The sequence below is a fragment of the Mesorhizobium sp. B2-4-17 genome (assembly GCF_006441275.1).
GTDB lineage: Bacteria > Pseudomonadota > Alphaproteobacteria > Rhizobiales > Rhizobiaceae > Mesorhizobium.
Genome location: NZ_VFUX01000023.1, coordinates 1 through 54986 on the forward strand (window position 1 = coordinate 1; position 54986 = coordinate 54986).

Annotated in this window: 63 protein-coding genes, 2 pseudogenes and 1 riboswitch (1 of these 66 running past the window's edge); of the genes and pseudogenes, 51 read left to right on the forward strand and 14 right to left on the reverse strand. The window is 62.5% G+C overall.

The features are described 5' to 3' along the window. Window positions 1-190 (forward strand): hypothetical protein (locus FJ548_RS30155; protein WP_210242682.1); only part of this gene is annotated, 190 nt, incomplete at its 5' end. Here FJ548_RS30155 and FJ548_RS18645 read toward each other — a convergent pair. The 4 genes from FJ548_RS18645 to FJ548_RS18660 form a co-directional block, all read right to left on the reverse strand. Then, window positions 187-432 carry a DUF982 domain-containing protein gene (locus FJ548_RS18645; protein ID WP_140613192.1) on the reverse strand — a complete coding sequence of 82 codons (246 nt, stop codon included), beginning with the start codon at window positions 430-432 and terminating at the stop codon, window positions 187-189. The genes FJ548_RS30155 and FJ548_RS18645 overlap by 4 nt on opposite strands. Window positions 433-444: 12 nt before the next feature. Then, window positions 445-681 (reverse strand): DUF982 domain-containing protein, encoded by a 237-nt coding sequence (locus FJ548_RS18650; RefSeq protein WP_140613191.1) that lies wholly within the window; start codon window positions 679-681, stop codon window positions 445-447. Window positions 682-803: 122 nt separating this feature from the next. Beyond that, window positions 804-1247, reverse strand: coding sequence for a GFA family protein (locus FJ548_RS18655; protein ID WP_140695008.1), 444 nt, complete (start codon window positions 1245-1247; stop codon window positions 804-806). Between the two features lie 79 nt (window positions 1248-1326). Beyond that, entirely contained in the window at window positions 1327-1506 is a 180-nt protein-coding gene (locus FJ548_RS18660) for a DUF3606 domain-containing protein (protein WP_140613189.1), read from the reverse strand. A 693-nt stretch (window positions 1507-2199) separates the two neighbouring features. Between FJ548_RS18660 and FJ548_RS18665 the strand changes: the two genes are divergently transcribed. Continuing rightward, the gene (locus tag FJ548_RS18665) at window positions 2200-2628 is read left to right on the forward strand and encodes a DoxX family protein (RefSeq protein WP_140613188.1); all 429 of its coding nucleotides are present in this window, start codon (window positions 2200-2202) and stop codon (window positions 2626-2628) included. Window positions 2629-2675: 47 nt separating this feature from the next. Here FJ548_RS18665 and FJ548_RS18670 read toward each other — a convergent pair whose 3' ends face one another. Continuing rightward, window positions 2676-2981, reverse strand: coding sequence for a hypothetical protein (locus FJ548_RS18670; RefSeq protein WP_140778639.1), 306 nt, complete (start codon window positions 2979-2981; stop codon window positions 2676-2678). A gap of 190 nt (window positions 2982-3171) precedes the next feature. On the opposite strand from FJ548_RS18670, the gene FJ548_RS18675 reads away from it, so the two are divergent. After that, window positions 3172-3540 (forward strand): YbhB/YbcL family Raf kinase inhibitor-like protein, encoded by a 369-nt coding sequence (locus FJ548_RS18675; protein ID WP_140613186.1) that lies wholly within the window; start codon window positions 3172-3174, stop codon window positions 3538-3540. Between the two features lie 761 nt (window positions 3541-4301). Then, on the forward strand, window positions 4302-5099 hold the full coding sequence (locus FJ548_RS18680) for a DUF1828 domain-containing protein (RefSeq protein ID WP_140695011.1): 798 nt from the start codon (window positions 4302-4304) through the stop codon (window positions 5097-5099). A 241-nt stretch (window positions 5100-5340) separates the two neighbouring features. Here the strand turns inward: FJ548_RS18680 and FJ548_RS18685 are convergent. After that, window positions 5341-5568: pseudogene (locus FJ548_RS18685) on the reverse strand (transposase); the annotation flags it as partial. Window positions 5569-5900: 332 nt separating this feature from the next. On the opposite strand from FJ548_RS18685, the gene FJ548_RS18690 reads away from it, so the two are divergent. From FJ548_RS18690 to FJ548_RS18720, 7 genes and pseudogenes are all read left to right on the forward strand, one after another. Next, a complete protein-coding gene (locus FJ548_RS18690) occupies window positions 5901-6284 on the forward strand; it encodes a hypothetical protein (RefSeq protein ID WP_140695014.1) in 384 nt (127 codons plus the stop codon). Next, window positions 6277-6663, forward strand: coding sequence for a hypothetical protein (locus tag FJ548_RS18695; protein WP_140778640.1), 387 nt, complete (start codon window positions 6277-6279; stop codon window positions 6661-6663). The genes FJ548_RS18690 and FJ548_RS18695 overlap by 8 nt, the downstream gene beginning before the upstream one ends. Then, window positions 6632-7279, forward strand: a pseudogene (locus FJ548_RS18700) (terminase family protein); the annotation flags it as partial. The gene FJ548_RS18695 and the pseudogene FJ548_RS18700, both read left to right, overlap by 32 nt. A 115-nt stretch (window positions 7280-7394) precedes the next feature. Continuing rightward, a complete protein-coding gene (locus FJ548_RS18705) occupies window positions 7395-7775 on the forward strand; it encodes a hypothetical protein (protein ID WP_140695022.1) in 381 nt (126 codons plus the stop codon). Between the two features lie 52 nt (window positions 7776-7827). Next, window positions 7828-8682, forward strand: a complete 855-nt coding sequence (locus FJ548_RS18710; protein WP_281407085.1) for a terminase family protein — start codon at window positions 7828-7830, stop codon at window positions 8680-8682. 295 nt (window positions 8683-8977) lie between these two features. Then, window positions 8978-11326: a hypothetical protein gene (locus tag FJ548_RS29895; protein WP_181168839.1), complete on the forward strand. Its 2349-nt coding sequence runs from the start codon at window positions 8978-8980 to the stop codon at window positions 11324-11326. Continuing rightward, window positions 11326-11751, forward strand: coding sequence for a hypothetical protein (locus FJ548_RS18720; protein WP_140613205.1), 426 nt, complete (start codon window positions 11326-11328; stop codon window positions 11749-11751). Before FJ548_RS29895 ends, FJ548_RS18720 begins: the two co-directional genes overlap by 1 nt. 397 nt (window positions 11752-12148) lie before the next feature. Here FJ548_RS18720 and FJ548_RS29900 read toward each other — a convergent pair whose 3' ends face one another. Then, window positions 12149-12592 carry a hypothetical protein gene (locus FJ548_RS29900; RefSeq protein WP_181168840.1) on the reverse strand — a complete coding sequence of 148 codons (444 nt, stop codon included), beginning with the start codon at window positions 12590-12592 and terminating at the stop codon, window positions 12149-12151. Window positions 12593-12604: 12 nt separating this feature from the next. Between FJ548_RS29900 and FJ548_RS29905 the strand changes: the two genes are divergently transcribed. From FJ548_RS29905 to FJ548_RS30755, 7 genes are all read left to right on the forward strand, one after another. After that, window positions 12605-14791, forward strand: a complete 2187-nt coding sequence (locus FJ548_RS29905; RefSeq protein ID WP_181168841.1) for a hypothetical protein — start codon at window positions 12605-12607, stop codon at window positions 14789-14791. Window positions 14792-14855: 64 nt separating this feature from the next. Continuing rightward, a complete protein-coding gene (locus FJ548_RS18730) occupies window positions 14856-15329 on the forward strand; it encodes a hypothetical protein (protein ID WP_140609126.1) in 474 nt (157 codons plus the stop codon). A gap of 48 nt (window positions 15330-15377) precedes the next feature. Next, window positions 15378-15728, forward strand: coding sequence for a hypothetical protein (locus FJ548_RS18735; RefSeq protein ID WP_140609124.1), 351 nt, complete (start codon window positions 15378-15380; stop codon window positions 15726-15728). A 7-nt stretch (window positions 15729-15735) separates the two neighbouring features. Then, entirely contained in the window at window positions 15736-16050 is a 315-nt protein-coding gene (locus tag FJ548_RS18740) for a hypothetical protein (protein WP_140609122.1), read from the forward strand. Window positions 16051-16192: 142 nt separating this feature from the next. Beyond that, window positions 16193-16477 (forward strand): hypothetical protein, encoded by a 285-nt coding sequence (locus FJ548_RS18745; RefSeq protein ID WP_140778641.1) that lies wholly within the window; start codon window positions 16193-16195, stop codon window positions 16475-16477. A gap of 647 nt (window positions 16478-17124) precedes the next feature. Further along, the gene (locus tag FJ548_RS18750) at window positions 17125-17694 is read left to right on the forward strand and encodes a hypothetical protein (RefSeq protein WP_140609118.1); all 570 of its coding nucleotides are present in this window, start codon (window positions 17125-17127) and stop codon (window positions 17692-17694) included. Further along, window positions 17663-17788, forward strand: coding sequence for a hypothetical protein (locus tag FJ548_RS30755; RefSeq protein ID WP_281407084.1), 126 nt, complete (start codon window positions 17663-17665; stop codon window positions 17786-17788). Before FJ548_RS18750 ends, FJ548_RS30755 begins: the two co-directional genes overlap by 32 nt. 212 nt (window positions 17789-18000) lie before the next feature. Here FJ548_RS30755 and FJ548_RS18755 read toward each other — a convergent pair whose 3' ends face one another. Beyond that, window positions 18001-18633, reverse strand: coding sequence for a methyltransferase domain-containing protein (locus tag FJ548_RS18755; RefSeq protein ID WP_246671477.1), 633 nt, complete (start codon window positions 18631-18633; stop codon window positions 18001-18003). Window positions 18634-18871: 238 nt separating this feature from the next. Between FJ548_RS18755 and FJ548_RS18760 the strand changes: the two genes are divergently transcribed. The 6 genes from FJ548_RS18760 to FJ548_RS18785 all read left to right on the forward strand — a co-directional run bounded on the left by FJ548_RS18760 (window position 18872) and on the right by FJ548_RS18785 (window position 24841). After that, window positions 18872-20653 carry a portal protein gene (locus FJ548_RS18760; RefSeq protein ID WP_140609114.1) on the forward strand — a complete coding sequence of 594 codons (1782 nt, stop codon included), beginning with the start codon at window positions 18872-18874 and terminating at the stop codon, window positions 20651-20653. Then, window positions 20650-20970: a hypothetical protein gene (locus tag FJ548_RS18765; protein ID WP_140609112.1), complete on the forward strand. Its 321-nt coding sequence runs from the start codon at window positions 20650-20652 to the stop codon at window positions 20968-20970. The genes FJ548_RS18760 and FJ548_RS18765 overlap by 4 nt, the downstream gene beginning before the upstream one ends. Window positions 20971-21369: 399 nt before the next feature. Next, window positions 21370-22011, forward strand: a complete 642-nt coding sequence (locus FJ548_RS18770; RefSeq protein WP_140609108.1) for a hypothetical protein — start codon at window positions 21370-21372, stop codon at window positions 22009-22011. A 100-nt stretch (window positions 22012-22111) separates the two neighbouring features. Next, window positions 22112-23947: a hypothetical protein gene (locus FJ548_RS18775; protein ID WP_140609106.1), complete on the forward strand. Its 1836-nt coding sequence runs from the start codon at window positions 22112-22114 to the stop codon at window positions 23945-23947. Between the two features lie 3 nt (window positions 23948-23950). Continuing rightward, window positions 23951-24379, forward strand: a complete 429-nt coding sequence (locus tag FJ548_RS18780) for a hypothetical protein (protein WP_140609104.1) — start codon at window positions 23951-23953, stop codon at window positions 24377-24379. Continuing rightward, on the forward strand, window positions 24380-24841 hold the full coding sequence (locus FJ548_RS18785; RefSeq protein ID WP_140778642.1) for a hypothetical protein: 462 nt from the start codon (window positions 24380-24382) through the stop codon (window positions 24839-24841). 105 nt (window positions 24842-24946) lie between these two features. On the opposite strand, the gene FJ548_RS18790 is transcribed toward FJ548_RS18785, so the two are convergent. Next, a complete protein-coding gene (locus FJ548_RS18790) occupies window positions 24947-25264 on the reverse strand; it encodes a YMGG-like glycine zipper-containing protein (RefSeq protein WP_140609100.1) in 318 nt (105 codons plus the stop codon). Window positions 25265-25534: 270 nt separating this feature from the next. Between FJ548_RS18790 and FJ548_RS18795 the strand changes: the two genes are divergently transcribed. From FJ548_RS18795 to FJ548_RS18835, 9 genes are all read left to right on the forward strand, one after another. Then, complete coding sequence (locus FJ548_RS18795) at window positions 25535-26104, forward strand: hypothetical protein (RefSeq protein ID WP_140778643.1); 570 nt, start codon at window positions 25535-25537, stop codon at window positions 26102-26104. A 251-nt stretch (window positions 26105-26355) separates the two neighbouring features. After that, window positions 26356-27267 (forward strand): hypothetical protein, encoded by a 912-nt coding sequence (locus FJ548_RS18800; protein ID WP_140778644.1) that lies wholly within the window; start codon window positions 26356-26358, stop codon window positions 27265-27267. Between the two features lie 173 nt (window positions 27268-27440). Then, complete coding sequence (locus tag FJ548_RS18805) at window positions 27441-28430, forward strand: Coat protein (RefSeq protein WP_140778645.1); 990 nt, start codon at window positions 27441-27443, stop codon at window positions 28428-28430. A 163-nt stretch (window positions 28431-28593) separates the two neighbouring features. Further along, the gene (locus FJ548_RS18810) at window positions 28594-29193 is read left to right on the forward strand and encodes a hypothetical protein (protein ID WP_140778646.1); all 600 of its coding nucleotides are present in this window, start codon (window positions 28594-28596) and stop codon (window positions 29191-29193) included. Next, window positions 29193-31661, forward strand: a complete 2469-nt coding sequence (locus FJ548_RS18815) for a hypothetical protein (protein ID WP_140778647.1) — start codon at window positions 29193-29195, stop codon at window positions 31659-31661. Before FJ548_RS18810 ends, FJ548_RS18815 begins: the two co-directional genes overlap by 1 nt. Before the next feature lie 310 nt (window positions 31662-31971). Beyond that, a complete protein-coding gene (locus FJ548_RS18820) occupies window positions 31972-32631 on the forward strand; it encodes a hypothetical protein (protein ID WP_140778648.1) in 660 nt (219 codons plus the stop codon). Window positions 32632-32633: 2 nt separating this feature from the next. Further along, window positions 32634-33146, forward strand: coding sequence for a hypothetical protein (locus FJ548_RS18825; RefSeq protein ID WP_246678710.1), 513 nt, complete (start codon window positions 32634-32636; stop codon window positions 33144-33146). Between the two features lies 1 nt (window position 33147). Next, entirely contained in the window at window positions 33148-35787 is a 2640-nt protein-coding gene (locus FJ548_RS29910; RefSeq protein WP_181168842.1) for a hypothetical protein, read from the forward strand. Then, window positions 35787-36407, forward strand: coding sequence for a T6SS immunity protein Tdi1 domain-containing protein (locus FJ548_RS18835; protein ID WP_140778649.1), 621 nt, complete (start codon window positions 35787-35789; stop codon window positions 36405-36407). The genes FJ548_RS29910 and FJ548_RS18835 overlap by 1 nt, the downstream gene beginning before the upstream one ends. Before the next feature lie 267 nt (window positions 36408-36674). Here FJ548_RS18835 and FJ548_RS18840 read toward each other — a convergent pair whose 3' ends face one another. Continuing rightward, window positions 36675-37070: a hypothetical protein gene (locus FJ548_RS18840; RefSeq protein ID WP_140778650.1), complete on the reverse strand. Its 396-nt coding sequence runs from the start codon at window positions 37068-37070 to the stop codon at window positions 36675-36677. A gap of 58 nt (window positions 37071-37128) precedes the next feature. Between FJ548_RS18840 and FJ548_RS18845 the strand changes: the two genes are divergently transcribed. Continuing rightward, entirely contained in the window at window positions 37129-39426 is a 2298-nt protein-coding gene (locus FJ548_RS18845; protein ID WP_140609084.1) for a hypothetical protein, read from the forward strand. Window positions 39427-39469: 43 nt separating this feature from the next. Further along, window positions 39470-40276 (forward strand): hypothetical protein, encoded by an 807-nt coding sequence (locus FJ548_RS18850; RefSeq protein WP_140778651.1) that lies wholly within the window; start codon window positions 39470-39472, stop codon window positions 40274-40276. 121 nt (window positions 40277-40397) lie between these two features. On the opposite strand, the gene FJ548_RS29915 is transcribed toward FJ548_RS18850, so the two are convergent. After that, window positions 40398-40535, reverse strand: coding sequence for a hypothetical protein (locus FJ548_RS29915; RefSeq protein ID WP_181165570.1), 138 nt, complete (start codon window positions 40533-40535; stop codon window positions 40398-40400). Window positions 40536-40847: 312 nt separating this feature from the next. On the opposite strand from FJ548_RS29915, the gene FJ548_RS18855 reads away from it, so the two are divergent. From FJ548_RS18855 to FJ548_RS18875, 5 genes are all read left to right on the forward strand, one after another. Further along, window positions 40848-41600, forward strand: a complete 753-nt coding sequence (locus FJ548_RS18855) for a glycosyl hydrolase 108 family protein (RefSeq protein ID WP_246678711.1) — start codon at window positions 40848-40850, stop codon at window positions 41598-41600. Between the two features lie 2 nt (window positions 41601-41602). Next, window positions 41603-41803: a hypothetical protein gene (locus tag FJ548_RS18860; RefSeq protein ID WP_140695066.1), complete on the forward strand. Its 201-nt coding sequence runs from the start codon at window positions 41603-41605 to the stop codon at window positions 41801-41803. Further along, window positions 41800-42039, forward strand: coding sequence for an ABC transporter permease (locus FJ548_RS18865; protein ID WP_140695068.1), 240 nt, complete (start codon window positions 41800-41802; stop codon window positions 42037-42039). Before FJ548_RS18860 ends, FJ548_RS18865 begins: the two co-directional genes overlap by 4 nt. After that, the gene (locus FJ548_RS18870; RefSeq protein WP_140609073.1) at window positions 42024-42218 is read left to right on the forward strand and encodes a hypothetical protein; all 195 of its coding nucleotides are present in this window, start codon (window positions 42024-42026) and stop codon (window positions 42216-42218) included. Before FJ548_RS18865 ends, FJ548_RS18870 begins: the two co-directional genes overlap by 16 nt. 102 nt (window positions 42219-42320) lie before the next feature. Then, entirely contained in the window at window positions 42321-42638 is a 318-nt protein-coding gene (locus FJ548_RS18875) for a hypothetical protein (RefSeq protein ID WP_140741805.1), read from the forward strand. Window positions 42639-42794: 156 nt separating this feature from the next. Here FJ548_RS18875 and FJ548_RS18880 read toward each other — a convergent pair whose 3' ends face one another. Next, entirely contained in the window at window positions 42795-43502 is a 708-nt protein-coding gene (locus tag FJ548_RS18880; protein ID WP_140778652.1) for a hypothetical protein, read from the reverse strand. A gap of 196 nt (window positions 43503-43698) precedes the next feature. Here FJ548_RS18880 and FJ548_RS18885 point away from each other — a divergent pair, with 196 nt between their 5' ends. Together FJ548_RS18885 and msrA are read left to right on the forward strand one after the other, a co-directional pair. Then, on the forward strand, window positions 43699-45213 hold the full coding sequence (locus FJ548_RS18885) for a glycosyltransferase family 39 protein (protein ID WP_140778653.1): 1515 nt from the start codon (window positions 43699-43701) through the stop codon (window positions 45211-45213). 161 nt (window positions 45214-45374) lie between these two features. Further along, window positions 45375-45893: a peptide-methionine (S)-S-oxide reductase MsrA gene (msrA, locus tag FJ548_RS18890; RefSeq protein ID WP_140778654.1), complete on the forward strand. Its 519-nt coding sequence runs from the start codon at window positions 45375-45377 to the stop codon at window positions 45891-45893. A gap of 168 nt (window positions 45894-46061) precedes the next feature. Here the strand turns inward: msrA and FJ548_RS18895 are convergent, their stop codons facing one another. Further along, entirely contained in the window at window positions 46062-46370 is a 309-nt protein-coding gene (locus tag FJ548_RS18895; RefSeq protein WP_140778655.1) for a hypothetical protein, read from the reverse strand. 183 nt (window positions 46371-46553) lie between these two features. Next, a riboswitch (TPP riboswitch) is annotated at window positions 46554-46667 on the forward strand. Here FJ548_RS18895 and FJ548_RS18900 point away from each other — a divergent pair. From FJ548_RS18900 to FJ548_RS18915, 4 genes are all read left to right on the forward strand, one after another. Further along, entirely contained in the window at window positions 46658-47266 is a 609-nt protein-coding gene (locus FJ548_RS18900) for a YkoF family thiamine/hydroxymethylpyrimidine-binding protein (protein WP_140695079.1), read from the forward strand. Its footprint overlaps the riboswitch before it by 10 nt. A 265-nt stretch (window positions 47267-47531) precedes the next feature. Further along, the gene (locus FJ548_RS18905) at window positions 47532-48368 is read left to right on the forward strand and encodes an ABC transporter permease (RefSeq protein ID WP_140778683.1); all 837 of its coding nucleotides are present in this window, start codon (window positions 47532-47534) and stop codon (window positions 48366-48368) included. Beyond that, complete coding sequence (locus FJ548_RS18910; protein ID WP_140778656.1) at window positions 48365-49129, forward strand: ABC transporter ATP-binding protein; 765 nt, start codon at window positions 48365-48367, stop codon at window positions 49127-49129. Before FJ548_RS18905 ends, FJ548_RS18910 begins: the two co-directional genes overlap by 4 nt. Window positions 49130-49156: 27 nt before the next feature. After that, on the forward strand, window positions 49157-50182 hold the full coding sequence (locus FJ548_RS18915) for an ABC transporter substrate-binding protein (RefSeq protein WP_140778657.1): 1026 nt from the start codon (window positions 49157-49159) through the stop codon (window positions 50180-50182). Window positions 50183-50335: 153 nt separating this feature from the next. Here FJ548_RS18915 and FJ548_RS18920 read toward each other — a convergent pair whose 3' ends face one another. Then, window positions 50336-50866 carry a hypothetical protein gene (locus FJ548_RS18920; RefSeq protein WP_181168844.1) on the reverse strand — a complete coding sequence of 177 codons (531 nt, stop codon included), beginning with the start codon at window positions 50864-50866 and terminating at the stop codon, window positions 50336-50338. A gap of 688 nt (window positions 50867-51554) precedes the next feature. On the opposite strand from FJ548_RS18920, the gene FJ548_RS18930 reads away from it, so the two are divergent. The 5 genes from FJ548_RS18930 to FJ548_RS18950 form a co-directional block, all read left to right on the forward strand. Beyond that, window positions 51555-52190 (forward strand): isoprenylcysteine carboxylmethyltransferase family protein, encoded by a 636-nt coding sequence (locus FJ548_RS18930; protein WP_246678712.1) that lies wholly within the window; start codon window positions 51555-51557, stop codon window positions 52188-52190. Window positions 52191-52704: 514 nt separating this feature from the next. Next, on the forward strand, window positions 52705-53037 hold the full coding sequence (locus FJ548_RS18935; RefSeq protein ID WP_246678713.1) for a hypothetical protein: 333 nt from the start codon (window positions 52705-52707) through the stop codon (window positions 53035-53037). 322 nt (window positions 53038-53359) lie between these two features. After that, window positions 53360-53524, forward strand: coding sequence for a DUF3309 family protein (locus FJ548_RS18940; protein WP_140609053.1), 165 nt, complete (start codon window positions 53360-53362; stop codon window positions 53522-53524). A gap of 411 nt (window positions 53525-53935) precedes the next feature. Next, the gene (locus tag FJ548_RS18945; RefSeq protein WP_140609051.1) at window positions 53936-54661 is read left to right on the forward strand and encodes a GntR family transcriptional regulator; all 726 of its coding nucleotides are present in this window, start codon (window positions 53936-53938) and stop codon (window positions 54659-54661) included. Window positions 54662-54664: 3 nt separating this feature from the next. Then, a protein-coding gene (locus FJ548_RS18950; RefSeq protein ID WP_140778659.1) for an ADP-ribosylglycohydrolase family protein crosses the window boundary here: on the forward strand, window positions 54665-54986 show its start. 719 nt of this gene lie beyond the right edge of the window; only the first 322 of its 1041 coding nucleotides appear in the window; it begins with the start codon at window positions 54665-54667; the stop codon falls past the right edge of the window.

Here is a 54986-nt window from a genome sequence, read left to right on the forward strand (position 1 = left end):
GACACCAATTTACAAAGCTCAATCAACGCGCAAAACAAAACCCCGCCGAAAATCGACGGGGTTCGTCAGCAGTCTGAGAAAGGCAGGCGGGAATTCGCCTGCCTTTCTGTTCTTGAAACCGGACTGTTTCTTTGTCCTGGCGCGATTGCGGACGGAAAACCGCTACGCGATCTTACCGGAACTGCTCTAGCGAACGAGGAGGCCGGCGTGATCGCACAGCGCCGTGAAGGCCTCCTGTGCCTGAGCCGCGCCGGCATTGCTTTCGAGCGCCGCCTCGATCTTTTCGCGCGCGGCCTGATAGAAGGGACCGCGCTTGGCATGCGGCCAGTCGATCAGGATTTCACTGGCGTCCTGAAGCGTGGTCACCTCACGGATCGTGTCCGAGCCGTGGGGCTTGATCCGCATCGGGGTCGGCAGCATCAAATCGGCCATTGGTTTTGCCCGCTATTGCAGGATCCGCGCTTCGCGCGCGGCGTCGATCATTGCCTCCATCGCCTTTTCCGGCGCCGTCCAGCCGTCCAATGCATCGCGGCAGCTGCGCCACGCCGCCCGGTATCGCCGGCCCCGGCCGGCCGGCCAGTCGCCGAGGCATTCCAGACCCTCCCAGGCGCTGCGCACCACGCGCTCCCGCTCGGGGGCGAATTTCAGGCGGATTGGTCGGGGAAACATCTTGTCGTTCAACGGTGGTCTCCGTGACTGGTAATGTCGCCCAGCCGAGCTGCGTTTTCTGGAGAACGCCATGCAGGAAGGGCGGCGGATAACGCCGCCGACAACGGAGGGTTCCAATCCCGAAAAATCAATTTTCAGTCGTGCGCGACGGCGTCCGACAGAGGTCTGGCCGCCGGCAAATCGGCGTCTGGCGCCTCCGGCCGGTCATGCTCGAACTGTTCGGTGCCGGGCAAGGCATGCAGCCAGGCCTCGCGCCGGCCGATCCACAATTCGTACTCGGGAGTAAGGTCGGTCGGCGCGACGTCGAGGCTGCCAAGCATCACCTCGGCCTCCTTGTCGCTAACCCAGGCAAGGCGGCCGCCGCAGGTCGGGCAAAAGCTGCGCGTGCCATAGGAGGCAACTTCGCCCGATGTCTCGAAAGCGTCGCGCGGCCAGATGGCAAAGGCCGAATAGACCGAGCCGCCCGCCTTGCGGCAGTCCTTGCAGTGGCAAAGACCGACCCGCGACGGCCGGCCGGTGACAACGAACTGCACGCCGCCGCACAGGCAACTGCCGGTCCTGCGTGTCGTGTCGGACATGATAGCGGCTCCTCCGTCAGTCTGGCCTCCGTCAGGCTGGCCCCGTCACTCTGGCTTCATCAGTCTGGCATGCCGCCGGCTATCCGCGCGCGGCCATGTGGTTGTCAAGCTTCTTCCTCGAAGGGCCGTAGCGCTTGATGATGGTCTGGGCTTCGCTCTGCGGGATGCCGTATTTGCGGGCGAAGGCGGCGACCTCGTAGGTCTCCTCGCTCGAAACCTGCTTGCGGTCCTGTTTGATCTTCGATTTGTCGTCGGGCATGCCGGGCCTCGCTTTCCGTCCGCGGCCGGTCGCGAAGGCGTCGAACCCTGGTTCGGCACGCGATGCCGCGGTCAGACATAACAGCGATCGACGCCGCTGGTTCCATGGAAGGCGGCGGACGGACCGGATAAGGCCTGCCTGGCGCCGGTCGCAAACGTCCGGTTCAGGCCGAGGGGCAGACGGGGTCGGCGTCGTGCCGGCTGGCGTCGCCGCATTCGGCGCAAGGCGCGCTTACGCCAGGGCAGCCGCGCTGGTGCGTGCCGGCCGGGCAGCAAAGGCCATTGGAACTCGTCCAGCGCGGGCATTGGAAAACCTGCCCGGTGCCACCGCAGCCACTGCATTCCATAACCGGTGACCGGACCAGAGGGGACTCCGTCCCCAATCTGACGCTCGCGCCCAATTTTTTTTATCCACCCAACACTGCACCGGTTATACCAGTGCATTAGCCCCACCTTGACCATAGCACGATCATGGTTACGGACAAGTTCGTGATTTCGTCAGCGCCGCATGACGCGGCGCGCCGATGGCCAAGGCCTTGGCCGGATTCTCCCTCGAACGCTGGGTACATCAGCTGGCAAGCCGGAATCGGTTGTGTCGGATTGGCCAGGGGACAGGCGGGGAAAAATTTGCCGAGGCCTGTCGGATCGGTGCCCGGCGGCGCGTCCTGTGGGCGAACCAAACTGGAGAACGACCATGCCCTCGCAAATCGCTCAATCGCCGTGGCAGACCGCGGCCCTTCTCATTGCTCGCCTGATCTTCGCCGCCGTCTTCCTCATAGCGGCGACCTTCAAGTTCATGGGCATGGGTGCCACCGCGGGCTACATCGCCGCCGCCGGTTTTCCGTTTCCGCTCTTGCTTGCCTGGTGCGCGGCGATCCTGGAGGTTGCGCTGGTGCTGTGTTTCCTCAGCGGAGCCTTCTTCTCGCAGGCGGCCCTTATCGCCGCGGCCTATGTGCTGTTCCTGGGCTTTGCCTTCCACGGCCCCAGCCACTGGGCCGGCAACCAGGCCGAGTTCGGCTTTTTCGTCGACCATTTTTCCTTCCTGGCCGGGCTGCTGTTCGCGGCGGTGCACGGACCGGGAAGGATGCTGGCGCTGAACCTGGGATGGCCGGGCAGGGCGTGAGGCCGAGACCGCCAGTCTCGGCCGATGCGGCCCAGGCCGGTCTGGGTTCACAGCTGGTCGTTATAGGCCTCTTTCATCTGGCCCACCATGCGGGCCAGTTTCGAAAAGGAGGGTATGTCCGCTTCCGGCTGACACTGGTTGGCCAGTTCCAGCAGCCTGATGGGAAAATTGACGGCGTCCCTGCTCGACGACGACATGCCTTCGGATCGTTCCTCGCTGGTCTCGCTGGCTTCGGCTTTGCGCAAGGCGATGTCGATTTCCTCGGCCGACAGCACCCCCTTTCGGACAAGGGCGTGGTTGATGGCGGCGATGGCCATCAGCAGACCTTCGATTTGCAGATTGGCGACGTTCATGGTTTTGCTCCCATTCGATGGATTCCAAACGCATGAAGGCCTATTCCGATCCGGATGACGGTGCGATGGTCCCTTGATCGGGCGGCTGACGTTCCATCGGGCGCGCCGCGATGGAGCCGCGTGTCCGCGATGCCTTGTGCGGGAAAAGAGACTATACTGGCGCGGGCCGGGTAGGAAGCAGGAGGTGTGTATGCGACTTGCTCTAGCCTTTGGTTTTATCATGGCGATGACGACGGCCGCGTCCGCCGGCATGACGATGACGTTCGAATGGGGGCCGACAGCCAAGTGTTTTGATCCGAAATCGCCGCCGATAACACTCTCGGGCGTTCCCGCCGGGACGAAGACCCTGGCGTTCAGGATGACCGACCTGGACGCGCCCGACTTCAAGCATGGCGGTGGGCAGGTGGCCTTCGCTGGCCAGAAAACCTTGCCCTACGGAACCTTCAGCTATCGCGGGCCATGCCCGCCCAAACCGCATACCTACGAGATCTCGGCGAGGGCGCTCGATGGCACAGGTAAGATCCTCGCCACGGCGAAGGCGCGAAAGCGTTTTCCGTGACACTGAAGTTTAACGCGTGGGTGGGGGCCGGGTCGGGATCGTGAGCCATCTCGCCGGTTTGACGCAATCCGGGCGGAAACCGGCCGCGCACTTTTCCCGGGCTGCTGAAAAACCGGCATGCATGTCAGACTCGGATCACGCCGTTTTGAGGCGATGTGAATTTTTTCCTAATTGTATACGTGACAAAGTATGGGCGATTCCATAGGGGTAGCCATTGCGTGACAGGCCGGGAATCCGCATAGATCAATCATGCGGGTGACTGACGTAATCAGACCGAGAAAAGCAAGCGTCGCGTTCTCTCTGTGGAGCGACGAGAAGCTGAAAGCCAAGGACTTCCCTCTCAGTAAGAAGAGAGGGAAAGCCTATCCTCTTACCCGTCGATACCGATGGCAGACCATAAGCTTTACTACCAAGGGGCGTGGCTATAGGGTGCTAGTCGCGTATCACACCCTTGTTCCAGAGTTTATCGCCACACTCGGCGAGGAAGTCGGTGGGGATTTCCGAGTGTTGGCGAGGTGGGAGTTTCACGCAACTCATGGCGGTTGGCATGTGCATACCGTTTGCGGCGACACTGACAACTTGTCAGTAGGGATCGTAAAGCCGTCAGGAACCAAGCGCATTCCTGAACCGAAGTCCTATCATCGCCACATGAAAATGCTTAACGATGGTCATGCTATGGGTGATACGGTCGCTACGGCGATTGCGTGCAGCCTTGTCGGTATAGATCAGCAACCCGATATATTCGTGATAGACGCGATGCCATGGGCCTGAAGGAGCAAATATGCAGGGCGTTCTGCGAGAACGTCCAAGTGACTGCCTTTGACGGCGGTGTGGCTATTTGCACGCCCTATCAAAACTTCGTTTCGGGAGACCTAATCGGCATATACGCGCTTGGTCCCAAGGCCGGGGTTTACCGCATTGTCGATAACGCCCTCACGCTAGCCTTCCTCGAAGCTGAAGGCGCCACGATGGACGCTGCCAGCCGCCGGGAGGCATTGTCCCAGATACTTGAGCAGCATGGGGCCGCCTATGACGAGGAAATGGGGGAAATTTTTAGAGAAGGCATAGCAGAAGCTGATCTGCCAAAGGCCATCCTCGAATTTTCGGCCCTGCTGCTTCGCTTGAACGATCTGGTTCTTTTGACAGTAGAGCGCGTAAAGAATGCGTTCGAGGACGATGTGAGGGCCGCAATCAGGGAAGAGATGGACAAACGCCATGTCCGCTATGTCGAGGGCCAACCGGTTTCTCCCGATTTGGCGGACGTGACGCCAGATATGGTTTTCTATCCGGACAACCGAGACCCCGTCGCGCTCTTTATCGCCACCAACGAATCCAAGCTTTGGCAGGCAATGCTATTGCGCGTCATGGCAGAAAGCGTAGTGCACCAACCTCTATCGGTGGTGGCCGTGCTGGAGACAGAGAACTCAATCAGCCAGAAAGTGCGCCTTCAGGCAGACAACCGACTTGATGCGCTGCCCAGATACAAAAGTGGTCCTCATGACACGATCCAACGAATCGCCCGCGTCGTCGTCGGCAACGAAGCGGCAAGCGTCCACTGACACTGAACGGTTCAACGACACGCTTAAGCGAATGCTGAAAACGCCGCCGAAGCCTACGGTGAAAAGCACAAAGCCAAAGTCGGCTCCCGCAAAAAAAGCTTCTCGCTCTTAACTGCGGATAAAGAACATTTGTCCCCGATTTACTTTCAATGCCTTGGCAAATTCTGTGGAAAAGATCACGGGCGTCTAGGAGTCGCATTTCGATTTCTTTCGAAGGGCAATTAAGCATCTCGCCTTCTGCTTAGGCGAGACCGGCTTCACCAATCCGCCGATAGGTAAGGCGCTTGCCTTCGATCATTGCAAGCAACTGGTCGTGGCGCTCGGTGTCGGTGACCTTAAGCGCCGTGCGGCGATTATAGCGGAAATCGAACTCGGCCAAGTAGCGGTGAAGATGAGCCTCGCCGCAATGCTGATAGACGCCGATCATGCCGCGCTTGAAGACTGAGAACACGTTCTCAATCGTATTGGAATTTTTTCCTAGGAAATCGTTGACCGGCTGAGGGCAGCCATGCTACATATTTGGCCATGGTGCTGATTTGCGCCAATGACCCGCCGCCGAGGCGGGTTTTGTGTTTCTGGCTTTGCGGCCTCGGCTGCAATTTGCGCGCCAGCGCTCTACCGCGCCCCCCTCTGTCCTGCCGGACATCTCCCCCACAGGTGGGGAGATTGGCCGTCATCCCGGCTTTCGCCAATCGCCCAGGCCGCCAGATCGGGCGAGGCGCCCGAACTGCAATTCCCCCCAGAAGGGGAGGCAGGACAGAGGGGGGCGCGACAGAACTTCTGCGAGATGTGAGAACCCTCATGCCACGTTACGCCACCATCATCACCGACGATGACGGCCGCGAGGTCGTCAGCGCCATTGGCGAGTTCGAGGACGCGGCGCCGCAAGCGCGCCTGGGCCGTATCGAACAAGTCGCATCCGGCGTGCTGATCGGCATGATGCGGGACGCGGCCGGTGGCTTTTGCTTTCCGCGACCGGGCAGCGGCGCGCGCCTTGTTGGCCTTACCCTGGCGGGGCTCAGGGCCCGAACCAAGGCGACGAAGCCTGCCGGGACGGCAAAGCCGAGGAAGCCCAGGAAGAAGGCTGCCCGCTCGAGGAAACCGGCAAGGCGGGTGCCGAAGGCGGGCAGGGCGGTCTCCGCCAGCGATATCGCCGTAAACGCGATGGGCGAGGCCAATGGCTGATGAAGTCGCCGCCAGGCCGGCGCGCGGCAGGGCAAGGCGAAAACCCGTAGCCACCCCGGCCTCTGCCCCCAAACCCCGCCCGAAACGGTCGAAGAAAACGCTTGGCGACGACTTTCTCGCCGCGGTGCGCACCGATTTCCGCGCGCACGGTGCCGGCGTCATCGCCGAGGTGCGGGCCGACAAGCCGGACCAGTATCTGAAGATCGTGCTTTCGGTGCTGCCCAAGGATTTCGATGTTGCCGTCAACCAACTGGATGCCCTGAGCGATGAGGAGATCCGCAACCGCATCCGCGCCCTCGAGGCCGTCGTCAGGCCGTTCCTCGACGAAACCGCTGAGCTCGGCGCGGATGGAATATCTGGCGCTGTTGGCGGAGCTTGACCGCCGGCGTCGCTCCAACCAACTGGCCTCTTATGAGCCGTATCGGCGGCAGGCGGAGTTTCACGCGGCAGGCGCGCAAAACCGCGAAAGACTGTTCATGGCCGGCAACCAGCTCGGCAAGACCCGGGCCGGCGGCGCGGAATGGGCCATGCATCTGACCGGCCGCTACCCCGGCTGGTGGCAAGGCAAGGTCTTCGATACGCCGGTCCGCCTGTGGGCCGCGGGCGTGACCGGCGAAGGCACGCGCGACAACCCGCAGCGCGTGCTGGTCGGCCCGCCGCAGCAGCAGGCGGCCTGGGGCACCGGCATGATCCCGGCCGATGCCATCGTCGACACCATCATGGGCCGCGGCGCCCCTGGCGCGCTCGACAGCGTCGTGGTGCGCCATGGCGGCGGCGGCGATTTGCAGGCGGGCGAGAGCGTGCTGTCATTCAAGAGCTTCGAAAAAGGCCGCGAGAAATGGCAGGGCGAAACGCTGCACGGCGTCTGGTTCGACGAGGAACCGCCGCTCGACATCTATTCCGAAGGGCTGACCCGCACCAATGCGACCGGCGGCATCACCATCGTCACCTTCACGCCGCTGCTCGGCATGAGCGACGTGGTGCTGTTGTTTTTGTCGGCGGGTGAGGTGGAGAAGATGGGGTGAGCGGTTCGATCATTCACGCAAGCCCCTCAAATCCATCCGTCAAGCAGAACCGTTTCTAAACCAGTGGTGCCTAGCCCTGCGAAGGATGAACAGCGAGCGAGTAGCGGCGGTTAGGTTCGACAGGCAGGCCTTGCTGCTTCTGTGCGGATTGCTCGCAGCCTGCAACGGCGGCGACTGGCGCGCCAATGCGATCTCGGCAGCCGAGGACAAGATGCGCGTTGAGGTGAACGACAGCTCGGCCACCTTCTCCCATATCCAGCTCACTGGTGACAGTTCGAGCGGCCAAACCTGCGGCGTCGTGCGCGCCAAGGCCGGCAGTGGTTGGAAAAACGTCCGCTTCATTGTCTATATCGACAACACGGCGGGCCCTTATGTGGAGGCAGGACTTGGCCGCCAGTCGATGTCGAGGCCCGATTTCGATTGGGCCTGGCAGAATGACTGCCTCAACGAGGGCTACAAATCCTGAGTTTGACCGTGGCTGCGGCATTGTAAGACCTGATGACGCTTAGCCGGGCGGCATTCACTTTCGCCCGCAAGGTCGGCGCCGATCTCGGCTTCGTCGAGCCACCTCTCCCCCACATGCGTGGGGCGAGGAACCCAAGCCTGCGGAGGCCTCGATGTCCCGTCACGTCACCTTCATGACCATCGACGATGCCGAGCATTATTCGCCAGACGAGCGCGCAGCGATCGTCGCCGCCTACCCCGTGCATGAGCGCGAGGCGCGGGCGCGTGGCATTCCGGTGCTGGGTTCGGGGCGCATCTTCCCGGTGGCCGAGGCGCTGATCGCCTGCGAGCCGTTTCGGCTGCCGCGCTACTGGCCGCGCATCGGGGCGCTTGATTTCGGCTGGGACCATCCCTCGGCCGCGGTCGAACTCGCCTGGGACACGGAGGCCGATGTCGTCTATGTCACCAAGGCCGCCAGAGCCTCGCGGCAAACACCGGCCATGCAGACGCTGACGCTGAAGCCCTGGGGCGAATGGCTGCCATGGGCATGGCCGCGCGACGGCCGCCGCGAAACGCTGGAGGGCGCGGGCACCGCGCTGGCCAAGCAATATACCGCGCATGGGCTCAACATGCTGCCCGGCCACGCCCGCTTTGCCGACGGCTCGGTGTCGGTCGAGGCCGGTCTGATGGAGATGCTCGACCGCATGCAATCCGGGCGCTTCAAGGTGTTTTCCACGTTGATGGACTGGTTCGAGGAGTTCAGGCTTTTCCATCGCAAGGACGGTCAGGTTGTAAAACTGCGAGACGATTTGATGGCCGCGACACGCTACGGCGTGATGATGCTGCGCGAAGCGGTGGTCGATCCCTCGGAATTCAAGGCGGCGCGGCGGAAGGCGGGGCAGAGCGATCCGCTGAGCGCGTTCAGATAAGGGCGGGCTCTCCACACACATGGTCATCCTCGGGCTCGACCCAGCGTGGCGTCCCCTCAGGTCGCGCCATGAATCCTATGGTCCGCGCGCGTCGCTTCGCTCCTTGCTCTGCTCAGGGATGACCAAGGCAATGCGCCGCTGACATCTGTCATCCCGGCACACAATTCGCCGCTCTCTCCGAAATCCTCAATCCGACAAACCCCCAGAACGCGACACGGCGTGCGCGATCCGGCCGTGCCGCGATCGCCGGCGCCGCGCGCCCTTTTTTCAAAACCAGTTTGGGCAGGCAACGCCAATGGTACACATCATTCCTCTCTCCGTTGGTCAGCGCCGGCGCGATAAGGGCAACGCGTCGGCAAATGCCGACGCTTCGCCGGCGGGCGGGGCCACGGCTCCGCTCGACGGCTATTGGCAGGCTGTTGCCGAGCACTATGAGCGGCGCCAGGCGCAGCAGCAGGCCTTCGACACCGAGATCGCGGCCCGCAGGCTGAACGGCGAGATCGCCAAGACCGAAGCCGATGCCGTGGCCAACGCCCCGGCCGACGGCGCCGGCCTGCACGACACCGTCTACGGCCAGGTCAATCCGCACACCGGCCAGGTGGTGAAGACCGGGCAGTTCGACACGCTGTTCGACACTTTCGTGAAGCAGGCACCGCCTGAAGTGGGCGCTGGCCTTGCCAGCCGCAAGGAAGCGCTGCGTGACGCGGGCTCCACGCGCATGGCGATGCAGCAACTCCAGCGCCGCAAGCAATATGAACAGACCCAGTGGTTTAAGGTCGAAGCCGCCGAGCTCAACACCATCGCGCAAAGCGATCCCAACGACACCGCCGCTTTCGACGCCACCCGCCAGACCGGTCTCGATCTTCTCGCCAAGATGAACCTCGATCCGCAGATCAGGCTGCAGGCGGAAGCCGCATGGCGCGCCAGCACCGCGAAGGCGCGCATGCAAGCGCTGATCGCGCAGGACCCGCGCCGCGCCGCCGAGATGCTGAGCGCGATACCGGTGGCGAGCGACCCGCAGGCCGGTGACACTCGCGGCGGTTTGTCGTCTGATGACATTCGGCGGTTGGTCGGCCAGGCGCACACCGCGACAGTGAGCCGACTGGTCGAAACGCGCGCCAATATCGACCTCGCATCGCAGAATGCCCCGGATGCGATCGCCAATGCGGGCAACTATTCCGGCGCAATGCCAAGCTCCACGAATTTCGTGGACGTTTACGGCGAGGAGGAGGGTGGCAAGCGCTACCAGGAGTTCAGTCGAAAGATTGACGCTGGTCGCCAAGCCTTCGGCATGCGCACCATGCCGAACCAGGCGATCCACGCGGCGTTGCGCGATGCCGAGCCTGGCCCTGGAAGTTCCGACGAAGACCACCTCCGATATCAGGTTACGGCTGCTGCTACCCTCAAGACTCTGCGCGAGAGGCGGGCAGATCCTGCGGGCTATGTTCGCGAAGTCTTTCCCAATATCGACGCCGCGTGGAGCGACGTCACTGGCCAAGCCGGCAAGTCAGAGATTAACAATCGGGAGGCATACAATCGGGCGATCGCCCTCTCTGTTGCTGCGCAACTGCAACTGGGTATCGAGGATCCTCAACCTCTACCAGCGGCTGTTGTCCAAAGCATCGCCGACGACTTCAGCAGGAACGATAGACCGCAGGCTGATAGGGCCGCCGTCCTAAGTGACCTTCTGGCGGCAGCGCCCGACCCAGGGACCCGGAAAGCCTTATCTCTGCAATTAGACCGAGCTGGCCTTTACCAACCAGCCGAGATCGATCCGATCACCACTGCCGCGACAGGGCAGCAATCGCCTACTTCGGCGAGCGCCGACGAGCCCAAGTCCGCATTTCGACAGGCCGCGGAGGACTTCGGCAACTATCTCAGCGAGGGTTTCGAATCCCTGGGCCGAGCGCCGCACGACATTGGGCTGGCTCTCCGGGACCTGCGCGATTCCCCTTTGGATTTCCTTGAGCAGCTGCCCGCCACCCCTGGCTCAGGGGCGGTCGCCGAAGGGCGCCTGGCATCGGAGGTGGTCGGCGAAGCCGTTGCAAAAGGCTTGGCCATCGTCCGCAGCAGGACCGGCAGGTTTGGCAAGCCCCTGGAGGAGTTTGCAACAAGCGGTTCGCGCGCCACATCAGAGCTTGCCGCCGAGGGGACGATTGCTCGCCAAGCCGCCGAGACGAAGTCTCTGATCAAAGCAGCAGAAGATGCCGCCTACCGTGTGAGCATGGGCGCCAAACCCGACAAGGCTGAGCTTCTTCAGATCATAAAGTCGATTGCAAGAGACCCTTCTAAGGTAAAGTATCCAGGAGCATCATTGGGGAGGGCTGCTTCCAAAAATTACCGTAAAACATTTCTTGATGCGAACCCGAATCTGGAAGGAGAAGTTGTCGTACACCATGCTGCGGAGCGGCAGGTGTGGGAAAGATATCCAGACCTTTTTGCTGCAGATGAAATGCACTCTCTTCAAAATCTTAGAGGTATCCCAAAAGGACTAGATAGCCTTTTGCACAAGATCGTTTTTCGATTCGAGTGGGATCAATTTTACGAGGCGCACCCCGAGGCAACCCGTCGGCAAGTGCTGGACTACGTGACTTATATCGATCAGAAATATGGACATCTGTTCAATCCCCCGATAGGTGAGTGATGCAATACTTTAGAATACGGCCGAACGTCGCTGGCGGGATTGGCAAAAACACCGTTCTCGACCGGAGCGTCCACCCGCCAGTCGTGACCAGGCTTCACTATGTGGTAGAGGGCTGGTTCGGCGATGTGATCGTTGCGACATTCCCCTGTTTTCTCGTCACTCAGGACACCCAGCGCGCACTGCAGAAGATGGGCTTTTCAGGTGCAACGTTCGCCGACGCTGAGGTGACTATCTCGGAAGAGTGTCAAGAGGATCAACCTGGGTTGGAGCTGCCACCCTTTGTCTGGCTGAAAGTAAACGGCAAGGCCGGGCGCGACGACTTCGGGATCGCGGTACCCTTTCGCCTGGTCATTTCGGAACGCATTCTTGACCTGTTTGAATCGTTGGGCATTCCGTTTGCGGTGGTTGAGCCCTACGATGGCTAAGTAGCAATTGGACCAGTTGCCGTGGTTCGAGGAGTTCAGCTTTTCCATCGCAAGGATGGTTAGGCAGCCGCGCGTCGATTTGATGCCCGCGACCCCCTACGGTGGGATGATGCTGCGCGAAGCGGTGGTCGATCCGGGGGAATCCAAGGCAGGACGCAAACGGGCTGTCGGGCAGAGCGACCCGCCGGGCGCGTCTCGGTAGGGAACTACTTCATTTCGTCATTCGGGCTTGACCCGAGAATCCATGCTGGGATCTCCAGCACCTCAATCACCCCTATCAGATTCCGCAGCGTGGTGGCGTCCCCTCAGGTCGCGCCATGAATCCTACTGTCCGCGCGCGCCGCTTTGCTCCTTGCTCTGCTCAGGGCTGACCAAGGCAATGCGCCGCTGATATCTGTCATCCCGGGACGCACTTCGCCGCTCTCTCCAAAATCCTCAATCCGACAACCCCCAAGAACGCAGCGTCGGCGTGTGCGCGATCCGGCCGTGCCGCGATGGCCGGCGCCGCGCGTCCTTTTTTCAAAACTAGTTTGGGCAGGCAACGCCAATGGTACACATCATTCCTCTCTCCGTTGGCCAGCGCCGGCGCGATACAGGCGATGCGACGGCGTATGCCGACGCTGCGCCGGCGGGCGGGACGCCGCCTCCGCTCGACGGCTATTGGCAGGCTGTTGCCGAGCACTATGAACGGCGCCAGGCGCAGCAGCAGGCCTTCGACACCGAGATCGCGGCCCGCAGGCTGGACGGCGAGATCGCCAAGACCGAGGCCGATGCCGTGGCCAACGCACCGGCCGATGGCGCCGGCCTGCACGACGCCGTCTACGGCCAGATCAATCCGCACACCGGCCAGGTGGTGAAGACCGGGCAGTTCGACACGCTGTTCAACACCTTCGTGAAGCAGGCACCGCCTGAAGTGGGCGCTGGCCTTGCCAGCCGCAAGGAAGCGCTGCGCGACGCGGGCTCCACGCGTATGGCGATGCAGCAACTCCAGCGCCGCAAGCAATATGAACAGGCCCAGTGGTTTGAGGTCGAAGCCGCCGAGCTCAACACCATCGCGCAAAGCGATCCGAACGACACCGCCGCCTTCGACGCCACCCGCCAGACCGGCCTCGATCTTCTCGCCAAGATGAACCTCGACCCGCAGATCAGGCTGCAGGCGGAAGCCGCATGGCGCGCCAGCACCGCGAAGGCGCGCATGCAAGCGCTGATCGCGCAAGACCCGCGCCGCGCCGCCGAGATGCTGAGCGCCGGACCGGTGGCGAGCGACGGCATGGGCGAGACGGTGCGGATGCAGCTGGGGACCGCACGGCAAGGGGAGGTAGCCCAGGCATTCGGCGAAGCAACTTCGCCAGATGGCGAGACAGCCATGCCTCTCGACGCGCTCACCTACCTAAAGCCAGGTGATATTGCGGCGCTGAAGGACCAGGCCAACAACGCCACCGCGGCCCAACTGATCGGTGCCAAAGCGCGGGTCATGCTTGCCGAGCAGAACGCGCCGGCTGTCATGGCCGCCACCGGAAAATACCCCGAGGAGCAGCCGACCGCGCAGGATTTCGTCAATGTCTACGGTGCCGACGAGGGCCCGAACCGTTTCGAAAAATTCCGGATAACGACCGACGTCGCCAAGACGTACTCCGACATGTACCCGGTGTCGAACCAGGCGATACATGCCGAGCTTCGGGATCTCGAACCTGGACCGGGGGGATCACCCGAGGAGCGTGAACGGTACGAGGTAAAGGCCGGCGCTGCGCAGCTGATCATGGCGGCCCGCGACGCCGATCCCGTCGCCTACATCAGCCAATTGTTTCACGGCAACGCTCCGGATTGGGGCAGGGTCTCGACGCCTCAGGATTTCCAGGCAGCCATCGCGTGGGCCAGGGCTGCCCAGCAGCAGTTGGGCTTCAGCAAGGTGTTGGCCGTTCCGCAGGAACTCGCGGACAGCGTTGGGGCAAGATATGTCGATGAGAGCGTGCCGCTGCAGCAGCGCATCATCGAGTTGAGCGATAAACTCAAGGCAGTGCGCGACCCGGAGGCTCGCTTCGCCTTCGCCGGACAGGTTTTCCGGTCCGCCTTGGCCCGCCTGCGTCAGAACGCGGCAGGCAATCCGAGCTTTGCGCCATCCGAGCTCGCAGCCAGGGGAAAAGCCCTTGAGGCCGATCTGATCAAGATGGCCGCGCATCCCGCCCGGGTGCGGTTCGACGCCGGCTCATGGTGGCAAAAGCCGCTTGCGGCCACGAACGACGTCGTCAGGCTCATGGCCAACGGCGCAACATTCGGTCAGTCTGACAAGTTCACCGCCGGAATGCACTCGCTCGTCTCCGACAAGAGCTATGACGAGCTGCTGGCAGTCGAACAAGCCGAAACCGAAGACGCAGAGGATCGTGCCGGGTCGGCTGGCGTAGCCGCAAATCTACTTGGCGCTTTCGCCACCGGTCATGGCCTTCAAAGCGCGGGCCTGACCTTCACGGGAAGACTTGGGGCCGAAGGCCTCAAGGGCCTGCCGGGCCTTTTCGCAAGAAGCGCTACCGCCGCTGCCGACGGCGCGATGTTTGGAGGTGTCGATGCGGCGCTGAACGGTCGCGACATCGTGCGCGAGATGGCTACCGGAGCGCTTTTGGGGGCTGGCGGCAATGTCCTCGCCGAGGGGCTTGGCGCGATTGGTCGGCAGATAGCGACGAGAATCGCGAGGGAGTCGCGTCCCGCTGTCTTCGACGCAGAAGGTGTCGTCGCGCCGCAACCCTCGCTAGCAGTAGCCGAAGATGCGCGCGCTTCTACGCGACAAACTGTGGATTCAATCGGTGATACCGAAATAGTCCGGCGGCAGGAGATATTGGGACGGGTGCATTTAGCCTGGTCCACCCGGGACGTTACAAATCCAATAAGGCGTTGCGAAAGGAATGGGAGCAGAAGCACGGACAGCCTTGGCCCAAAGACCCAGATACCGGCCGGAACATGGATGTGTCGCACGAAATTCCGCTGTCCGACGGCGGGCCAGATCACATATCAAACATTCGACCCCGTACTAGGGCAGACCACATAAAACGGCACCAGGACGCCGGCGACTATATGCGCTGGTCCAAACGAAGATACCAAGGGAGTTAGTCATGGATAGCAATGCTGAACCTGACCTAGAAAGCGTTACGCATCTACCGCCACCGAATATAGGTACCGGAGAACACGATCTCGATCGTGCCCGGGTCGAGGCGCGTCAATATCTGAAATTCTACAACTGGGTTTTGTCCATAAAAGGCGAGTATCTGGGATATGGTGCCGAAGGAATAATCTACATATTCCTCTTCCAGATAGAACCTGGTCGACCGGATGTGAACCAATGGATATGGGTCATCGTTGGCGACGTGCCGCCGACATATATCCCTGTTGACGACGCCAGGACGCCCTTCGAGGCTCTTGACGGGTACATTGGCGCCCTTGAGGAATGGGTCGAGGCAGCGCGCAAGGGGAAGTCGGTGGCGAATTTGATACCGGTCAATGTCGATGCCAATCCCGTCAACGCCGAAATATTGGCTGGGCGTCTCAAATTTCTCGACGAGAAGATTTTACCCGAACTCCGGGGCTGAACCTCCTGTGGGAACACGGCGGACAATGGAGGATAGCTAGATCACAACATGATCCTGGGACTATCTTCCAGAAGGCACTGCATCCGAATCGCCGAGGAGGATTTTCTTTATGGGGAAAATAATGAAGTTATTGGATATGTTGGGCGGTTGTCGGATTTTGACGAAGACGACACGATTTATGTGTCGGAGCCGTGGACGGTAGATTCCAATGCAATGGTTGCGACCGAGCCGGAAGAGGGATTGGTGCCAGCGAAGGCGGCCAAGGCGGGGCTGACATACTTCATCGAGATATTCATCGCGATCGAATTTACCGAGGCCTGGGTTGCGTCGCAGAAAGAAACGCCCAGCCTGTCTGCCATCTGTCAACGGCTCATCGAATATGCCACCTATGATGCGTGAGGGGAAAATGGCGACCGATCGACGTTATGAAGGAAAGCCGCTGCTTCGGCTTCTGGAGCTTTATGTGCTCAAAGCGATTGGAGAACTCTCTCAGGAGTCGGAAGATTCCCTGAAAGCCATGGGCCCCAGCCTGCAGGCTATTTATGGCGGTGACGGAGGATGGGACGATGCAGTCGCGAAGGCTCTGCACATGCCCGACACGATGCCGGAGGCAATCCGCGATATGTGGGCAAGGAATCTCAAAATCGCCCGCGACAACAATGTAACGCTCACGCCTCAGCAATTTGCCGAGATGTTCGTGGATAACAACTTCGCTAGTTAAGCCGCCTCAAACTTCCGCAAGACGTGGCCTGGAAATGCCGGTGCGGGACCAACCTGTGACCAATGCGCCGGGGTGGCGTCGAAAAGCCGACTTTTCGGAAATTTAAAAGTTATTCGCCGATAGACACGGGTAGGGGGATTACATGGGTGCAGGTTCTGCTGCGGTGCTGCTCGGGGCGCTGGTTCCGACATTTTTGCTGAGCCGCTTGTTGCTTTGGATTACAAAGCGTTGGAACGGCGGCGTGGCGCGCCAGTTGCTCGTGCATGTCATTTGCGGTGCGCTCGCCATTATCGCCGCGGCTTACGGCTACTCGAACACCGGGGCGCCGGACTGGTCTCGCGGCCCAGTTTACATCGTTGCGCAGTTGATCTGGCTGGTGGTGGATTTTGTTCGCGACCGCCGTCGGCAAAGCCAGCCTGCGAGCTGATGGCTCACAAACGCTGAAGACCAACCATTGCAATGCGCGACGTTGAGGCCTGAATTGCGCATATGCAATGCTTAAACCGCGTTCTATCCGGGTCCGGGTGAATTCCGCCGTCGCCGGCAATATCGCAGACGTGCTTGATGAACAGGAATGGCGAGACCAATTCGGGAATGAGTAGGTAACCTCGACCCGCCACTGGATCTCGCGAACACGCGGCAGCAGAACGTCTGGCCCCTGTAAGAGGGTGGAGGATAGAGGGTCGCTTTCACGCTAACCGGAGAAACGAAACATATTAAATAGGAATTTTTTCCCGTAAGCTGTTGACCATGTGAGGGCAGCAATGGTACATAATTATCCATGGCGCTGATTTGCGCCAACGACCCGCCCGCGAGGCGGGTTTTGTTTTTGGAGCGAGGGTTGCTGAGTTGCGGGGCAGTGTATTTCTGGCCCCTCCATCTGTGTGACCGAGGTGAAGCAAATCTGGAATAGTACACTGACACACGTGTCACTGTAGTTCTTCTCCGCCAACCTTCGCCCGAAGACCGGCCGGGCAATTACGGCAACAGTGCCTGTTTGGGGCGCGCCAGACGTTGGCACCGCCCCGACGTCCGCAGTCGGCGTTTCGATTCTGATCGACGAAAGTCGTTTCCATGACGCTGCGCATCATTCCCGCCACGCTGCGCGATCTTTCCTACATCGCCGCCAATCTGCGTCCCGAAGACCGCGCCGAGATCGATTGCCAGCTCGACCATTGGTCGCCGGCGCTCTTGGCGCTGACGGCGCTGCAGGGCTTTGCCTATGTCGCCGAGCTCGACGGCAACCCGGAAGCCGGCTTTGGCGCCGCCGAGCAGCGCGACGGCCTATGGATCGCCTGGAGCTGGGGGACGCGCCGCATGAAGCGCTGCGTGCCCGGGATCACGGCGTTCTTCCACTCGGTGCTCGGGCCGCAGGTCGCGGCGCGGGGCGCCTGGCGGGTCGAGGCGCGGGCGCTGGCGGCCAATGACCTGGCGCTGCGCTGGCTTGGGCGGCTCGGCGCCACGCAACGCTGCCTGCTGCCGGGCTATGGGCGCAACGGCGAAGATTTTTTCCTTTACGACTGGACAAGAGAAGGCTGGAACCATGTGTCTGTTTCAAAAACCACCGGAACTGAAGCCGCTGCCCCCGGCGCCGACCGCGCAGGACAAGGATGTGCAGGCGCGCGAAGCCGCACTGCGGGCTGAGCTCGAACAGCGCCAGGGAACGCTGAGCACCATCAAGACCGACCTCGCGCCAAGCAGCCTCACCGGCCAGCGCCGCGTGCTGCTGGGGCTTTGACCATGACCGCGATGAAGCGAAGCTTTCGCCGGCGCGTGCTGGACTGGTGGTTCTGGCGCAGGCATGCCAGGGCGGTGAAAAGACGGGGGTAATCTCCCCCCTCGCCAAGGGCGACAGAGGGCGGCGTCTCGCGTGGAGCGCTAACCTTCGTCTGCCGCAAGAGGCCGCGCCCAGTCGGACCGCCCCCCTCTGGCCTGCCGGCCATCTCCCCCTCAAGGGGGGAGATCGGTGGCCTTCTTGGCGAAGGCCCAGACCATCAGCGGGTATTCCTCGTCGTTGCTGAGATCGCGCCACAGGCCGTAGGCGCGCACGGGGCCGCCTATATGGGCCCTGGCGCAGGCCTTGTTGCCCCAGCCATCGACCTTGACGTTGGCTTCAGGGAAGCCACCTTCGACCATCAGCTGCTTCAGGCCGGCGGGGGTCCATCTGTTGTAGTCGTGGGGCCTGGCGTGCACCCGGAACAGGAACGGTGTCGCCACCATCGCCCAGCCGCCGGGCCTGGTCATGGCGTGGATGTTTTGGGCTGCCGCCAGCGGCCGCCGCACATGTTCCAGCACCTGGTCGGCGATGACGATGGAATATTGTTCCTCTGTACGGTCCTTGCAGATATCGAAATCAGGGAAATCGACCGACCGGTAGTTCGGACACATCGCCCGCCAATAACGGTTCCAGCCGGGCGAGATCTCGATGACGTCGGAGGCCTTGCGGTTTCCGGCTTCCAGGAAAAGCGTGAACGCCTCGATCTGGCGGATGCGCAGCCAATTGCGGGAATCATAGCCAAGCAGGCGTTTGGCCACCTGCTTGCCGCGGTTTTTCAGGGTGCCGGCAAGGCTCGTCGTCGTCACTTCGACCTCCTCCAAAACCCGCCGCGAAAAACAGCCTAGCCCAGGCAAATGGGCAAAAAATGACAGCGAGCCGTTCTTCCTCGCTGGAGGGGGAGATGGCCGGCAGGCCAGAGGGGGTGGGCTCTTGTGGAGCGCCAACCTCCGTCAGCCGCGGGAGCTGCATCCAGTCGAACCGTCTGTCGCCTTTGGCGACATCTCCCCCTCGAGGGGGAGATTCCCCAGCTTCAACGAGGCACCCATGACCGATTCCCGCGCCCGCGATATTCTTTCGCGCCAGTCCGAACTCGAGACCGAACGCAGCCAATATGAGGCGGTGTGGGAACAGGTGGCGGAGTTCTGCGATCCCGATGCGCCCGATGTCTGGAGCGGCCGGCGGGCCGGCGGCCCGGATTCGCAGGCCGAGCGGCAGGAGCGGCGCGGCAGCCGCGTCTATGCCAACACCATCAATTCAGCCGCCAACAGGCTCGCCGCCGGGCTCGAAAGCCTGATCATCCCGCAGTCGGAAAAATGGCATGGTCTGTCGACGGCCGAGATGAACGACGAGGAGACCGACGAGGAAAAGAAGTGGGCGGAGGCGCTGCGCGATTTCCTGTTCTCGCTGCGCTACTCCGCCAATTCGAACTTCGTGCCGGCCACGCAAGCCTGCCTGCGCAATGTCGTGCGCTACGGCCCGGCCTATCTCTATGCCGAGGAAGGGTTCGGCGGCACGCTGATCCGCTATGCCTCGATCCCGGTGGTCGAGGGCTATCTGTCGCGCAACCGCTGGGGCCAGGTCGACATTTTCCACCGCCGCTACGAGCGCACGGCGCGGCAGGCGGCGCAGCTGCTCGGCTACGAAAAGCTGCCGGCGCGCATCAAGGTTCTGGTCGACGATCCGGCCAAGTGCGAGGAAAAGATCTCGCTGATCCAGTGCATCCAGCCGCGCGACGAGCGCCGGATGTACCGGCTTGGCGGCCAGTACCAATATCTCGACACGGCCTTCGCCTCCTACCACGTCATCGAGGATGAGGAGGATATCGTCCGGGAAAGCGGTTTCGGCACCTTCCCGGTGTCGACCTTCAACTGGCGCCGCTACGAGGGCGATCCCTATGGCATCTCGCCCGCCATCGAGGCGCTGACGACCGTGCGCGAGGAGAACGCGGTGCGCCGTTCCGGCTTGCGGGCGCTGCAGCAGATCACCGACCCGGCCACCGCCTCCAAGGCCAGGCTCGACTATGTGCCGGTGCTCAATCCGGGCGAGAATTATCCGGGCTTGATCGACGACAATGGCCGGCCGCTGATCGCGCCCATCAGCACCGGGCAGAACCCGACCTATGCCTTCAACTACGCGCAGAGCCGCGCCGACGAGATCCGCGACATGATGTTCGTCAATCTGTTCCAGACGCTGGTGCAGAACCCGCAGATGACGGCGACCGAAGCGCTGATCCGTCAGGAAGAGAAGGGCGCGCTGCTCGGGCCTTCCGGCTCGATCATCCAGGCGGGCTTCGCCAGCAATCTCGACCGCGAGCTCAGTATCCTCGAGGACAAGGGGCTGTATGACGAGGACAGCCGCTTCGCGCCGCCCGAAAGCCTTGCCGGCAAGGCGGTGCGGCCGACCTTCACCGGCCCGCTTGACGTGCTCAGGCGTTCGGCCGAGGCGCGCGACACCATCCAGGTGGTGACCACGGCCATGCAGATGGCCCAGTTCGATCCCGGCGTCATGGACAATATCGACAGCGACGAGGCAATCAAGATCGTGCAGAGCGCCGGCCGCAGCCCGCAGCGCATCTTCCGCCGCAAGGAAGAGGTGGACGGCATGCGCAGTGCCAGGGCGCAGGCCCAGCAGGCGCAGGCCGGCATGGCCGCGATCGCCAGCGCCGGCAAGGTGGCCAGGGATGCCGTACCGGCGGCCGTGCAGGCGCGCGACAGCGGCTTGCTCGACAGCCTGCAGGGCCTGCTGCAGGGCGGCCAGGCGGGCGGACCGCCGCCGCAAGGCGCTCCGGGCGAAGTTGGCGGCGCCAGCGTGGCGCGCGGCGCATGAGCGGCAAACGCTTCGCCCGCGCCGGTCATGCCGGCGGCCCGGCCAAAGCGCGGGACGCGCTGACCAAGGCCTATCTGCGGGTCTTCTCAGGCGAGGATGGCGAGATGGTGCTGGCCGACCTCGCGGCGACGGTCGGCTACTACAGGCGGCCTTCCTATGGCGAGTGGATGACACGCACCAGAACGCCCGAAGGCTTCGAACTGCACAGCGCGCTCAGCAATGCCCGCGCCGAGGTGGTACAGCACATCATGGGGTTCCTGACCCTGGACGAGGCGCAGCTCGTGGCGCTGGAGAAGGCGGCGCGGGCGGAGGGATAGGTGAGGGCCATCTCGCCAAGCATGCGGTGATGCCAGCGCTGATGCGATGGTTCGGCGTGCCGCAGTAAGCCATGCAGCCTACCCCAATAAAACCGTCTTCTTTGAAACCAATTGACCTTGCTTAGTCGGAGGCAGTGCCACCCGCTAGCGCCTTGTCGGTAGGCGCGAGCGCCTCCCACTTCGTCATCCTCGGGTCTGCGCGCATCGCTTCGCTCCTTGCTCCGCTCAGGGATGACGAACGTCCGGTCGCGCCCGTGGTCAGCACCGGCCCAGCCCTTCCAGAAACGCCAATCCGACAAACCCCAAGAACGCAGCGTCGGCGTGTGCGCGATCCGGCCGTGCCGCGATGGCCGGCGCCGCGCGTCCTTTTTTCAAGACTAGTTTGGGCAGGCAACGCCAATGGTACACATCATTCCTCTCTCCGTTGGCCAGCGCCGGCGCGATACAGGCGATGCGACGGCGTATGCCGACGCTGCGCCGGCGGGCGGGACGCCGCCTCCGCTCGACGGCTATTGGCAGGCTGTTGCCGAGCACTATGAACGGCGCCAGGCGCAGCAGCAGGCCTTCGACACCGAGATCGCGGCCCGCAGGCTGGACGGCGAGATCGCCAAGACCGAGGCCGATGCCGTGGCCAACGCACCGGCCGATGGCGCCGGCCTGCACGACGCCGTCTACGGCCAGGTCAATCCGCACACCGGCCAGGTGGTGAAGACCGGGCAGTTCGACACGCTGTTCGACACCTTCGTGAAGCAGGCGCCGCCTGACGTGGGCGCTGGCCTTGCCAGCCGCAAGGAAGCGCTGCGCGACGCGGGCTCCACGCGCATGGCAATGCAGCAGCTGCAGCGTCGCAAGGACTACGAGCAGGCCGAGGTCGACACAGCGCTCAAGACCAGTGCCATTGTTATAGGCAACGCCGATCCCGACGACCTCGTCACCTTCGAGGCAGCCCGGCAGCAAGGCCTCGACCTAATCGACAAGATGGGGGTCGATCCGGCGATCCGACAGCAGAAGGCGAAAGGACTGGTTCAGCACAGCGGCTAAGACACGGTTCGAGGCGCTGATCGCCAAAGATCCGAAGTGCGCGCTGGAAATCTTCGGTGTCGGCACCGCGGTCGCGGGCAGCGAGGCTACCAGCGACACCATGCAAGCCGCAGGTAGCTCGATCTCGGGCAGCTTAGAGAGGGCTGCCGGAAAAGGTGACCGCGTCGGCACACAGACCCCGGATGAACGTATAACGCAGGCGTTCAGGGACGACCTTCCGCAGGAGCAACAGGAAGCGCTGGTTCAAAAGGCAAAGGCGGCCAAGCTCGCTCAAGAGGTCGAAATCCGCGCTGCCATTGGCCGCGCCGAAGCAGAGGCGCCAGATGAGATCGCACGCACAGGCGCCTATTCCGGCAAGATGCCCGGCGAGGATGCCTACAAGATCATCTATGGACGCGACGAGGGCGGCACACGCTGGCAGGGTTTGAAATGGCAGGCCGATGTCGGGAAGCGGATTTTCGATATGGGCACCATGTCGAACCAGGCGATCAATACGGCCGTTGTCAATGCCCAGCCGGGGCCGAATGCTTCGCCAGCGGACCAAGCACGCCATGAGGTAACTGCAGTCGCGGCAAAACTGGTGCTGGAGAGGAGACGGGTCAATTCCGGCGGCTATGTCAGCGAAACGTCTCCAAACATCGCTGCGGGCTGGAAAGCTGTATTTGGCACTGGGCCTTCCGATCCAGAGGCCTATGACCAGGATACTTACGACAAGACGCTAGCCTTGTCGGTCGCCAAGCAAAAGGCATTGGGCATCGATGATGAAAATCTTCAGCCCGTGCCGTTCTCCATGCTCCTCAAGTTTGCCGAAGATCGCGACAGCGGAAGCATGTACTTCATGGACAATTACGCGAAGGCAAGCGCGCTGTTTGAGCGCACGAAAGATCCTGTTGCACGAGCAGCTCTGGTCCGAGAACTGGACGATGCTGGTCTGGGCGGGATTCTCCCCGGCGGCAAGCCGCGCCTTTCGATGGGCGAGGTGTTTCAAGCGGATGCCAAAGCCCTAGGCAAGACGATAGCCAATGCCGGGATCGGCCTAGCCAACGCAAATGACTGGATTGCCTACGGCATGTCCGGAGGAACGATCAGCCCTCCAGATTATAGGGATGCCTACTACGAGCCGGCGAACAGCACCGAGAAGGTGATGATGCGTCAGGGAAATGACGCATTGGGCTGGGCGATACCGGTGCCAGGGCTTGGCCGAGCCATCGAGAGCGCAATACCGCGCGCAATCGAATCGATTGGTTCCGGGGCGGCAGGGGGAGCAGAACGATCCATCACCACCAAATTCTTCGCAAGTTCCGAGGCCGCGAGTACCTCAATCCCAGAGACCGCTCCCGGTCAGTTTGAGAAGATAAGCGCCCGGCAAGACACAGCGGCAAACATACCGGCAAAGCCACAGCTAGATGATTTCGCCAAGCAGCTTACGACGTCGCTTGACGCTACCCCAGACGCTATAACGCCTAACCCTGCGCAAGATGGGGGCAAGACGATCGTCTCGCCTCGGAAGTCAAAACTCGACCGCCAGATGATTGCTGCGGTGGCGAGGGAACTGTTTGCGAGAGATCCCAGCCGCGTGGAGCATCCCGGTGCAAAGTTTGGCGAGGCGACTACAAATAATTACCGGAAAGCGTATGCTCAGGCGAACCCCGACGTGGACATCGGCGAGCTAGTAATTCATCATCCAGCTGAGCAGCAATTGCTTAAGAGGGCTCTAAATTTTTTGTCGAAGAAGAAGATCAATTCGGTAGAAAATCTCCGCGGTATTCCTGAGTATCTCAATGATATTCTGCACCTTATTGTCATCAGGAGTGAAAATGATGAATTTCACGCAAAATACCCGTATCCGACAGAGCAGCAGATTCTAGATCATTCGACAATGATGGACAAGAAGTATGGACATAATTTTGTACCACCCGTCGGAAAGGAGAAGTAAGCGATGGATTATTATTATGTCCAGCCATTTGTTGCCGGTGATTTTGGTAAAAATACCGTTATCGACAATCGAGTTCACCCTCCGATTGTGCATAAGCTTCACTACATGGTCGACGTTTGGATAGGTGACGTCCTGATAAGACGCTTTCCCTGTTATCTGGTCACCAAGGAGGCCGAGCAAGAGCTACTGAAGATGCGTGTCACAGGAGCGACCTTTGCCGAAGTCGAGGTCACTGGCTCGGAGCTGTTTCGTAGGCTGCAGCCAGAGACCGAACTTCCACCTTTCGTCTGGATGAAAATCCATGGGCGGCCAGGCCACGACGACTTCGGTATGGCTCCAAATCATGAGCTTGTCGTTTCGGAATCCGCCCTAGACGTGTTTGAGCGCCTGGGCAATGAGTCGGCGGGGATTCGCCTATTCGATGCGAATTGAATGTCGGAGCGTATTATGGTCAAATGCGGAAGAGCTTGCGAGCAGAAGCGCAACATCTATAGTCCTTCGGCCGAAACAGTTCGATCGATTTTCGACGATTGCTCAGGCGGTGAAGGCCGAAAACGAAAATTACTCATAAATAAATTACTTAACTTCCGAAAATTTGATGCCCTTCGGCCAACAACACTGGACAGATCTCGAAAGTTGCCGGGCCGCTTCCGCCGCCGCTTAGGAATGTGGTTCATAGGATATGACGGCGACCGACTTGACCTTGCCCGCCTTGTTCAAGGTCACTTCGAAAACGGCTTTGATGCGATTGTCGACGGCGGCAACGGGCAAGACCAGGCAGCCGCCGATCTGGTCGATGTCGACAGCTTCATGGGCCTGCGGAAACCGAACACACAACCAGAAGTGAGGTCATCAGAAGTCGCATCGTCGTCCCCTCGTGAGGGTAGACGATAACGTCGACCGGCTCTGAAGGTAAGGGCGGGCTCCAGTATCCCGAAACCTGGCGCTGCCCTCTGCCGGGACCTTCTCCCCGTTGAACGGGGAGAAGGCGGCTAAAAATCAATAATTGCCGTTGTAGTACCGGTCGTCGCAGGGCGCGGTGTAGATGCGGCCGTAGCGGTCCTGGTAGCGGCAGAGCTGTTGGCCGCGGGGCTGCGGGGTGGTGGCCGAGCCGACGACGGCGCCGAGCAGCGCGCCGCCGGCCGCGCCGATGACCGTGCTCTTGGTGTTGCCGCCGATGGCCTGGCCGACCAGCGCGCCGCCGGCGCCACCGAGAAGGGCGCCCGTCGTGGCCCGCTGCTGGCCTTCGGTCTGCGTTTCGCAGCCGGCAAGGGCGGCGGTCATGAGGACGGCCAAAATCGCTTTCTTGATGATCATCTGAAGAACCTCCTTTTGAGGCCACGCGGGCCGACGTCCAGCCAAGTGCGGTCGCATTGCGGCGGAACGGCGGCGTGCTTCGTCACGAAGTGAGTCATGGTTTCTTAGGCGTTGATGGACCGCGATCCCGAAAACAGGCCTGTCGAACAAGGCGATAGCGGCGCCGGCTGGCAAAGTGAGTCAGGCGGTTCGCGCCGTGCCTACCTGTCGGCTGAAGCTGCCATGACCGACGGCATCCCCTCGAATTCCCACCAAGAATGGAGACTTAGAATGACGCGTGGTCTTCCCCGCACCCTTGCCCGTGCCGCCCGCGAGGCCGGCCTTGCCCCGCCCAAGCTCGGCTTGAAGGCCGTGACCACCGGGCAGGGCGGCTCTTACCGCACCGTGTTCACCTTCGCCGGCATGCAGGTGCCGGTCACCGACGCGCTGGCCTATGCCGGCCAAAAGATCCTCGACTTTTCCGACGGCAAGGTGCGCATCAAGGGCGGCACGGCCAGGCTGCAGTTCGCGGTGCTGACTACCCGCGCCTCGACCATCAACGACAGTGCGGCACTGACCTGGTCGCTGGGTTCGGCGGTCGCGTCGAGCGCCACGCTGGCCGGCACCATGGTCAATGTGCTGGCCTCGACAGTGCGCACGCTGGATGGCGCCGGCGCGGCCCTGTCGACCGCCTCGATCGCCGATGTCGCCGCCGCCGTGACGCTGGATGGCACGGCGACGCCGGTCGATCTCTATCTCAACCTGGCGTTCGCCACCGGCACCGACATCGATGCGGATGGGACGCTGGCCGTGACGGGTACGGCAACGCTGCTGTGGGAAAATTGGGGCGATAATAATTAGGCACTGGAACTGCTGATCTCCCCCCAAGTGGGGGAGATGCCCGGCAGGGCAGAGGGGGGCGCTGTCCCGCCAGCCTATCCGGTCAACTTCAGCTCACCAATGAAGGTAGCACCTTACGGCCTAACGCGAACGCCGCGTTCCTTCGCGCCCCCCTCTGGCCTGCCGGCCATCTCCCCCACTTGGGGGGAGATCGGCAGCTTCGCCGCCCGGCGCCATCACATCTTCGAAATCCCAACAAAGGAATCTCACTCATGACAGATCTGGCAGACGCCGGGTCCGTGGCGGCGCGCGCGCAGCCGGCGGGCAACCCAGTACGGCCAACGGCAGGCGCGGAAAGCGGGTCCGCCGCGCCTGACGCCAAAAGTTGGTTTGACGGTCTTTCCGAAGGCAACCGCAAGCTCGCTGAAACCAAGGGCTGGACCAAGCCTGAAAGCCTCGATCGGGTTTTCACATCCTATGCGGAACTGGAGCGGCAGCAGGGCGAGAGCCTGCGCGTTCCCGGCCCGAATGCGTCTCGGGAAGACTGGGAGCGTTTTCATGCCCGGCTGCCCGAGACCATGCGTCCGCTCACCTCGTCCGAGGCAGTCGAATACCGCCGGCCGGAAGGCTTGCCGGAAAATTTTGCCTATTCGGACGAGCTTGCTCAGGCGTCCAAGGCCTGGGCGGTCGAAGCGGGTGCTTCGCCAAGAACCGCGCAGGTCTATCACGACAAGTTCGTCGGCTACATGGCCGAGCAGGCGAAAGCTCAGGAGACCGCGCTCGCCCGCTCGGTGGAAGCCACCCATGACGACCTTGTCCGGGAGTGGGGGCCGACCAACAGCGACGGCTTCCGCCAGAAGCTGGAGGTCGCCAACCGGGCGATGAAGAAGCTCGGCCTGGTCGACGCCTACAAGGCGAAGGGCATCCTTCTGCCTGACGGGGCGCTGACCGATCCGCAGATCGCCAGGGCGTTCCACGCCATCGGCGACGCCATGTTCCGCGAAGACACGATCGACGCCGGCGCGCGTTCGACCGGAGGCAATCCGTTCAAGCGCAACGCCTCCGGTGAACGCAACCTGACGGCGATTTCTGCCCTCGTGAAAAGCGACCCCGCCCGGGCCCGGCGGCTGGCTCGCGAGGCCGGCGAGAACCCGGACCGCTGGATGCCGAACAACCCCCTCTAAGCTGTGTCGATATTCAGGTGATCCCGGCCTGCAAACGATGGCTTTCCGCGCTTCCGGTGCTCACGGACCCAAATGTCCGCTCCCTCCGGTTCTCGAAAGCCATCATTTTCGGCTCGGCCTGACCTGAATCTCAACACACCTTCACCGCCAAACCAACCTGAAGGAAGAGAAAAATGGCAGATGCCTATACCCGTATCGCGGACGCGATCGTTCCGTCCGTCTATGCGCAATACGCTTTCGAGGAACACGTGCAGTCGCTCGAAATCTACCAGGCCGGAATCCTGTTTTCCGACCCGGCCATCTCCTCGAAACTGTCGATGGGCGGCCGCTCCGTCGACATGCCCGGCTGGAAGGACCTCGGCAACGATCCCTCGGAGCCGGTCAATGACGATCCGGCCGATTCCATCGAGATGAAGAAGATCGGCTCGCGCCGCGAGGTCGCCGCCCGCAACGTCCGGGCGCAAGCCTGGGGCGTTCCGGACCTGACCTCGATCCTGGCGGGCGACGATCCGCAGAAGCTGATCGTCAAGCGGCAGACCGAATACTGGCAGCGCGCCAACAAGCTGACCCTGCTCGGCATCCTCAGGGGCGTCGTCGCCGACAACATCGCCAATGACGGCGGCGACCTGGTGCGCACCACCGGCGCCTCCATCGTCGACACCGACATTATCGAGGCGGCCTATCTGATGGGCGACCGCGCCGACAAGTTCAAGACGATCTGGATGCATTCCAAGCAGATGAAGGCGCTGAAGCTCGCCGACCTCATCGACTATGTGCCGTCCTCCGAGCAGGGCGGACCGCTCATCCCCTATTACATGGGGCTGCGCTGCGTGGTCGACGACGACATCCCGGTGGCGGCGGGCGTCTACACCGCCTTCATGTTCAAGGACAAGGCGATCCTGTGGAACGAGCTTCCGGTCAACACCGAGGGCGGGCCGCTTGAATTCGACCGCAAGCCGCGCCAGGGCCATGGCGGCGGCGTCACCGAAATGGTCGGCCGTCGGCACTTCGTGCCGCATGTTCCCGGCACCCGCTTCCTCGACGCCTCCTCGGCCGGCGAATTCGCCACCGACGCCGAACTGGCGCTGGCGGCGAACTGGGACCGCACCGCGTCGAGCGTGAAGAACATGACGTTCATCGCACTGAAGACCACCGAGGCCTGATTAGGGCTGATGCGAAGGGGCGGGGGCGCTGGCGCTCCCGCCCTCGGTGCCGCTGCCAGCACGCGCGCGCGTCGTGGAGCGCTGACCTCAGCACTATCTCTTTCAGACAAGTCAGCCGCCTTAGAGCGGCTTTTTTCATGCCCCAACCACGAGGCGCTGACCCATGGCCATTACCCCGCTCGATATCGCCAATATGGCGCTGGCCGTCCTCGACGAAGCGCCGATCGACAGTCTTGACCAGGACGTCAAGGCGGCGCGGCTGCTCAACCTGCATTTCGACCTGACGCGCGAGGCCGAACTGACCAGATATGCCTGGGTGTTCGCGATCCTGCGCGCCACGGTGGTGGGCTCCGATGCCGGCGGCAATGATTGCGGCCTGAACGTCGCCTATGAATTGCCGGCCGACTGCTTGCGGCCGCTGCCGTTGACCCACAATGGCGAACCGGACGGCGTGCCGGTCTCGTGGCGCCAGGAGGCAGGTCTGATCTATTGCGACCAGCCTGGGCCGCTCACCATCCGCTACATCGCCAATCTCACCGACCCGAATGATTGGGACGCGCTGTTCACCGAGGTTCTGGTGGCCGCACTTGCCATCAAGGTGGCGCATCCGCTGACCCACAAATCCGGCATGATCGACATTGCGCGCTCGGCCTATGACCGGGCGCTGGATGCCGCTCTCAATGCCAACGCGATCCAGCGCGGCGGCCGATTCTACACCGCCTCCTGGTCGATCCAGCGCGGCGACACCAGGGTTGCACGCTGATGACGGCGCTCTATCCGGTCCAGGACGTCTTCACCCGTGGCGAGATCTCGCCGCGCCTGCATGCGCGCGCGTCGCTCGATTTCTATCGGGCGGCACTCGCCAGATGCGAGAACTTCGTCACGCTGCCGCATGGCGGCATCCGCAAGCGTGGCGGCACCTATTTCGCCGGCGAGGTCAAGGTCTCGGCGAAGAAGACGCGGCTGATCCCGTTCATCTTCTCGGCCGATCAGGCCTATGCGCTCGAATTCGGCGACCAGTATATCCGCGTCTACGCCTATGGGGCGCGCGTCGGCTCGGTGGAAGTGGCCTCGCCCTACCTGGAGGCGGACCTGTTCGAACTCGCCTATGTCCAGTCGGCAGACCAGATGTGGATCAGCCATCGCGACTATCCGCTCAAGGTGCTGACGCGCAGCGCGCACACGAGTTGGGCGCTGACGGATTTCGAGTTCCTCGATGGTCCCTACGACGACATCAACGCAACGGGTACCACGCTGACCCCGGCCAACACCGGTCACGCGACCCCGAAGATGACAGCCTCGACCGCGCCGAGCGGGACGGTGACGGACGATGGAACCGGCTCGAGCAGTTGGAAGATTTTCGATCGCGACTTCAACCAGTATGTGAAGGTGGGGGACGGAAGCAGCGGCTTTGTCCAATACCAATTCCCGTCCGGCCAGGGGAAGGCGGTCAACGCCTATTGGATCGCGTGCACCGACAATGTCACCAGCAATGGCGACATGGCAACTGCGTGGGTGCTCTCAGGCTCGAATGACGGGATAAACTACACAACTCTCGATAGTCGCGCCGGCGAGATCGGTTGGTCGGGGTCGGAAGTGCGGTTCTTCGATTTCCAGAACGCGACCACCTATCAATATTATCGGTTCAAGTTTTCGGGTGGCGGCGGCGGTGACGCGACCGTCACCAGCATGGCCGAACTGGCCATGGCTGAAAACGGCGATACGATGACACCTTTCGATCTGACCGCGTCATCGATCGTCGGCATCAATAACGACGCAGGATTCCAATCGACCGACGTCGGCCGCGCCATCCGGCTGCTCGGCGGCGACAATGTGTGGCGCTGGGCCAAGATCACCGGCCGCACCAGCACCACGGTGGTCAAGATCAGGCTCTATGGCCACGCGCTTCCAGATCTCTCGCCGATAACCCGCTGGCGGCTCGGCACATTCGTGCCCGGCAAATATGTCGAGAGCGGTTCGCTCTATGAAGAACGCCTGGCCTTCAGCCGGAAGTTCTCGGTCTATGCCTCCGCCACCGGCGACTTCGACAATTTCGCGCTTGGCGAGAAGGATGACGATGCGCTGGAGTTCATCCAGGCCGGCGGCGGCCAGGCCAATGACATTGTCTGGATCGCCGATTCCGACGGTGCGCTGCTGATCGGCACCTCGGGCGGCGTGCGCGCTCTGTCGGGCTCGGGCATAGACGAGGCACTGACGCCGTCCTCGTTCAAGAACCGGCGCTCGCGCACCTTCGGCTGCGCCCGCATCCGCCCGGTCGATGCCGGCCAGTCGTTCCTCTATGTCACGCGCTCGCGCAAATCGATCGCCGAGCTGACACAGACCGCGCAGAGCCGTTTCACTTCGGACGATGTCGGGCAGATTTCCGAACATATTCCGAAGCAAGGCGTGGTTGAGCTGGCCTTCCAGACCGACCCCGACCCCTTGCTGTGGTTCCCGCTCGATAATGGCGAGCTTGGCGGCTACACCCATCAGCCCAGCCAGGAGGTGCGCGGCATGCACCGTCATCGGCTCGGCGGTGCCTTCAGTGGCGCGGGATGGGCGGTTGTCGAAAGTGCCGCCGTGACGCCCGGCCAGGATGGAAATGACGATCTCTGGCTGGTCGTCAAGCGCACCATAGGCGGTGTGACGAAACGCTATATCGAGATCAAGACCGCGCCGTTCGAATACGGCGCCATCGGCGATGCCTTCGAGGTCGACTGCGGCCTCACCTATACGGGTGCCGCGGTGGCCATGGTCGGTGGTGCGGCGCATCTCGCCGGCCAGTCCGTCGATGTGCTGGCCGATGGCAAGGTCTACCGTGGCCTCACCGTTAGCGGCGGCGGCACCGTGACGCTGCCGGGTGGCTCGACCGCCGCCAAATGGCAGCTCGGCCTGCCCTATGCGGCGGGCGCCGACACGCTGGAACTCGATGTCGGCGGTCGCGACGGTTCCATCATCGGTCGCCGTAAGAAGGTGGCCAAGGCAATCCTGTCGTTGCTCGAAACCGATACCACGGGGCTTCAGGTACAGTCCTTCATGCGCGGCCGCTGGGAGCCGGTGCGCATGCCCTCGATCGTCGCGCCGGATGGCAGGGCGACGCTGTTCACCGGCAATGTCGAGGTGCCGATCGACGACAGCTGGGAAGGGCAGGGCAAGGTGCGGATCCGCCACGTCAACCCGACACCCTGCACGATCCGTGCCTTCACCCCGGTGTTTGACGCGGAGCCCTAACGGCCGGCGCTGGAGAATTGGCGAAGCCGTTGATGACGGCCAATCTCCCCCCTAGGGGGGAGATGCCCGGCAGGGCAGAGGGGGGCGCTGTCCCGCCGGCCTACCCAGTTGATGCCTACACCTTGCTGGACCGAAACCTGACCGCTGCTCTACCAGCCGCTTCGATAGCCATTCAGAGTCTCGAGATTGGCTCCCCGGCCGCCGCCGCGATCCTTCGCGCCCCCCTCTGTCCTGCCGGACATCTCCCCCACTTGGGGGGAGATTAGCTCTCCGCCGCCTCGCCTATCCCACTTCACGAAGGAACCCACCTGTGACCACATCTCCCTATGCCGAACAGCTCGGCAGGGCGCGGACGGCTGCCGATTTCGCGGCCGTCATCGCTCTGCTCGACACCGACCTCAGCGCTGCGATCGCCAACCGGCCTGGCCTGCGGCAGGCGGAAGACCGCGCCGTCTTTGGCGACGGCGACCTTGCCGCGGCACGCGCGGCCGTGGACGACAACAATGACGCGATCGCGGTGCTGGAAAAAACCATTGCCGCGGCGGACGAGCGCCGCGGTGCCGCCGCCGCCGCCGAGGCGCGCGCCGACATCGAGGCGCTGGGTGGGGAGACCGGCGCCAGGGCCGCATTGCTCGGCAAGCGTTGGTCCGCCGTCCGCCGGCTGGTCGAGGAGCTGCGCCAGGAGCTGTTCGAGGCCGATGCGCTGATCCGCACCATTGCCACCGCCAACGGCCTGTTCGATGCCGCCGGGCTTTGCGACCTCAAGGCCAATCTGGCGGCCACGCGCCGCGCCGCCATGGCCGGCCCGCGCGCCGCGGCCCCGGCGCGGCTCAGCCGTGCCGGCCTGCAGGCCGACCGGATCCTGCTTTCGCTGATCCGCCCCGGCGGCGCGCTCGACCCGCGCCCGTCGCTTCGCGCGCCGCTGGCGGGCGCGAAGAAAAAACCCGTTCCCGCATCCACACGAGGCTGACCATGTGCACATTAGCTCTTCTCGGTACGGCCATTTCGGTCGGCGGCGCCCTAATGCAAGGCGTCCAGCAGCAGCAATTGGCCGATTACCAGGCCAAGGCCTACGAGCAACAGGCGCAGGCCGAGGCGCAAAGCGCTGCCTTCGAGCAGAGCCAGGAGCGCCACAAGCAGGACCTCTTACAGGCGCAGGCGCGCGCCCAGGCCGGCGCCTCCGGCGTCGGCATCGCGGGCTCGCCGACCGAGGTGCTGGCGGCGAATGCCAGGCAAGGCCAGATGGACCTCAAGGCGCTCCAATACAGCTCGCAGCTGCGCCAGAACAACCTCAACAGTCAGGCCGCCATCTCCCGCTTTCAAGGCAAGCAGGCGATGACGGGTTCGATCGTCGACGCCGGCAGTGCGCTCGTTGGTGGCCTCTCCAAAATCTACGACCCGACCAAGGCCGTGACCCTCGGCGGTTCGGCACTTTCGCCTCGGGCGAGCGCGGCCATCGTCGGCGGCTATTCGGGACTCTACTGAAATGGTGCACATCATTCCGCTCTCCGTTGGCCAGCGCCGGCTCGATACCGGCAACGCGCCGCAATACCCCCAGGGATCGCCTGTCGGCGGCGCCATGCAAGGGCTGGGCGAACACCTCTCCGCCGTCGCCGAGCGCTACCAGCAGATGAAAGACCAGCAGGAAGCGTTCGACGCCGAGCTGGCGCGCCGCCGCTTCAACGGCCAGATCGCTCAAGCCGAAGACGAGGTGACGGCCAACGCGCCGGCCGACGGCGCCGGCCTGCGTGACGCCATGTATGGCCAGGTCGATCCGCGCAACGGCCGGGTGGTGAAGGCCGGCCTGTTCGACACGCTGTTCGATGCCGTCTTGCCCAACATACCCAAGAGCCAGCGAGCCAACTTTGCCAACCAGAAGGAAGCGCTGCGCGAGGCCGGCTCTGACCGCATGGCGCAGCGGCAGCTTCAGCGGCGCGACGATTATGAGTTGGCCGAGTGGAGCAAGATCGACACCATGTCCACCAGCGCCATCGCAAAAAGCGACCCGAACGACACCGCAAACTTCGAGGCGATCCGGCAGAGCGGGTTCGACCTGATCGCCAAGATCGGCAACCCGCTTGCCCGGCAAGCGGCGGAAGCCGCCTGGCGCACCAACACGGCCAAGGCGCTGATCCAGGCGATCATCGCCCAGGATCCGAAGCAGGCCGCCGAGATGCCGGGCGCGGCACAGGCTGGAAGCCGGACGAAGGACGATGCCGTGGGGGCGGTCGGTGGTTCGCAACAAATCGCTGCGAGTCGCGAGAACACCAGCGCTGTAGACAGCACGGCGACCACTGCTTTGAATGCCGGCTCCACAGCACCGGCAGCTGAGGCCGACAGCACCGCCGCCTTGGCGGCAGTTCCATGGATTGCTGACCTGCCGCAGAACGATCTGCAGGATCTTGGTCAGAAGGCGCAAGTCGCCATGACTACGCAGCTCTTCGATGCGCGCACCAATGTCCAACTCGCCCACCAGAATGCGCCAGACGCCCTCATGTACACCGGCTCTTATTCCGGAAAGAGACCGGCAGATGCAGACTTCGCCGTGGTCTATGGCGCCGAGGAGGGCGGCAACCAATCTCTGGATCTCGAACGGACGTTCCAGGTCGGTCATCAGGCATTCGGCATGGTCAGAATGCCGAAAGATGCCATCGACGCAAAAGTGCTCGCTGCCAAGCCCAAGCCGGGCAGCCCCACTCCGGAACAGGATCAAGCGGAATTTGACATAACGGCGGCTGCGGCCAGTCAGGTTTTGCAGGATCGAGCAGCCGGTCCCGCCGACTTTGTCCGCAAAATCGACTCGACAGCGGACACATACTGGAACGCGGTATCGAGCCAGGACAGCTACGATCCGGCTGCCTATCAGAAGGCGATCGCCCGCTCTGTCGCGGTGCAGCTGCAGCTTGGAATCAAGCAAGTCCAGCCGCTTCCGCCGTCTGTCGTTAAAGACCTCGTCGACGTCTTGAACGATGAGAGCGTGCCGCAACGCGACCGGGACGCAGTGCTGCGCGATCTGTTCGCGGGTACGTCTGATACGGGTGTTTTGGCAGCCATGGCGCTGCAGCTGAGCGACGAGAACCAGTCTCGGATTGCGCGAAGCATTGCGAACAACGCAGTTCCTGTATCCGCAGAGGAACGCGTGAACCGGAATCTGGCGGCCTTCGACGCTCTGCCGATTTATCTTAAGCCGCTCGTGGCGCTCAATGACACCGTCCGTCTGATGGCCGATGGTGCGACATCTGGGTACGCGGACAAATTCGCGGCCACCATGAATTCGCTGATCTCGGGCAGCAGCTACGAGGACGAACTCGCCGCTGAACGTGCCGGGACACAGGATGCGAGAGATCGGGCTGGCTCCGCAGGAACCGCTGCGGGAATGCTTGGCGCGTATCTGAGTGGCAGCGGCCTTGGAAAAGCGGGCATTACGCTCACTGGCAGGTTTGGCACAAACTCGATGGAGGGCTTGTCCGGCCTTCTCGCTCGCGCCGGCCTTATGGGCGTTGAAGGTGCTGGGTACGGTGCGGTGGAGGCCACCGGTCGCGACCAGCCCGTTGGCAGCGGGGCAACTGCCGGCTTCTTTGGGGGCGCTGGAAGCACCATCGCTGGCGAAGGCCTTGGCGCGGTCCAGCGCCAGACGGCACAGTGGTTCAGGCGGCGAGCATCCTCTTCCGAACATATTGTCGAGCCCGCAGCGGTAGAAGTTGCTTCAGATACAGCGATCGCGGAGGCCCCTCCGCCTGCCCAACATGCGGTCCCAATCGGCCCGGCCTCGGTTGGCCAAGACCTACATGTAACCTACATGCCTCATTGGAACGCCGCGCAGCGGGCGGCCGCGGACCTCAAGGTGAAGATGTTAACGGAAGCCGTAACCGTGGTTAGCCAAGCTGTTCGCAAAGGGAGATCCGCGCGGAAAATTTTCAAAGCTGCCGGATTTCTAATTCCATTCGGCCACGATATTGATCACGTCATCGACCTGCAATTGGGAGGGCTTCATCAGCTGTCCAACTTTGCCATATTGGATTCGAGCGTAAATCGAAGTGTGGGCGCGCAGATGCAGATATGGAATCAGATTAAGCATCTACCCATTGGAACGGCCATCAATAAAGTCACGATTGGAGAGCGATAGTGTTCGAGACATTCCGGCAGAATTTTCCCATCGAAGGCAGGGTTGCAACGGACCCGGGTACGCCTGTTGTGGATACTGGGATCCCTGGCCTGAACGAACTGCTAGATAGTTTTGGAGGCGCATCTTTCCAGCAAGGTTTGTACCGGATCATCCGCCCACAGGACGTGCCAGTGTGGAATGCGAGGATCAATCTCGCCTTCCCAGAAACCAATGGACGCGTCACCTGCTTTGGCTACGATTGGCAGGGCTCTGCGTTTGCACTCGACTCTCAGAGACTCGAGGAAGGACAGCCTGGAGTGGTTCTGTTTGAGCCAGGTACAGCCGAAGCGCTTGAAATTCCCAACAATATCGTGACTTTCCATGACGTGTTGGTCGTGGAAAATCCTGACGCGGCGCTGTCCGCCAACATATATTTGGAGGATTGGCTGGCGGCCGGCGGTACGCAACCTGGCTATGACCAGTGCGTTGGCTATAAGAGGCCACTTTTCCTCGGTGGAGAAGACGACATCTCAAACCAGGAACTGTCGGATTTGGAAGTTTATTGGCACATAATGGGGCAGGTCATAGCCAAGGTAAAGGGACTTCCGCCCGGGGCTTCGGTAAACCTCAGGGGTGGCTGATAGGGTTCCTTAAGGGCTAACTCGAACATGTGGCGAGTTTCTCTCCTAGCGGGGCGCTGGAAGACGTTGGGTCAGGATCCGCAATTTAATGCGGGCGCTGCCGAGCGCTGCCCTCGAGCCCATCTTTGGCTTGCGTCGAGGTGATGAACCATTCATCACCTCTGAACTAAGGGGCGCAGCCGTTATAGCTGAGAGTGAATAGCGTTTCCTCGCCGTCATCGGCCCTGATTGTGTAGAAAGCATTGGGATCGCCTCCGTCTTCAGATCTCAGGTGAAGTCTTTGAGGGTTTCCGGGTCCACCACAAACATATAAGAGCGCATCGGCCCATAGATGAATCCATGCTCGCCTTCCTTCGTCAGGATCTCCGCCGCCACAGCTGGCTGCAAGTGATCGCGTTCCATCGTGAAGTAGGCGTAGCCGAAGCCATGTCGGGTAACGGTTGCGATTGCCCCGGACTCAAGTGATTTGAAGAGCACACCTTTGGGGCAGATCTCGCCTGATCCAGGCCGTCCGACCGGGCCGGACCAAATGGCAACGTGAACACCGTCATCACGGCGAGGATGAGCGACCTCAACGATGCCATCCAAGCGTCCAACCAAAAATCCAACAATTCGGCCATAAACGCGCTCGTTCGATTTTAACAAATAGCCGGCGCGCGCCACCTTACCCACAACTTTCCAAACCTCGCTTTCGCGAGGCTTCTTTCATGGAGATTGCCTTATGGCCCGACCTGCAACTGCCGCCGTTCGCCTGTTGACCGGCGAACGCGAACCCGTGCGCCTGGCGACCACGGCCAACATTGCCCTCTATGGGCTGCAAGCCATCGATGGCGTGGCCGCCGAAGTGGGCGACCGGGTGCTGGTGAAGAACCAGGCCGATGCAAGCCAGAACGGCATTTATACGGCGAGCGAAGGCCAGTGGTTCCGCGCCGCCGACGCGCGCACCGCGCGGACGATGCAGAAGGGCACGACGGTCCACGTCGCCGAAGGCACGGCCAACGGCGGGAAGACGTTCGTTTTCAACATGCTCGACCCGGTGATCGGCGACACGGCCATTTCCATCGGCTTCTACTTTTCCGATACCGCTGTGACCGATGCACAGACCGCAGCGACGGCCGCCGCCGGATCGGCGAGTGCCGCCGCGACAAGCTCTACAGCAGCTTCAACCAGCGCGACCAATGCCGCGACATCGGCGACGAATGCCAGCAATTCGGCCACGGCGGCATCCGGCTCGGCGAGTTTCGCCGGGACAAGCGCCACCAATGCCGGGAACTCAGCGACCGCAGCCGCCGGGTCAGCGTCGGGCGCTTCCACCTCGGCAACTAACGCCGGGAATTCTGCGACGGCGGCGGCAGGTTCGGCGACGGCCGCCGCTGCAAGCGCGGCAATTGCGGCTCCAAAAGAGTTCACCAGCGTCACCGAAGCCGCGGCATACACTCTTACGACGGTGCCAGCCTTCGTTCGGACCGCAGGGTTTGGCAGCGCTGGCGATGGCGGCGGGGGCTTGTACCAGGTGGTCGGAGCTGACCCTGCCGAAAAGGGCAGCTTTGCCATGCCCAACATTTCAAAATGGGCAAAACTGACCGAGAACAGGGCGCATATCAGGCTGTTTGGCGCGCATCCGAACGTTTCTGACAATACCGCGAAGCTCAATGACGCGATGCTCTACGCCCAGAACCGTGGCGAGAACATGCATATTCCAGCTGGTGTTTATGTCTGCGACGGCCCGGTGCAGCTCAAGGCGCGATCCGTCACCGGCGACGGCCAGTATCTTTCGCGCATCGTCTCGACGCTCGCGGGACAATCGGCGGTGATGATCGCTCCCCAAACAGGCGTTGCCGATGACAACACTTTCAGGGTCTGGCGAGACTTCGGGGTTTCTCCCTCTGCCGCGAACGGTGGCACGTATGGCATTGAGGTTGCTCTCAATGATGCCGCCGAATTCCTGAGCAACTGGGTGATGGAGCGGCTCTATATTGGCCCGTTCGGAACGGACGGTATTCGTCTCAACAACTCGATTGGAAATGCAAACGGCCTATTCCGCGGCACCATCCAGGACAGCTGGATAGAGAACGGCGTGCTGATCGAAAAAGGTGGCGACAGCCTTAGCATCCTGCGCAACACAATCCATGGCACCGGCATCGGTATCTACGCAACACTCGTGGGTGGCGCTCGGCAATTCGTTCTCCGGAACAACAACATCACGCATCGGGCTGAATGCGTGTATCTGTCAGGCATCAATGGCGACGCACACATCATTGAGAATTGGATGGAGACGCCTTCCTATCTCGGAAACTACACGGGCGCCGGCCAGGCGCTGCTTTATCTGGAAAACTCGAGCGGAGCCGTCGTCAAGCGCAACACGATCCAGCCGCTGGCGAGTGTCGGGGGCGGCTTCGTGCCGGCCAACTCGGCAATCTTCTGCGCCGGCAACAGTGACGACACCATCATCGACGAAAACTCGATCTACAAGGGCGGCGTCGACCATATCCGGACGGCGGCTGGGGCCGACCGAACGTTCATCGGCGCGCGCAACAAGTACGACTCCGCGCTGACCGTCACCGACAACGGGCCTAGCACGATCGGCAAGCTGTCCGGCGGGTACACTTGGGACGCAGGCCATGTACCGCAGGCCAATGATGGCGGCGCAATCGGATCGGCGACCAAGTCCTGGTCCGATCTTTTCCTCGCCTCGGGCGGTGTCATCAACTACGCCAATGGTGATGTCACCATTACCCATTCAGTCGATGCATTGGCCTTTGCTGGCGCAGCGAACGGTTATTCCTTCGACAACGTCATCAAGATCAGCGGCAACCAGGTCCTTAAAGCAAGGGAAATTGGCTGGACGGCAGGCACTGGCACGGCCCTGAAAGGGGCGTTTGCAGCCTATGCCGGCCAGGCGCATACCGGCGCTTACGTGCAGGCTACTGTGCAGGCGCTCGATAATGCCGCGCGCGATGCCTCTCAACGTATCAAAGCTATCGAAGATGCGCTTCGAAACCACGGGCTGATCAACTAAACCCTTTGACGACTCGATCGTCTCGTTGTTAAACGCAATTACGATGCAACAACTTTTCGTGATCGCTTTTGTCGGCCGGCAAGGATCTAGCTTCCTTCAAGGTCTGCTCAACTCTCACCCCGATGCGACTTGCCTCGGCGAGTTATTCTCGCCGTCTGCGTCGCGTCGAGGCATTAAGGCGTTCTTCCGAAAGGAGCCGCAGCCCTTCATCCACAGTGGCGAACCCGACATCAGCCGCTACCTTGAACGGCGCATCCATCGGTTGTCAGGGCAAGCGGTCGGCTTCAAGCTGCCGCTCTATTCAATGCAGCAGCATCCGGACATAGTGCCGGCGTTGAAGGCCTTCGGCTACAAGGTCTTGCTTGTCACTCGCGAAAACCTGCTCGACCAGTTCATTTCGATGCGACTGGCGCAGATAAACAATGCCTGGCGATCTGACCTCGGTGAGTTCAAGGCGCGCAGCTTTGTCGCTGATCCCGATGACGCCAAACGCCGCTTTGTCCAATGGGAACAGGAAAACGCAGAGACAGCCGCAGCAGTGGCGGGTCTACCGGCGTTTCATGTGACCTATGAGCAGATCAAGGAAAGCCTTCCGCAGGTGTTCGATTTCCTTGGACTGCCGCCGGCCGAGACCAGGAGCCCGTTCCAGCGTCAGCGGACGTGGAGCCGTTCGGAGGCGGTTGAGAACTTCGCCGAGCTGGCCGCACATTTCGCTACGACCAGGCGGCTTCTTCGAGGCCTAGCGAGATTTTATTTTGGCGATCAGGAACATCGCCACGGCCTCATAGGTCAATGCGTTGTCCCACTCGGCAACGCCACTTTCTTCAGCCAATTCCCTAGCCCTCAATAACTCAGCGATTTCTTCAACGAGATCGTTAGGATTCGACCGACCGTTGGTGAACAAGAATCCGCTGTCGCTTGGCAGAGCGTCAATCGTGTTGTTGTAAATCTGGCGCTGTTGGCCTGAAAATCTATCGGCCATCGCCGCGCTCCACAATCAGCACCTCGCCATCGAACTCGACGGGCGCGCCGTTCTGAAAAGCCTGAAACACCTTGCGGTCGCTGCGCCTGCCATCGCCGTGGTAGACGAGAACGCGTTTCCTACTCACCAGCCAGTTCAACATCCGAGCAAACATCATGCCTCGCTTTCGGTGGCCATTGTAAGCTGCGGCGCATATCGAAGCAACTCACCCGCACAGCTACACCACCTGAAACCAGATCGTCCTACCACTCGCAACATGCCGCGACGCGGATCCATTGCCCGGCGGTCGGCTCAAGGCCTAGCGGCATCTCAACCGGCCCCACGTTTTCGCAGTCTCAACATCGCTGCCTGCCTGAACCTCGGCGCGCTTCACGGGCACGCCGTCGCGCACCTGCTCAACTATGAAATTCCCCATTTCCCGAAAATAGAAGGAACCCCCATGGACCGCAACTTCGCGCGGGCGCTTGCGCTCGTCTTGAAATCCGAAGGTGGCTGGTCGGATAATCCGGCCGATCCGGGTGGCGCCACCATGAAGGGCGTGACGCTGGCGAACTTCCGCCGCTACGTGAAGGCTGATGCCAGCAAGGCCGATCTGAAGAAGATCAACGATACCCAGGTCGCCACGGTGTATCGGCGGTTCTATTGGGACGCTGTGCTCGGTGCCGAGCTGCCTGATGGCGTCGACTACGCCGTGTTCGATTTCGCGGTGAACAGCGGGCCGGGCAGGGCGGCCAAATACTTTCAGGCAACCATAGGCGTCTCCCAGGACGGACGCATCGGGCCGGCGACGCTCGCGGCAGTCGGGGCAAAGCCGGCCGGCGTCGTCATTGACCAACTCTGCGATGCGCGGCTGACGTTTCTCAGGCGATTGCCGACATGGGCGACATTCGGGCGCGGCTGGTCCGATCGCGTCAGGTCGGTGCGGACCCAGGCCCTGCTGATGTCGGCCCCCGCGACAGTGCCCGCGCCAGTGCAGCCTGCAAAGCCGGCGCCCGCGCCTGAACCGGTCCAGCAATCGCCTCGAGCCGAAACACCCGCTGGCGAGGCGCCCGCGGTCGAACCGGTATCGCTGGCACCGCACCGCCCCGGCATCCCGCTTGCCGCAAAGGCAGGTGGGTTCGTCGCCGCCTGCCTGCTGCTTGCCTATGCCGCCTGGCGCCACATTGCCGTCGCCCTGCAACGGATTTTCTGATCATGGCCACCGTCACCCAACCGACCATCCGTCCGACCAACAAGCTGACGGCCGCGACCATCGCCGCCGCGGCCGTCTCGGTTTCCGGCGTCTTCGTGCGCAACATCTGGCCAGCCTGGTATGACGCCGAGACGTGGGCCACGCTTCTGCCGATCGCCGTCTTTGCCGTCGGCTATCTGGTCAAGGACGCATCGAACCAATGAGCGCGCTCCTCGCTTTCCTGCTCGGCAGTCCAACCATTCTGGGCATCGGAGCGGCCATCCTCGCGGCACTCGGTTGGGGCGTTCGCCAGCGGCTGGCCGGCGAACGCAGCGAGCGTGCCCGGCAGGCCGCCGCCGAGGCCGCTGCGCGCGAAATCGCCGACCAGGTCCAGAACGATATCGGCGCGCTGCCGGCCGCCACAGCGCGAAAGGAGCTCAAATCATGGGCAAGGGATTGATGCTGGTGTCGGTCCTGGCCGTGATGGCCGGCTGCACAACCGTCAAGGGCGGGTTCTGCGCGGTATCCAGCCCGCTGCGTCTGTCGGCGGACGCCGTCGATGCGCTGTCGGACGCCGAGGTCAAGGCGCTGCTGGCGCACAACCGCAAGGGCGAGAAACTGTGCGGGTGGAAGCCATGACGGTCGTGGCACTTCCCCTGGATCCAGCCATGCTGCTCGGCGTGCTGGCTTTTTCGGCGCCGGATCGATCTTCGGCTTCCTCATCACGAGGACGATGAAATGATGCATGACTTCTTCGATCTGCTGGGCATCAAGGGACCGGTCGTCGCCGCCGGTCTTGCCGGCGGCGTGCTGCGTGCGCTGTCGCGGCATCGGTACAAGCTGCGCGAGATGGTGGCTTCCCCCATCTGCGGCGCGCTCGCCGCCGCCTATTTGACGCTGCCCGTGGTGCAGTATTCCCGCGCTACGGGCCTGCCGCTGGCCAATGACGACACGACCACGCTGGCGGCGGCTTTTCTCATCGGCGTCTGCGCCATGTGGATCTCGGATATTCTGTTCGAGGTGATCGTGCGGAAATTCAGGCCAGCCCCGGAGGAATAGCCCCCGTTCTACCAGCGTCGACAACCGTGCCTGATGGCCCGGTCGATTGAAGCCCGCCTCGGTTCGCCGGGGCGGGCTCGTTTGCGTTTGTGGCTCCTGATCGGCCGCTGCCATATCCCGGCGCTGAGGCCCCGCCCGCATCCGGCTGGAGTTGTATCAGGCGAGGATGTTGACGGCGCGGGCCGCGACCAGCGCGATCGTCAGCAGCGAGATCATCGCCTCCGCCATCATCAGCAGCTTGGCGCGTTGCGAGAGCGGCAAGGTGTCGGTCGGCGAAAACGCCGTCGCGTTGGTGAAGGCCAGGAAGAAATAGTCGACGAAGCCCGGCAGCCAGTCGCGGATCTCGCGGTCGCTCAGGGTCATTTGCGGGAACAGGAAATCGGAATGCGCGCGTGTGACAAGACCGCAGGTCGGCGGCCCGCCGCGGTCGGTGCTCCAGAACCACAAGGCAAAGACGATGACATTTGTGACCCAGATGTTGAGCGCATCGACCAACAGCGTCTGCCCGCTCGAGCCGGCATGGCCCCCCAGCAGCGCGCGCACCAGGAACACCAGTGAACCGCAATTCATGACGCTGATGACGCCGGTCATCACCAGGGCTGTCCTGCGGATCATGACGCGAAACCGGCCGACCAGATACCAGTGCTTCTCCTCGACCGCCTTCTGGGTGGCGACCTGCGTCCAGGCAGTAGCCACCGACAGGGGCACCAGCAGGGCAGCTTCCAGGGCCGGCGCCAGCCAGCGCGAGCCGAAGGAAAGATCGTTGATGACCAGAAGCTGCAGGCAGATGATGACAAGCACCGCGGCACGCGCCAGCCAGAAGTCGAGCGCGCGATGGTGGATGACGGCATGCTGGTGACGCATCGAGTGTCCAGGAAGTTCGGAGGGGATCGGATGTGCGGGCTGTTTGCTCGGGGAGGCGGTGTTACGCCGAAATTCCTGCTCAATCTTGGTGTCGCAATGGCACGCAGGTATACTTTTTTGTAAGCTTTGATGTTAGGGCTGTTCGGCAAACTGGGCGATGTGGTTTAAGCGCCGCATGGTGGGAATAGATGACTCCATGGATCGTTGGGTGCCGGCAGGACTGCCCGGCACGGGCCTGGACTCGTCATCGGTCTGGCGTGGCCTGCTTCGTCACCCCTGGTATTTGCTGGCGCTTTTGTGCCTGGCGCAGATCCTGTGCTGGACGGTGGTGCCATCGCTGGTCAATCCCGCGCCGCCTGGCGACGTCGTGGAAGGCTTCATGTGGGGCCGCGAATGGGTGCTTTTGACCTACAAGCATCCGCAGCTTCCCGCCTGGCTGCTCGAGACCAGCCATCTTCTGACCGGATCGTTCCGCTGGCCGCAATATCTGCTTGCTCAGCTGACGATCTCCACGACTTTCGTCCTGGTCTATCTGCTGGCCCGCGACATGCTGGGGCGCAACCGTGCGCTGGCTGCCGTCTTGCTGCTGCCGTCGGTCTATTTCTTCGGCTGGCCAACCCCGCAATTCAATCATGACTACGCGCAGATGCCGTTCTGGGCGGCTATCTGCTGGCTGCTCTGGCGCGCCGGCCGCGGCGGCGGGCCGGGCTGGTGGCTGGCGCTCGGACTGGTGTCGGGCGTCGGGCTTTATGCCAAGTTCTCCACCGGCCTGCTGCTTGCCTTCGGTGCACTCTGGCTGCTGTGCGACGCACGTGCGCGCAGCCGGTTGGCCACGCCTTGGCCATGGCTTGGTCTTGCCGTTTTTCTCGCCGTGGCCGCGCCGCTGGCCATTGAGCTCTATCGCATCGATTTCTTGCCGCTGACCTATTTCGCCTACCGCGACGCGTGGGTGACCGAACACCGTGCCCGCCTCTACTATATCGGTGTCCAACTGGCCGGGCTCTCAGGCTTCCTCCTGGTGCTGGCCATATCGGGGCTGCTGCGGCGCACGCCAGCTCCACAGGAGCCCATCGAGCGCGGCAAGCTCGCCTATCTCGTGTGGATGGGGCTCGGGCCGGCGATGCTGATCATGGTCGCCTCGTTGTTCACCGGCACCGGCGAGTCCTGGGGGGCGCCGATGTACAATCTCATTGGCGTCGTGGTGCTCGCTTTCCTTGGCCATCGGCTTGGCGCCGTCGAGATGCGAAGGCTGGCGATCTGCGCCTTCATCTGCATCCTCACCATGTCAGGCGCATATGCGGCCATTCGCTGGACGAATTGCAACATAAGGGGGCGCATGGATGCTGTCTGCTGGCCGGCGCAGCCCATCTCTGACGAGGCGGAAGCGATCTGGCACGCAGCGGCACCTGGCCGGCTCGACATTGTCGGCGGCGATACCAACCTGGCCATGCTGGCCGGCCTCAATGCGTATGACAAGCCGTCGATCTTCACCGACCTGAATATGAAGTTCGCGCCCTGGATCACAAGCCAGCGGCTGCATGACCACGGCATGCTGATGGTCTGGTCTGGTCGCGGCGTACCGTTGCCGCTGCGGGCATGGCTGGGCAACATCCCGGTCAAGACCGTTCTTTTCAACTGGTCGCGCGGGGCACCGCCAATAGCCATCAACTTTGCTGTCATTCCGCCCGGCACGTGGTATCCGCGCGGCTGAAGCCTGTCGTCCGGTTGCCCCTGGCCGAGGCCGCCGCTCATTCCCAGGCGACTGGACGAAACGGGCGGCAATGCCCATTTATGGGGGCAACTCAATTTTCTTTGCGCAATTCCTGACGGGAAACCGTCAAACAGCCGGAATTGCTTTTTGGGAGACGAAACATGGCGACTTCGAGCGAACGAGCGGTACTTGCCGGCGGCTGCTTCTGGGGCATGCAGGATCTGATCCGGCGCTTTCCGGGTGTCCTTTCCACCCGGGTTGGCTACAGCGGCGGCGATGTGCCGAATGCCACCTATCGCAATCATGGTACCCACGCCGAGGCGATCGAGATCGATTTCGATCCGGCCAGGATCAGCTACCGCACCTTGCTGGAATTCTTCTTCCAGATCCACGATCCGACGACGCGCAACCGGCAGGGCAACGATGTCGGGATGAGCTACCGTTCGGCGATCTACTATACCAGCGACGAGCAGAAGCGCGTCGCTGAAGACACCATCGCCGACGTCGATGCTTCCGGTCTATGGCCTGGCAAGGTCGTCACCGAAGTCGCGCCGGCCGGTGACTTCTGGGAGGCCGAACCCGAGCATCAGGATTATCTGGAGAAGTATCCCAACGGCTATACCTGCCATTTCGTCAGGCCCGGCTGGAAGCTGCCGGTTCGCGAAAAGGCGGCGTCCTGACGTCTCGGCTCAAAGCATGGAACCTTGGGTCCAAACGGACGCCTCGGTTGATAACAGGCGATATCCCTGATCCGGCCGCGAATCCCTTTCGGGAGCGTTGGGAACGATATCGAAACAGAGAAAGCCGCCAGGCATCCACCCGGCGGCTTTCTCTGTTTGGGCAATGACTTATTTGCCGCAGTTCTTGTCGTTCAAGGTCGGCGCCGTGGCGTTGCCACTGGCATCGGACTGCGCACCTTGCGGGTTGGTCGGGCAATTCCGGTCCGCATTGGAATTCATGTCGCCCGGCGTGATGGTCGTGCTGTTGGTCATTGCCGGATCGAGCGTATCAGGCGAAGCTGGCGTGCTCGGTTCTACAGTGACCGACTTGCCGCTGCCGCCAGAGCCATCGGTGCCGCTCGCGCTATTGCTTTGCGCCATCGCGGAACTGGCAAGAGCGACAGTGAGCGCCGAAGCTGCGAGGATTTTCATGAACATGGCTGGTCTCCATTTTCCGTGAACTCGTCGCGTAGCGACTGGCGAAACAACCTCTCGACCTGGTGAAGGTTCCCGGAAAATTTCGCGCCGGCGCAGCCCACTGCCACTGCTCTGGCGCAACGCCTGTGGCGCAGCTCGCCGAAAAAAACCGCTTCCCCAATCGATCGAATGGTGCTTTAACGCGCTCATCCACAGGGGTGCTCCGTACGGTCGGGGCTGAGACGGGGGCGGCAAGCCCACAGACCCTAGAAGCTGATCTGGGTAATACCAGCGGAGCGAGGCGGGCGATGTTTTCAGGCGCACAGATTTCCCTATATCCCATGGCCGACGATTTCGTCGGCGTCATCCTGCGCGCGCTCGGTGCGCTCGATCCCTACCGGGATAGGTTGCGGATCGAGACCGACGACATCACGACACTGCTGGTCGGGCCGCCCGAAGTGCTGTTTCCGGCCATGCGCGATCTGTTCGTGGCGGCGGCGAGAAGCGGCAAGCATTGCGTGCTGTCGGCCGCCGTCTCGCGCGGCTGCCCGGGCGAGCCGGACGATCCGATCTGCCGCTCCGACGAGATCGGCGGCCCGGCAATCCCGCTCGGCGAGCGCAAGCTGGCCGGAATCCGTGCCGTGCAGTCGACACCTTCGACCGACCAGCCGGCGGCCGCGCAATTCTCGCTCTATGTGATGGGCACCGGCGACCACATGGACGAGATCTATGGCTGCATCGACTTCCTGAAGCAGTCGGGCGTCTTCGAGCGCTCCAAGCATTTCTGCACCAAGCTGCGCGGCGATGCCGGCGCGATCTTCGCCACGCTCAACGAAGCTTTCTGCCGCTTCGGCCCGGGCGCCGGCCACGTGACCCTCGACATCACCATTTCGGCCAACAGCCCGACCGCGGTTTGAGCGGCGCTTGGCCGCCGTCGAGGATATTGTCGTGGTTGGTTCGTTTGATCCGCCTGGGAAAGGTGCCCCTACGCCCAGGCGTCTGCCACAGGGAGCAGCGAAGCCGTCGGTGATTGGCGAAGGCGGCGATGACAGCCGATCTCCCCCCTTGTGGGGGAGATGCCTGGCAAGGCAGAGGGGGGCGCTGTCCCGCCGACCTATCAGGTGGTTACGCTCAGCACCTTCAGCACAAGTCTCGAAGGATGGCGTTCCTTCGCGCCCCCCTCTGTCCTGCCGGACATCTCCCCCACAAGGGGGGAGATCGGCTGTCACCGCCGCTTTCGCCAGAGCAGCCCCCGCGGCCCTCGCTTTCGCCCTGCTGCTTGCCGCCTGGGAGCTCTACGCCCGCTTCGGCGGCATCGCGCCCACCGTGCTGCCGGCGCCGTCGCGCGTGCTGGCGCAGGCGTGGGAGAACCGCGCAGCGCTGGCCGACAACACGCTGCCCACCATCGGCGCCACGCTGGCCGGCTTTGCCTGCTCGCTCGCCGCCGCCTTCGTGCTTTCAACGGTGGTCGATTTCCTGCCGAGGCTGCGCCGCGCGCTGTTCCCGATCCTGATCGCCAGCCAGACCTTGCCGCTGGTGGCGATCGCGCCACTGGTGGTGCTGTGGTTCGGCTTCGGGCTGCTGCCAAAGATCCTGCTCGTCGCGCTGGTCACCTTCTTCCCGATGATGGTGGCGCTGGTCGAAGGTTATGCGTCGACCAGCAAAGAGATTGCCCAGATGCTCGCCGCCATGGGGGCGGGGCGCTGGCGCATTTTCTGGCTGGCTCGTCTGCCTTCGGCGCTGCCCTATTTCTTTGCCGGCCTCCGCATTTCCATCACCTATGCCGTGGTCGGCGCGATCTTCGCCGAATATGCCGGCGCGGCGAAGGGGCTGGGCATCTACATGCTGAGCGCCAAGAACAATTTCCGGCCCGACCTGGTGCTCGCCGCGGTCGCCGTCAGCTCGGCGCTGACGCTTGCCTTGTTCGGACTGGCGGTGCTCGTCCAGCGCCTTGCCATGCCGTGGGAAAGGGCTGGGCGCGATGCAAAGCCGGAGCCGGCCGAGGAGGACCGGTCATGACCCGGCTGGAAGTCCGCGACGTGCGCAAGAACTTCGGCGCGCTCGAGGTGCTCTCCGGCATCTCGATGACCGTGGACGATGGCGAGTTCGTCTCTATCCTCGGGCCGTCCGGCGCCGGCAAGTCGACGCTCCTCCAGTTGCTGACCGGTGCGATTGCGGGCGAGGGCGAGATGCGCTTCGACGGCGCGCCGCTGGACGATCACGGCCGCCATTTCGCTTTCATGCCGCAGCGCGACGCGCTGATGCCATGGCGGCGCGTCATCGACAACGCCGCGCTTGGACTGGAGGTGCAGGGCGTGAGGCGCCGCGCCGCGCGCGAGCGGGTCGCGCCCCTGTTCGCCGAGTTCGGCCTTGCCGGCTTCGAGCGCGCCTGGCCGGCCGAACTGTCCGGCGGCATGCGCCAGCGCGCCGCCTTGCTGCGCACCGTGGTGCAGCAGCGCGACATGCTTCTGCTCGACGAGCCTTTCGGCGCGCTCGACGCGCTCACCCGCACGGCCATGCAGCGCTGGCTGGAGAAGATGTGGGCGAGCCATCGCTGGACGGCGCTGCTCATCACCCATGACGTGCGCGAGGCGGTGCTTCTGTCCGACCGCATCTATGTGCTGTCGGAGCGGCCTGCGCGTGTCGTTGCCGAAGTGGCCGTGCCGCTACCGCGCCCGCGCACCGAAAGTGCAGCGCTCGCCCGCGAGGCAGCGGCAATCGAGGCCAGCATCCTCGACACGCTGCTGGGGGCAGGCCGAACCGAATTCCCGATCGTTTGATGGCCCGATTGTTTGATGGAGAGAAAAATGACTGAACTCAACCGCCGCCAGGCGCTGCTCCTGGCTTTGGCCGCCGGCCTGCCGCTGGCTTCGCTCGCCGGGGCCGCACGCGCCAGGGCGGAAGCGCAAAAAATCACCATCGCGCTCGACTGGACTGTCAACACCAACCACATCGGTCTGTTCGTCGCTTGCGACAAGGGTTTCTACCGCGATGCCGGGCTCGATGTCGAAATCCTGCCCTATGGCGATACCGGCTCGGGCACGCTGGTCGCCAACCGCGTCGCCGATTTCGGCATTTCCGGCGCGCTCGGCCTGTTCACGCAGAAGAGCGCGGGCGCGGATCTCAAGGCGGTCTATGCCGTCGTCCAGTCGGAGACCGGCCGCGTCGTCTTCAACGCCGACCGCGCCGCTATCAAGAGCCCGAAGGATCTTGACGGCCTGACCTATGGCGGTTTCGGCAGCGCCTGGGAGAACGCGCTGATCTCGACCATCATCCGCCACGACGGCGGCAAGGGCGATTTCAAGACAGTGACGCTCGGTACCTCGGCTTATGATGCGCTGGCGAGCAGCGCCGTGGATTTCACGCTGGAAGTCTCGACCTGGGAAGGCGTGGAGGCCGGGCTCAAGGGCCTGAAGCAGCGCAGCTTCCGTTACGCCGACTACGGCGTGCCGGACGAGCACACCACCTTCATCGCTTCCAGCAATGCGTTCCTGTCGGCTAATCCAAAGGCGGCCGCCGCCTTCGTGCAGGCGACACGGCGCGGCTACGAGTTCGCCGTCGACCAGCCGCAAGAGGCCGGCGACCTCTTGATTACCGCGAACAAGGATACGCTCACCAATCCGGCTTTGATCCAAGCCTCGCTGAAGGCGCTGAACGACGGTCATTTCCTGAAGAGTGCCGCCGGCGCTATCGGCACCATCGACAAGGCCAAGGTCGAGGCGATGGGCGGGTATTTGTTCTCGTCGGGAATACTGCTCGATGGCAATGGCAAGGCGCTGAAGCAAAAGCCGGATTTCGAGGGGTATTTCACCAACGAGTTTGTAGGCGCCTGAGCGAAGGAACGCGGCGTCCGGTCAAGACACGTCAGCCGCCGCGCCTAATTCTTCGCGATGGCGTAGAGCAGGGCGGTTTTGATGTGCCACCCAGGCTCGCCTTGCAGCGACAGGGCGGCGGCGTAGAACTTCGCGACGGCGGGGCAGAGACCCTCAAAGTCCTGGTCTACGTTCGCGATGGCGTCCATCTCGACCGGCGTGCCGCCGCTTCTGATGAAGGCGTCGGCGACCAGCGACCAGTCCTGATCGCTGGGCATGGCCGCCGGCAAACCGCTTCTTTTTGGCTGCGCCGAAGGCGTTGAACAGCGTGGCACCAATCTTGTCCGGGTGAGCCAGGACATCGTGGCCGGGCGCGCTGATCGCGTCCGGCCCATTGCGCAGGTAATTGTTGCACGTGGCAGGCGTTTCTCGTGCCATGACATGATTGAGCATGTCGAGCTGCGCGGAAAGCGCTTGCGAGACCTCGCTGTCCGGCGCTGAAGTCAGGAGCGGTGTATATCTTTGCCTCGGATCGGCGACCGCCTGTCTGCTGACATTGCGCACTTCTGTTCCACTTCCGGTCTGGGCCGCGGCAGTGATCTTGCGCAGCATCGCATCGTAATCGTCCGGAAATTCCCGGGCGATCGCCTTGAATATCTGGAGGCCCTGCTTCCGGATCTCGGCATCGACGTCGGCGGTGGTCATCGGCTGGGGCGACCTCGCCACCGTCTCGTAGAGATCTGAAGTATGCCGAAGCCTGCTTGTTATCGAGCGCAATCGCCTCGCTGTAATCGGCGATCGACCGATCGTAATCCTGCTTGTCGTCCCGGGCGACGGCCCGATAGATGTATGCGGTGGCGCGGATGCTCGGCGGCTCCGCGGTGTCCTCGGCAATCGCCGTGCAGGCGGCTATGTGCTTGTCCGGCTCGACACTCTCGCCAATGCAGGTTGCATAGTCCTTCTCTGACGCGAGGACCGGTGCGTTCAGCGCAAGGATGACCGCAAGCCCAGCCAATTGCCGCCGTTTGAGGAGGTCTTCGCCTGCACGAATGATACGATAGCAGCGGCGACTAGCCCCGCACCCTTCCAACTCGCCATTTGGCTGGTCCTCCCCCGAAAACCCTGGTCCACTTCAGCGGTAATCCGCCTATTGTTCTTTATTTGTTCCGCAATGCAAGCATAAATTGCAATATAGAAGACACAGTCTGCATCGCGGTTCCCGCAGCCCGCTCGCTGGTTGAGGGCGTTGCTTCCCGTTCAATCCCGATCTGACCTTGCCGGTTAACCGCCCGGCAATGGTTGCGTGCAAAGGTCGCCGCGAGGGATCATCGGGGTGTTTGCCTTGCTTATGCCAAAAAGTGAAGCGCTCTCGCGTGCCAACCGGGACGGGGTTTTGTCCGAAGCGCGCAAGCGCGAGATCCTGACCGACCTGCGCGAAGGCTTCTTTCGCGCCTGCGCCCTGGCCTGCGCGGGACTGTTCGTCTATCGCGGCGTCTATCAACTGCTGGAGGATCCGACCCGGCTCAACGTCGCGCTGGTTGCGATTTCCGAGATACTCACCTTCACCTGGCTGCTTTTGTCGCGGCGTCCGGTGACGCGTGACTGGAATCCGCTTGCGGTCATCGTCTCCGTGACCGCAAGTTTTGGAGTAGCGTTGATCAGCCTCAAACCTGGCATGGCGCTTGTTCCAGTCTACATCGCCGCACCGCTGCAGGTGATCGCGTTGTTGTTTGTCATCTGGGGCAAGATATCGCTGGGCCGCTCCTTTGCCATCCTGCCTGCCAATCGCGGCGTGATGACGGGCGGCGCCTACCGGCTTGTGCGGCACCCGATTTACGCCGGCTATCTTGCCGGACACGTGCTCTACCTGCTGTCGGCCTTTTCCTTCCACAATCTCGCGATCTATGCGGTCATCACCTACATGCAGTTGTATCGGATACTACGCGAGGAGGCCCTGCTGGCCGCCGAGCCGGAGTATCGCGCCTATATGGAACGTGTGCGCTACAGGCTGTTCCAACGGATATTCTGAAGGCAAGGTTAGCCGACCTGTTTGGATTGATTGGTCGCCTTCCGGCGACCGGCACGCGATTTTCGTGCTATCCGCGGAGCCGCACACCGACAATGACGGGATCTCCTCAGCGGCTAAAATCGCTTTTCTTTCCGAATAAATGATAATACCGATAACATCGGTTTCGACCAAGAAATATTTTCTGCGAGTATGGTGCATTTTTATTATTTTTATAAGTTCCCCATTCAAGCAATAAATACCATCATATTTACAAATATACCCCGCTTTGAACCAAAGATCATCTCCGACGTAGCTGTGATTGCAATCGGCGGTGCGCCGACTGCCTTAGCGCAACAGGAGAGTGTTATGACTTTTACTATCAAGACAGTCGCCAGTGTGTTGGCGGGAAGTGCGATAGTCGTCGTCCTTTCGATGCCGGTGAGTGCAGCGGGGCTAGGTGTCAGCGCCTCGGTGGGTGGTAGCGGCGGTGTCAACGCTGGTGTCGGCGCCAATGGAGGCGGTGGCGGGGGTGGCAATGCTGGCGTCGGCGGGCAATGCTGGGCTCAGTGCCTCCATCGGCGGCAGCAACGGCATCGCCGCGAACGCCAATGTCGGCGGCACGAGCGGCATCACCGCCGGGCTTGGCGCCAATGTTGGCGACACGAGCGGCATCGGCATCGGTGGAGCCAATCCGAGCAGCCTGTCAAACCCCACCAATCTCAGCCAAACGAGCTTGTCCGGCACCGTGGCCCAGATGTCTAACAGCCAGGTGGCTCGCATGAAGAAGCGCTGTGTCGACGTGCTGAGCAACGAGGGCGCTTACGATCGCGACCTGCGCCAACTCTGCCTGTTGATCGCCCGCCGCTGAGCCCTCAGGATGAGCAGTGCGGAACCAGCCGCGAGGCTTTCAAGCGCACTCTCCTAGCCTCCGGCCGGTCGGAAAGTCCGTCGCTCCTGGCGGGCTTTCCGCGTCATTGGGTCTTCTCAGGTCGCCCCGAATGATCGCTCCTCGCCTTGGATCCGCAACCTATCACGGCGCCAAGAGGGTGGAGCTAACTCATTTGACGAACCCTTCTTGCTTGGCGATCCTCGCGGGGGCGGAACGGTAAGGCCGCTCGAGCGTTCTCATCTTCGAACATCGCAGCAAGCGATGTCTAACCGGCGCACGAGCGCACAAAGGAGCGGGAATCATGAGCTTAGGCACCATACTCATCATCCTTCTAGTCCTTGCGTTACTTGGCGGCTTCAGCGGACTCGGCGGCGGGCCGTTCTACGGAACCGGCTATTATGGGGGCGGCGGACTCGGACTTGTGCTGCTGATCGTCATCATCCTTGTCGTGCTCGGACGCATCTAGAGGCGCGATTCGATCCATGGTGATCGCGACTTCGTGACCGTATCGATATCGTTGCGCACCGGATTGTGATGGAAAAAGCCAGCTTGTGATCCGGTATCGCGCGAGATTCAGGTATAGTGGTGGCGGTCCACACCCCCCGTGGAAACAAGAGGAGAGGGTCCCACCCCTTATCCTCCTCCAAGGCCCGCCCCGGCTTCCCGGAGCGGGCTTTCTTTTTCTCCGGGCACGGTGTCGACGCCTTGCCGACCTTGGCGCCGTGGATGTCGAGCGTTGCCTGCTTGGCGGTGGCTGCCTGCCAGTCCGTGCTCTCAGCTTGCCTGCGTTGATGCGGGGGGCATTCATCGCTTGATCGTTGACAGAGCTGCCGCGTCAGAGTACAGGATTACACAGGTTCACTGGACAGGTGCCCATATGAAGCGCGGCGCGATTCAGCTCTCTCCCGGTACGGGCAAGCCCGAGCAGATCGCCACCGTTCTGGAGCATGAAATCCGCTCCGGCGTGCTCGGCTTCGGCGATCGCCTGCAAAGCGAGAATGAACTCGTCCAGCGCTTCTCCGTCAGCCGCAACACGGTCCGCAAGGGCCTTGAGGAACTGTCCAGCCGCGGGCTGATCACCACCAAGGTCGGTATCGGCTCCTTCGTCACTTTCGACGGCAAGCCGGTCGACGACGCGATCGGCTGGTCGCGGGCGCTGGCCAATGCCGGCGCCAATGCCGAGACAAGGACGCTGCGGCTCGAGGTGATCGAAGATGCGGGGCTTGCCGCGCTGCTTGAGATCGAAAGCCCGTTCTTCATCGCCGTCGATCGTGTACGCACCAATGCCAGAGACGGTCATGCGATCTCCATCGAGCGCAGCCGCCTGCCGCTGTCGCCGGAACTCGAAGACGTTCCGCTGCGCGGCCTGCGCGAGGGATCGCTGCACCAGACGCTGCGCGCCGCCGGGCTCGTGCCCGACCATGGCGAGGAATGGATCGGGATCGAGATGCTGAATGCCGAGGACGCGGCCATCCTCGGCTGCCCTGAGGGCACGCCATTCCTGCGTGGCCGCCGGTTGACCCGTGCCGCTGATGACCGGCCGATCGAATATGTCACCAGTCTGCTCAACCCAGCGCATTTCGCGCTGCATATGAGGTTCTGAGCGATGTCGGACAAAGCGACGGACATGATCGACCGCGCCATGGGCGCTCTCATCGGCGGGGCGCTGGGAGATGCGCTCGGCATGCCGACGCAGCTTCTGTCGCCGGCGCGGATCGCCGAGCTCTACGGTCATGTCGAGGATTTCGTCGCGCCCGTTGCCGACCATCCGGTTTCGAAGGGGCTGGCGGCCGGCACCATCACCGACGATACCGAACAGGCGCTGCTGCTTGGCCGCATCCTCATCGAATCCGGCGACCGCTTCGACCACACGCGCTGGGTCAACGCGCTGCTCGACTGGGAGCGTGACGTCAAGGCGCGCGGCAGCT

Bases quoted from the DNA above. Each gene is read 5' to 3' on its own strand.
- FJ548_RS18645 (WP_140613192.1), bottom strand. From the start codon at position 432: ATGGCCGATTTGATGCTGCCGACCCCGATGCGGATCAAGCCCCACGGC.
- FJ548_RS18655 (WP_140695008.1), bottom strand. From the start codon at position 1,247: ATGTCCGACACGACACGCAGGACCGGCAGTTGCCTGTGCGGCGGCGTG.
- FJ548_RS18660 (WP_140613189.1), bottom strand. From the start codon at position 1,506: ATGCCCGACGACAAATCGAAGATCAAACAGGACCGCAAGCAGGTTTCG.
- FJ548_RS18665 (WP_140613188.1), top strand. From the start codon at position 2,200: ATGCCCTCGCAAATCGCTCAATCGCCGTGGCAGACCGCGGCCCTTCTC.
- FJ548_RS18670 (WP_140778639.1), bottom strand. From the start codon at position 2,981: ATGAACGTCGCCAATCTGCAAATCGAAGGTCTGCTGATGGCCATCGCC.
- FJ548_RS18675 (WP_140613186.1), top strand. From the start codon at position 3,172: ATGCGACTTGCTCTAGCCTTTGGTTTTATCATGGCGATGACGACGGCC.
- FJ548_RS18680 (WP_140695011.1), top strand. From the start codon at position 4,302: ATGGGCCTGAAGGAGCAAATATGCAGGGCGTTCTGCGAGAACGTCCAA.
- FJ548_RS18690 (WP_140695014.1), top strand. From the start codon at position 5,901: ATGCCACGTTACGCCACCATCATCACCGACGATGACGGCCGCGAGGTC.
- FJ548_RS18695 (WP_140778640.1), top strand. From the start codon at position 6,277: ATGGCTGATGAAGTCGCCGCCAGGCCGGCGCGCGGCAGGGCAAGGCGA.
- FJ548_RS18705 (WP_140695022.1), top strand. From the start codon at position 7,395: ATGAACAGCGAGCGAGTAGCGGCGGTTAGGTTCGACAGGCAGGCCTTG.
- FJ548_RS29895 (WP_181168839.1), top strand. From the start codon at position 8,978: ATGGTACACATCATTCCTCTCTCCGTTGGTCAGCGCCGGCGCGATAAG.
- FJ548_RS18720 (WP_140613205.1), top strand. From the start codon at position 11,326: ATGCAATACTTTAGAATACGGCCGAACGTCGCTGGCGGGATTGGCAAA.
- FJ548_RS18730 (WP_140609126.1), top strand. From the start codon at position 14,856: ATGGATAGCAATGCTGAACCTGACCTAGAAAGCGTTACGCATCTACCG.
- FJ548_RS18735 (WP_140609124.1), top strand. From the start codon at position 15,378: ATGATCCTGGGACTATCTTCCAGAAGGCACTGCATCCGAATCGCCGAG.
- FJ548_RS18740 (WP_140609122.1), top strand. From the start codon at position 15,736: ATGGCGACCGATCGACGTTATGAAGGAAAGCCGCTGCTTCGGCTTCTG.
- FJ548_RS18745 (WP_140778641.1), top strand. From the start codon at position 16,193: ATGGGTGCAGGTTCTGCTGCGGTGCTGCTCGGGGCGCTGGTTCCGACA.
- FJ548_RS18750 (WP_140609118.1), top strand. From the start codon at position 17,125: ATGACGCTGCGCATCATTCCCGCCACGCTGCGCGATCTTTCCTACATC.
- FJ548_RS18760 (WP_140609114.1), top strand. From the start codon at position 18,872: ATGACCGATTCCCGCGCCCGCGATATTCTTTCGCGCCAGTCCGAACTC.
- FJ548_RS18765 (WP_140609112.1), top strand. From the start codon at position 20,650: ATGAGCGGCAAACGCTTCGCCCGCGCCGGTCATGCCGGCGGCCCGGCC.
- FJ548_RS18770 (WP_140609108.1), top strand. From the start codon at position 21,370: ATGGTACACATCATTCCTCTCTCCGTTGGCCAGCGCCGGCGCGATACA.
- FJ548_RS18775 (WP_140609106.1), top strand. From the start codon at position 22,112: ATGCAAGCCGCAGGTAGCTCGATCTCGGGCAGCTTAGAGAGGGCTGCC.
- FJ548_RS18780 (WP_140609104.1), top strand. From the start codon at position 23,951: ATGGATTATTATTATGTCCAGCCATTTGTTGCCGGTGATTTTGGTAAA.
- FJ548_RS18785 (WP_140778642.1), top strand. From the start codon at position 24,380: ATGTCGGAGCGTATTATGGTCAAATGCGGAAGAGCTTGCGAGCAGAAG.
- FJ548_RS18790 (WP_140609100.1), bottom strand. From the start codon at position 25,264: ATGATCATCAAGAAAGCGATTTTGGCCGTCCTCATGACCGCCGCCCTT.
- FJ548_RS18795 (WP_140778643.1), top strand. From the start codon at position 25,535: ATGACGCGTGGTCTTCCCCGCACCCTTGCCCGTGCCGCCCGCGAGGCC.
- FJ548_RS18800 (WP_140778644.1), top strand. From the start codon at position 26,356: ATGACAGATCTGGCAGACGCCGGGTCCGTGGCGGCGCGCGCGCAGCCG.
- FJ548_RS18805 (WP_140778645.1), top strand. From the start codon at position 27,441: ATGGCAGATGCCTATACCCGTATCGCGGACGCGATCGTTCCGTCCGTC.
- FJ548_RS18810 (WP_140778646.1), top strand. From the start codon at position 28,594: ATGGCCATTACCCCGCTCGATATCGCCAATATGGCGCTGGCCGTCCTC.
- FJ548_RS18815 (WP_140778647.1), top strand. From the start codon at position 29,193: ATGACGGCGCTCTATCCGGTCCAGGACGTCTTCACCCGTGGCGAGATC.
- FJ548_RS18825 (WP_246678710.1), top strand. From the start codon at position 32,634: ATGTGCACATTAGCTCTTCTCGGTACGGCCATTTCGGTCGGCGGCGCC.
- FJ548_RS29910 (WP_181168842.1), top strand. From the start codon at position 33,148: ATGGTGCACATCATTCCGCTCTCCGTTGGCCAGCGCCGGCTCGATACC.
- FJ548_RS18845 (WP_140609084.1), top strand. From the start codon at position 37,129: ATGGCCCGACCTGCAACTGCCGCCGTTCGCCTGTTGACCGGCGAACGC.
- FJ548_RS18850 (WP_140778651.1), top strand. From the start codon at position 39,470: ATGCAACAACTTTTCGTGATCGCTTTTGTCGGCCGGCAAGGATCTAGC.
- FJ548_RS18855 (WP_246678711.1), top strand. From the start codon at position 40,848: ATGGACCGCAACTTCGCGCGGGCGCTTGCGCTCGTCTTGAAATCCGAA.
- FJ548_RS18860 (WP_140695066.1), top strand. From the start codon at position 41,603: ATGGCCACCGTCACCCAACCGACCATCCGTCCGACCAACAAGCTGACG.
- FJ548_RS18865 (WP_140695068.1), top strand. From the start codon at position 41,800: ATGAGCGCGCTCCTCGCTTTCCTGCTCGGCAGTCCAACCATTCTGGGC.
- FJ548_RS18870 (WP_140609073.1), top strand. From the start codon at position 42,024: ATGGGCAAGGGATTGATGCTGGTGTCGGTCCTGGCCGTGATGGCCGGC.
- FJ548_RS18875 (WP_140741805.1), top strand. From the start codon at position 42,321: ATGCATGACTTCTTCGATCTGCTGGGCATCAAGGGACCGGTCGTCGCC.
- FJ548_RS18880 (WP_140778652.1), bottom strand. From the start codon at position 43,502: ATGCGTCACCAGCATGCCGTCATCCACCATCGCGCGCTCGACTTCTGG.
- FJ548_RS18885 (WP_140778653.1), top strand. From the start codon at position 43,699: ATGGATCGTTGGGTGCCGGCAGGACTGCCCGGCACGGGCCTGGACTCG.
- msrA (WP_140778654.1), top strand. From the start codon at position 45,375: ATGGCGACTTCGAGCGAACGAGCGGTACTTGCCGGCGGCTGCTTCTGG.
- FJ548_RS18895 (WP_140778655.1), bottom strand. From the start codon at position 46,370: ATGTTCATGAAAATCCTCGCAGCTTCGGCGCTCACTGTCGCTCTTGCC.
- FJ548_RS18900 (WP_140695079.1), top strand. From the start codon at position 46,658: ATGTTTTCAGGCGCACAGATTTCCCTATATCCCATGGCCGACGATTTC.
- FJ548_RS18910 (WP_140778656.1), top strand. From the start codon at position 48,365: ATGACCCGGCTGGAAGTCCGCGACGTGCGCAAGAACTTCGGCGCGCTC.
- FJ548_RS18915 (WP_140778657.1), top strand. From the start codon at position 49,157: ATGACTGAACTCAACCGCCGCCAGGCGCTGCTCCTGGCTTTGGCCGCC.
- FJ548_RS18920 (WP_181168844.1), bottom strand. From the start codon at position 50,866: ATGACCACCGCCGACGTCGATGCCGAGATCCGGAAGCAGGGCCTCCAG.
- FJ548_RS18935 (WP_246678713.1), top strand. From the start codon at position 52,705: ATGCTGGCGTCGGCGGGCAATGCTGGGCTCAGTGCCTCCATCGGCGGC.
- FJ548_RS18940 (WP_140609053.1), top strand. From the start codon at position 53,360: ATGAGCTTAGGCACCATACTCATCATCCTTCTAGTCCTTGCGTTACTT.
- FJ548_RS18945 (WP_140609051.1), top strand. From the start codon at position 53,936: ATGAAGCGCGGCGCGATTCAGCTCTCTCCCGGTACGGGCAAGCCCGAG.